The sequence below is a fragment of the Streptomyces sp. NPDC026417 genome, from assembly GCF_055567695.1.
Map to the genome: position 1 here is coordinate 118,416 of NZ_JBVHPY010000002.1, position 54,448 is coordinate 172,863.

Here is a 54,448-nt window from a genome sequence, read left to right on the forward strand (position 1 = left end):
GGCGGGCCCAGGGAGCGGGTCAGACGCATGACCCTGCGCACCATCACCCTGTACGGCAGCCTGATCGCCGCGATCGTCGTGCTCTTCGCCCTGGCGGACGCGGACACCGAGAGGCTGACCGACCTCGACACCTACTACGCCAACACGCCCGGCATGCGCGAGATGATCGTGCTCTACCTGCTCGGGCACGGGGCCTGCACCCTGGTGATGTGCGCGGTGTGCCTGAAGTGGGCCGGTGAGGTGACCGGTCTGCTCCGCACCGGACTTCGGCTGATCCTCGTCGGTCTGGTGCTGGACGTCGTGGGCTTCGAGATCGCCAAGAGCACGGCCGTGGTGGCGCGTTGGCTGGGACACGACCTCGACTTCCTCTCCACGGACGTCGCTCCGCCCGTGGTGTCGCTCGGGGCCCTGTTCTGTTCCGTCGGTTTCGTGGTGCCCCGGCTCCTTCCGGCGGCGGTCGCCCACTGGCGCAGTCTCGGTGACTACCGCAGGCTCAGGCCGCTGTGGTGCGAGGTGCGGTCGGTGGCGATCGCCCCGAAACCGTCGCCGCCCTGGTGGCAGCTCCCCCAGGCGCGGCTGCACTGGCTGGAGGTGTCGATCCACGACGCGCTGCTCGCCCTGGCGCCGAACTTCGACGACCGGGTGCGCCTGCGGGCGCTCGACGCGGCACTCGCCGAAGGGCACTCGCCTGGTCAGGCGCGGGCGATAGCGGAGGCGGCGCTGGTCGCCGACGCCGCGCGGCACGCCGCGAGCGGTGACGCGGGGCGCCTCGACGACCTGAGCGACTACCGCCTGCACGCCACCAGGGCCCCCGGCACCAGCGGGCTGCTGGATCTGGCGCGGGCGCTGAAGCATTCACCCGTCGTCACCACGGCACGTCAGCGGACCGGTGACGGCATCTCATGACCGGACACGAGGAGCCCCATGCGTAGAGCTGTCGTCATCGGAGCCGGACTCGGCGGTGTGCTGGCGGCGGCGGCGCTGTCCCCGGCCGTCGACGAGGTGGTCGTGCTGGATCGTGACGAACTGCCCGACGGTCCCGAGCACCGCAAGGGGGTCCCGCAGGGACGTCACGCCCACCTCCTGATGCCGGGCGGCCTCGCCGCCATGGAGGACCTGGTGCCGGGGGCGAACGTGCGCAAGCACCTGCTGGCCGCGGGCGCGCACGAGATATCCCTCGGCTCGGGCATGGTGGTGCTGACTCCGGAGGGCTACTTCCGCCGCTGGCGCCACGACCGCCATCAGATGATCACCTGCAGCCGGGCGCTGCTGGACTGGGTCGTGCGCAGGGCGGTCATCGACCACACGGCCGGCGTGGAGATCCGCAGGGCGCAGGTCCTCGGTCTCACCGGTGACGGCGGGAGGGTCGACGGTGTCCGCGTACGGACGGCGTCGGGCGAGACGGATCTGCCCGCCGACGTCGTCGTCGACGCGAGCGGCCGCGGCTCGCGGATCGTGGCGTGGCTGTCCGGGCTCGGCATCACCGGTATCGAGGAGCGGAACGTCGACTCCGGGCTCGTCAACGCCACGCGGATCTATCGCACGCCACCCGGGGCGGAGCGGTTCCCGCTGACCATGGTGCAGGCCAACCCGTACGTGAAGCGGCCGGGCCGCAGCGCCGTGATCGTGCCGATCGAGGGCGGTCGCTGGATGGTCAGCCTGGCCGGCTCCCGCGGGGGCGAACCGCCGGCCGATCCCGACGGGTTCCTGAACTACACGCTGGACCTCCCGGACCCCCTCGTGGGCCGGCTCATCTCGGGAGCGGAACCGCTGACGGACGTGTCCATCAGCCGCAGCACCAGCAACTCCCGCCGCTACCTGGAGAAGGCGCCCCGGTGGCCCGAGGGTCTCGTGGTCCTCGGGGACGCGCTGGCGACCTTCAACCCGGCGTACGGGCAAGGCATGTCCGTGGCGGCGCTCGGCGCTCTGGCGCTGAGCCGTGAGGCGCGGCTGACCGACCCGGCCGGGCCCGGCTTCGCCCGCGCCGTCCAGCGCGCCGCCGCCCGGCACGTGGAGACGGCGTGGAGCATGGCGGTGAGCCAGGACGTCCTCTTCCCGGACGTGCGGGGCGGCACCGCCACCCTCGTGGACCGCCTCGCAGCCCGCTACACCCGCCGCCTCACGCGAGCGGCGACGGGTTCGTACGACGTGGCGTCCGCGCTGTGGGACGTGACGGGCCTGAAGGCGGGACCCGCCCGGCTCCTTCGTCCCGGACTCGTCCTCACCGCGCTGAGCGGGCCCCCGCTGCCCGCCCTCGCCGGGCCGCCGCTCACGGCCCGGGAGCGCGAGATCCTCCACCGGCTGGACAGGACCGGGGGTGCGGTGCCGCGGGAGGAGAGACCGTGAGCTGCGGAGACGACCGCCGCCGGAGGCCTCCCCCGCGCGGCGCCGAAGGTCCCGCGGGAGCACGGCGGTTGCCGCGCCTGCGGCGCCCTGCACCATAATCCGGGTCATGGTCACCATTCACCTGAAGTACGAGATCGACGCCGACAGGATCGAGGACTTCGAGGAGTACGGCCGCCGCTGGGTCGGGCTCGTGAACCGTTTCGGCGGGACCCACCACGGCTACTTCCTGCCCAGCGAGGGCGACAGCGACAGCGCCTACGCCCTCTTCTCGTTCCCCAGCCTCGCGGCGTACGAGCAGTACCGCACGGACAGCCTGTCCGACCCGGAGTGCCGGGCCGCCCTGGAGCTGGCACGCACCACGCGCTGCATCAAGCGCTACGAACGGCGCTTCCTGCGGCCCCTCGACGCCACCCCGTAGGAGACCTCGGCCGGGGTCGAGCCGTTCGGAGCCGGGCCCGGGCCCGTGCCTACGGGTGGCTTTCGGCGTGCGCTGCCCGTGGGCCGCGGCCGGGCATGCGATCGTCGTGGCGGAGGGGGTCGGCCCCTTCGGACCTCGCTCGGAACGGGAGACACGCCGGATGGACAGCACCGATGCCAGCTATGCCGTCACCGGGGCCTCCGGCCGGCTCGGCGGACGCGTCGCCCGTCGTCTGGCGGACGCCGGTGTGCCGCAGACGCTGCTGGCCCGCACCCCCGGGCGGGCGCCCGCCCTGCCGGGCGCGACCGTGGTCGCCGGCGCCTACGGGGACCGCGACGCCGTCGTGAAGGGCCTGCGCGGCATCGACCGGGTGCTGATGGTGTCCGCGGCCGAGGCCCCCGACCGCCTGGAGCAGCACCGTGCCTTCGTCGACGCCGCCGCCGAAGCCGGTGTCGGGCATCTGGTGTACATCTCCTTCTACGGGGCCGCCCCGGACGCCACCTTCACCCTGGCGCGCGACCACTGGCACACCGAGCAGCACATCCGCTCGACCGGTCTGCGGTACACCTTCCTGCGCGACAACCTCTACGCCGACTTCATGCCCGCCCTCGTCGGCGAGGACGGCGTCATCCGCGGTCCCGGCGGCACCGGGCGTGCCGCCGTCGTGGCCCAGGACGACATCGCCGCGGCCGCCACCGCCGTCCTCACCCACGCCGACGACCACGCAGGCGCCTGCTACGACCTCACCGGCCCGCAGTCCCTGACGCTGGACGAGATCGCCGCCGTACTGACCGGGGCGACCGGACGCCCCGTCCGCTACGCACCCGAGACGCTCGAAGAGGCCTACCGCTCTCGGGCCCACTACGGCGCACCCGACTGGCAGCTCGACGCCTGGGTCTCGACGTACACCGCCGTCGCCGCCGGGGAACTCGACGGCGTGACCCCCGACATCCACCGTCTGACCGGCCGTCCCGCCACCTCCCTCGCCGAACTCCTCGGCCGGGGCGGCGCGGCCTACTGAGCGGAAGCGCACATGACTGCCGTGCGACGGGGCAGCACAGAAGGTGGCCCGGGGCCGGTCGGCCGTCTCGCCTCGATCCGGCGGCCTCGCGCGTCGCACCGCCGCACCCGCGGCACGACCTGGAAAGTGTGAGCCGTGCCCCTGACACCCCCGCCCTTCGACAAGGAACTCGCCCTCGCGCTGGAGGAGTTCGCCGCGCCTCCCCTCACTCTGGACCTGCTGGCGGAGAGCCGGGAGGCCGGAGCGCTGTTCCGCCCCGGTGACGAGGTGCTGAGCCGCGACGGCGCCTTCACGGTGGAGGACCACCAGGTGCCCGGCCCGCCCGGCGCTCCCGCCGTGTCCCTCCTCGTCTGCCGTCCGGCCGCGGCCGAAGTCCCCCTGCCGATCCTCTACTTCGTGCACGGCGGAGGCATGGTCATGGGTGACAACCGGGTCGGCCTGGACGGCCCGCTGGACTGGGCCGAGGAGCTGGGTCTGGTGGTGGTCTCGGTCGAGTACCGCCTCGCTCCCGAGCACCCGCATCCCGCCCCGGTCGACGACTGCTACGCCGGGCTGGAGTGGACCGTCCGCAACGCCGGTCTCATCGGCGGCGACGCCGACCGCGTCATCGTGGCCGGCCAGAGTTCCGGAGGCGGCCTCGCCGCCGCACTGGCGCTGCGTGCCCGGGACGAGAAGGGCCCCCGGCTGCTGGGCCAGCTCCTCATGTGCCCCATGCTCGACGACCGCAACGACACCTGTTCCGCCCGTCAGATGGCCGGACACGGCATGTGGGACCGGGCCTCGAACGACACCGGCTGGACCGCGCTGCTGGGCGACCGGCGGGGCTCCGACGACGTCCCGCCCGATGCCGCGCCCGCCCGGGCCACCGACCTGGGCGGGCTGCCGCCCGCCTTCGTGGACGTGGGCTCCGCGGAGACCTTCCGCGACGAGGACATCGCCTACGCCGACGCCATCTGGCGGGCGGGCGGTGAGGCCGAACTCCACGTCTGGCCGGGCGGGTTCCACGGCTTCGACGCACTCGCGCCGGAGGCCGCCCTCTCCCGGCAGGCCCGCGCGGCCCGGCTGTCCTGGCTGCGGCGCCTGCTCCGGCCCTGACCCGCGCCCGGGCCGCCGGCGCGGCCCCGGAAGCCGGTCACCGAGGCGGACGCCGGCCCGCCTCACCTCGGGCGCCCACGAGCCGGCGGCCATCGCTCCTCGGCGGCCGTCGACCGCCTGTCGCCGGTCGCCGGGCGGCCGGCGCGGGCGGCCTCACGCCTCGGAAAGCGCATCGAGCGCGGCGAGCAGCTCCCGCTCGCGCCCCGCGCTGAGACCCGCACGTCGTTCGCGGTCCAGCCCCTCCTCGCGTTCCCACACCAGGGTGTCGGCCAGCAGCTCCGACCGGGGACGGTGGCGCAGACCCGCGGCCCGCGCCGCGGCCCCGCTCCGGGCCGCCCACCCCTCCCAACCCGGCTCGGCCAGCCACATCGGCAGCGACTCGGCGCCCATGTACCCGGCCACGCCGTTCGCGAGCAGCCACGGGGAGTCCGCGGCGACGACCGGACCCGTGTGGCCACCCGCGGCACGGGACAGCCCGATCCACTCCCCCAGCGGCACGACCGGCCCGACGGCGTCGTAGGTGCCGGTGGTCCCGCGCTCCGCCGCGTCCAGGAGCCAGGCGGTGAGATCGCGTACGTCGATCACCTGGGTCGGCAGCGCGGGCTCGCCGGGAACCAGCATCGGCCCGTACGGATCACGTGCGGCGCGGGCCGCCCAGTAGCCGGAGCGCCCGCTGTGGTCGCCCGGGCCGCCGATGAGACCGGCGCGTGCCACGAGGAGCCGGTCGCCGAGGGCCGCGGCCGACGCCTGCTCGCAGGCGACCTTCGCCTCGCCGTACAGGGTGCGGTCGGCCTCGCCGTGCTCGGTCGGCGCGAGGAGCTCCGTGGACTCGTCCGCGTCCGAGACGGCGTGCGAGGCGTAGGCGCTGACGGAGGAGACGTAGGTCCAGTGCCGGGCGCCGCCGCCCAGGGCGTCGAGGGCATCACGGACGAACGCCGGTTGCCAGGACACCTCGACGACCGCGTCCCAGGCGCGGCCGAGCAGCGTGTCGTAGGCGCCGGGGCCACTGCGGTCGGCCGCGACCAGGGTCGCCCCGTCCGCGACCTGCCCGCTCGCACCGCGGGCGAGGCACGTCACCCGATGACCGCGCTCGATCGCCTGCCGCGACAGCTCGCGGCCCACCCATGCCGTTCCACCCAGAATCAGGATCTCCATCCCGCCACCCAAGCACCGTGGGCGCCGGGCGGACAGGGCGCTCGGCCGACAGCAGATTCCCCTCGCCCCGGGGCCCCTACGTGCAACCTCGGGGTTGCACGACTCCAATCGACGTGCAACCCTGGAGTTGCATCTGATGGCGGCACCGAAGGAGTCTGCTCATGAGTGAGGACCGGATCGAACGCGAGACGCTGATCGAGGCTTCCCTGGAGCGGGTGTGGTCCCTGGTGGCCCAGCCCGGGTTCTGGGTGGCCGACAAGGCGAGCCTGCCCGGCACCGTGGCCAGGGAGGGCGAGTCGATGGTGGCGAGGAACCCCGAGCACGGCGACTTCCCGGTGCGGGTCGAGAAGGTGGACCCGCCGACGTACCTCGCGTACCGCTGGACCAGCGCCTTCCCCGGCGAGGAACTGCGCGAGGACAACAGCACCCTGGTGGAGTTCACGCTCTCCGCGGAGGGAGACCGGACGCGGCTGCGCGTGGTCGAGAGCGGGTTCACGGCCCTGGCCGGGTCCGCGGACCTGCGGATCCAGAACCACAAGGACCACAGCGAGGGCTGGCCCCTGGAACTCGACGCGCTCAAGAAGCGCGCGGAACAGTCCGGGTGACCGACGAACGCGACGGTGCCGCCTCGGAGGTCGACGACGTCCTCGTCGCCCTGGCCGACCCGACCCGGCGCCGGCTGCTCGAACTGCTCGCCACGCTGGGAGAGGCGACCGCCACGACGCTCGCCGGCCGTCTGCCCGTCTCCCGGCAGGCGGTGGTCAAGCACCTCACCGTCCTGGACGCCGCGGGGCTGGTCTCCGGCGGCCGCGTCGGACGCGAGGTGCGGTACGCGGTGCGGCCCGCGGCCCTGGACGCCACGGCCCGGTGGATGGCCGCGCTCGCGAACGACTGGGACCGGCGGCTGGCGACCATCAAGCGGGTCGCCGAGGCCGCGGAACGGGAGGAGGGACCGCGCGCCGACGACCCCGGCGTGTGAGGGGCCGGCGCCTCCGGGCGTTCAGTGCGGGAAGGTGCGCGGGGGGCGTTGCCGGGGCAGCGCCTCCCGGAAGTCCTCGACGGCCGAGCTGATCTGCCGCATGAGCGTGGTCTTCTCCAGCCGGTCGAGGTACAGGTTCTGCCGGGCGAGCCCGGGTGCGTCGACGCAGAAGTAGAGGGCCATCAGCGGGTTGACGAACAGTTCGCCGCCCTTGGTCCGTTCCGTGAAGCGGACGTCGCCGAAGTCACCGCGCACAGCAGCGGCGACGGATCCGTTGACGATGCTGGGGTGCTCCGGAGTGCACTCCTGGGCGTGGGCCACCGCGTCGAGGTAGAGAGCCCCCTCACGGCTGTCCCGGGACAGGGAGAACGCGCCGAGGTAGGCGCCCGCACGCTCCAGGGCGGCCAGGTTCTCCAGGACCAGGGAGTGGTTCACTCCGTGATAGGCGTCGACGCCGAAGCCGAGGCAGGCCACCAGCCGCTGGGGTATCTCGTCGAGACCGGCGACCGCGGCGAGGCTCGCCATGTCCTCCTCCGGAGTGCCCAGCCCGTGCTCATCGCCGCGCATGAGGATGTCGGTGCCGCCGTCCACCAGGACGATCGCGTCCACCCCGCCGAGGTGCTCGACGAGGGCCCGGTAGGCGGCGCGCAGGGGACGCACGCCGGTCCGGGAGAAGGCGTACACCGTGGACGGCAGGTCGTGCCGCTCCAGCCATTGGGCGAGCGTGCGTTCGGGGAAGTAGTCGCCCCGGGCCGTCGTGCCGGGGCCGATCGCGGCCACGTCTGCCTCCAGCCACACGCCGAGGTCGAGTCCGTACAGATCGGCGAAGGACAGGTTGGCCAGGTGCACTTCCTTGCCGTCGGCGCGCAGGGCGAGGGCCAGCGGGAGGCTGGCGTAGATGTCGAAACCGCCGCCCGCGCCGGCGACGAGCACCCGTCGCGCGTCGCGCAGACGGGTGAAGAACGCGGGATCCTGGAGGGAGAACACCGGCAGACGCTACCAAGGTCATCGAAGCCGACCCGACCTGTTTTCCGCCGCGGACTCCGCCCGCCGCGGGAGCCACGCGCGCCTGCCCGCCCGGGGGAACCGTGCTCGACGGTCCGGCAGGTGCGCGAGTGACGCCCCGGGTGCCCGACGCGATGCGGGGTAGACGGTCGACCACGCCACTGACCCAGCTCGGGCGTCCAGCGCCCGACGGACCACGGGAGGAATGCGTTGCTCCGGAGTCCCCGTCGTCGGACGACCCCTGCCCGTCGGTTCGGTGGCGTCGTAGTCCTTGACGCGGTGTTTCTCGCGGGCGCCGCCTGGATGCTCGTCCAGAATCTCCAGGGACAGTGACGGCAGCCCCGGCAAGCTCGACGCCCCCGCCCGCGGCAGGGGCGTACACGTAAGGAGTTTTCGTGACCACTTACATCATCACGGTCCCCGGCACCTTCGTCCACGGCGCATCCGACGACGCACGCTCCGACGTGGTGCGCAGGCTGCGTCCCCAGGACCCGAAGAACACGGACCTGGGCGAGAGCGAGGAGCTGAACCTGCTGACGGTGGAGGAGGGCGGCATGTTCTCCATCCGGCTCGAAGTGGATGCCGCGGATCAGGCCGGCGCGGAGGCCGAGGCCGTCCGGCTCGTGGCGGGGGCGTTGCGCGCGAGCGGGTTCGCGGAGTCGGACGCCCCGTTGGGACCGGCGTTCGTCACCGGCATCGACCGCGAGTTCTAGCGGGTCCCGACCGTCCCCGGTCAGCACTGACTCGCGTGGGTATGGCTGTGGCCCGCCTCCGCCGAGTCCGCCGAGTCGGTGCTCCCTCCGGAACCTCGGTCGCGGCGCCAGTCGAGGACGGCGGCCGCCAGGGCACCGAGCATGCCGAGGATCCCGGCACCGACGGACACCGCCACGGCCGTGTGGTAGTCGTGGCCGCTCGCCCCGAGGACGAGATAGAAGAGGCCGGGGAGGGCGGCGGTGCCCACCGCACCGCCCAGCCGCTGGCCCGTCTGCAGGGCACCGCCCGCGGCACCCGCCATGCGTACCGGAACGTCGCGCAGGGTCATGGTGACGTTCGGCGAGATGACGCAGCCGCTGCCGATTCCGCCGACGAAGAGGGCGGGCGCCGCCCACCAGGACGCCGCGTCGGAGGGTGCGAACCTCAGGATCAGGGCGGTCGCCCCCAGGCCGAGCACCACGCCGGTGAGCCCGAACACCGTCAGCAGCCTGCCGAACCGCGCGACGAGCCGTCCCGCCACCACGGCCGCCGCCGCCGAGCCGACGGCGAACGGGGTCACCGCGAGACCCGAGCGGAGCGGTGAGTAGTCGAGCCCGTTCTGGAAGAAGAGCGCGAAGACCAGCCACACGCCGCTGAACCCGACGAAGTACAGCGTGGCGATCCCCGCGCCGGTCGCGTAACCGCGGGTCTCGGTGAGCAGCCGGGGATCGAGCAGCGGCTCCCCGTCCCGGGCGGCGACCCGCCGCTCCCACCGCGCGAAGCCCGCCAGGAGCGCCACTCCCACCGGGAAGAGCCACCACAGTCGTCGTATCCCGCCCGCTTCGGCGAGGACCAGCGGCAGCATGATGGCCAGCACGCCGGCACCCAGCAGGGCGACACCCGGCAGATCGAGGTGTCCCCTGCGCCCCGGGGCCATCCGCGGCAGGAGCCGGCTGCCGAGCAGGAGCGCGAGCGCCCCGATGGGAACGTTGACGTAGAAGATCCATCGCCAGCCGTCGGGACCGTCGGCCAGGGCCAGGATGAGGCCGCCGGTCAGCGGGCCGACGGCGCTGGAGATGCCGACCGTGGCACCGAACAGGCCGAACGCCCGACCGCGCTCCTCTCCCCGGAACATCTGCTGGATGAGGGCCGAGTTCTGCGGGGCCAGGCAGCCCGCGGCGACGCCCTGCGCGAGACGGGCCACGACGAGCAGCGCGATCGACGGAGCGGCGCCCGCCGCGGCACTGCACGCCACGAAGGCGGCCAGCGCCCACAGGAAGACGCGGCGCCGGCCGACGGCGTCACCGATGCGCCCGGCCGTCACCAGGGCGAGGGCGAACGCCAGGGCGTAGCCCGACACGACCCACTGCACGGAGGCCGCCGAGGCGCCGAGCTCTCGCTGCATCGACGGCAGTGCGACCGCCACGATCGTGACGTCGAGCAGGGTCATGAACCCGGCCACCAGGGTGGCCCAGAGGGCCCGCCACCGGTTGGGGTCCGGCCGGCCGGCCGTCCCGGATCCGCCCCTGACCTCCTCACCCGCCCGCGAACCGCGCTTCACGAGGGCCCCTTCCCACAAGATCATGCCCGTACAAGACGGGAACCGGACGTCGTGTCCACTTATGCGTCACCCGTACACAACGGCCCAAACAATCTCAAACGGAGAGGCCGCGCTGGGGCGCGCGGGGCGACAACCGCCGGTCGGCGCGGGCGAGCGGGACGGCCCGGGGCACGGCGGGAGTACGGTTGCGGGTACCGAGTGCATTTCGCACGCCGTCATCCGTGTCGGCGTCGTCCTCGGCGAACGGCAATGGCCGGGCACCTGTGCCGCGGCCGGAAATGAGCCACCCATGCCCGCCGGCTCGTCCTCACGCCCCCTCCAGAGGGGCCCCTTCCGCGCCCCTCGGTAGCGGACCTCCCGGTCGTCGGACCACCGACGCCACGGTTCTTCAGCGCCACGACCGCCGGCCGTGCCCGTGTCACCGGGGACGCGCCGCCCTGCACCCATGACAAGTGAAAAGACGAGGACGCACATGAGCCTGATGAGTCTGGGAGTACTCGCCTCCTCCCGCAAGGAGAACGAGTTCCGGCTGCCCCTGCACCCCCGTCACCTGGACCGGGTCGCCCCCGACGTACGCGAGAAGATCTTCCTCGAAGAGGGCTACGGCCGCCGGTTCGGCGTCGGCGACGATGCGCTGCGCCCTCTGGTGGGCGGCCTGCGCACCCGCGAGGAACTGCTCGCCGCCTGCGATGTCCTGCTGCTGCCCAAACCCATGCACGAAGACATCGCCGCCCTGCGCGCGGGCCAGGTGCTGTGGGGGTGGCCGCACTGCGTGCAGGACGAGCGGATGACGCAGATCGGCATCGACCGGCGGCTGACCGTGATCGCCTGGGAGGCCATGAACCACTGGACCTCCACCGGCGCCTTCAGCGTCCATGTGTTCCACAAGAACAACGAACTCGCCGGATACTGCTCGGTGTTGCACGCCCTGCAGCTGGGTGGCCTCACCGGCAGCTACGGCCGCCGGCTGCGCGCGGTGGTCATCAGTTTCGGTGCCACGGCACGCGGAGCGGTCACAGGTCTCGGCGCCATGGGTGTCTCGGACGTCACGGTGCTGACCCAGCGCGCCGCGGCGGCGGTGGCCTCGCCCATGCCGTCGGTCGTGATGGGCCACTTCGAGGAGCGGGAGGGCGATCCGTCGCATCTGCAGGCACTCACCCCGAGTGGTCCCGTCCCGCTCGCGGAGTACCTGGCCGGGTTCGACATCATCGTCAACTGCATCCGCCAGGACACCGATGCGCCGTTGATGTTCGTGACCGAGCGGGAGCTCGACGGCTTCCGGCCCGGCACCTTCTTCGTCGACGTGTCCTGCGACGAGGGCATGGGCTTCGAGTGGGCCCGACCGACCACCTTCGACGACCCCATGCCCACGGTCGGCCCGGGTTGCCACTACTACGGGGTGGATCACAGCCCCTCGCATCTGTGGAACTCGGCGACCTGGGAGATCAGCGAGGCGCTCGTCCCGTATCTGCGCACGGTCATGAGCGGTCCCGCTGCCTGGGACGCCGACCCCACGGTCGGCCGCGCCATCGAGATCCGCGACGGCGTCGTCCAGAACCCGAAGATCCTCTCCTTCCAGCACCGGACAGCCGCCTATCCGCATGCCGCCGAAGCCGTGGCCCCGGCGGCGTCCTCCGTGGCGCAGCCGGCCTGACAACTCCCGCCGGCCTGCCGGGCGCCCGGACCCGTCAGGCGGCGGGATACGGCAGCAGTTCCGCGTTCACCTTCTCCCACACGGCCTTCAACTCGGCCAGTACCGTGGGCTCTTCGGCCGCCCGGTCGGCCTGTTCCCGCTGGTCCCGGGACAGGTCGAAGAGCTGGTCGGTGCCGCCCTTGCCCCGGTAGTACTTCCACTTGCCGCGGCGCACCGCCCGCTCGCCCCGCACCCGCCAGAACAGTTCCCGCTCCGGCACGGTCTCGCCGCGCAGCAGGTATCCGGCGAGACTCACCCCGTCCAGCGGGTGGCCGGGGTCCGGGCGGGCGCCCGCCAGTTCCAGCAGGGTCGCGGTCCAGTCGGGGGAGAAGACCGGCAGGTGGCTGACCTGCCCGCCCGCCAGCCGTGCGGGCCAGCGGACGACGGACGGCACCCGGATACCGCCCTCCTGGAGGGAGGACTTCTCGCCGGAGAGCGGCCACTGGTAGGAGAAGCGCTCGCCGCCGTTGTCCGAGCCGAAGAACACGAGGGTGTCCTCCTCCTGCCCCGACTCCTTCAGCGCCGTGAGCACCTGTCCGACCGAGCGGTCGAGGTCCTGGACCATCTCGGTGTACTTCTCGACCGAACCGCCGTCGTTGTGCAGCAGCGCCTGCACGCCCTGGCCGGACTTGATGCGGCGGACGATCTCGGCGCTCTCCTCCGTGTCGCCGTCGGCGATCCACGGCCAGTGCGGGGTGGTGAAGTTGAGGTTGAGCAGCCATGGCCGCCCGTGGTCCCGCCGCACGTACGCGCTCGCCCGCTCGGTCAGGATCCTCGTGTAGTACCGCAGGTCCTTGTACTCGGCGTCTCCTTCGTACAGGTCGTACTCCCCGCCGAGGCCGAGCTTGGAGTAGTACTCCAGCGCGCCGCCGAAGTTGCCGAAGAACTCGTCCCAACCCGACCTGGTGGGCGAGTAGTCGGGCAGGTAGCCGCAATGCCACTTGCCGATCAGCGCGGTCGCGTAGCCGGCACCCTTCAGCAGGGAGGCCAGGGTCGGGTGGGTCGGCTCAAGTCCGTCGGACCTGTTGGCGATCGGCTCGGCGAGGCCGCCCTTCGTACGCCCCGGATAGCGTCCCGTGTACAGGCTGAAGCGGGTCGGTGAGCACGTCGCGGAGCCCGAGTAGGCGTCCGTGAAGCGCACGCCCTGGCGGGCCAGCCGGTCCAGGTTCGGGGTCTTGATGTGGGGCGCGCCGTAGCAGGACAGATCTGCCCACCCCAGGTCGTCGCCGAGGATGAACAGGATGTTGGGCCGCCGTGCGTGCCGGCCCGCCACGGCCCGGAAGGGCTGCTCCTGATGCTGCCCGGCGGCGGGCTGTGCCTGCGCCGTGGCGGCCGGGAGTCCCACCGCGGCGGTGGCGGCTCCGGCGCCGAGCGCGCCACCGAAGGCGCGCCGCGACAGGGCGGATCGGTCGTTCGAAGAGGGTGGCATGAGGGCAACTCCTCGGCGCGGGCGAGATCGGCCGTCCGGCACGCGAGGCGTGCGGGTGGCCGTCCCGCGCCAGGTCGGCGGAACAGGGGGAGGGGGACCGGGGCGGGCGGGCTCCACGCGGACTTGAGGCGCTCGCGGGAGCCGGTCGGGTGGTGGCCGGGAAGCAGTCCGGGTGCGGGCCGGGGAGCGGCCTCGACCCGGTCGGGAAGCGGCCGTGGCGCGCGTCGGACGGCAGGCCCCACGGGTCGGGAAGCAGCCCCGGTACGCGTCAGGAAGCAGCCCCGGTGGGTGTTCGGGGGGCAGCCGTGAGGCGCGTCGGGAAGCAACCCCGGCGGGCAGCCCTGAGGCGCATCCGGACGCAGCCCCGGCGGGCAGCCCTGGCGTGGGTCAGGACGCTGCCCGGCGGCCGTCGGAAAGCAGCCCAGGGACGGGCGCCGCGGCAACTCGGAGCGGGCGAGGGCCTAGACGGCGCGGCAACAGATGGCGCTCGCCACACGGCCGAGGTCGACGTGGCGGCGCTGCACGAGCGTGGCACCGAGGCCACTGGCGAGCTGCATGATCGCGTAGCCTGCCGAAGCCGGGCAACACGTGTCAACGGGCGGTCCACAGTGCGGACGGCCCACTCCCGCGCGCGGGGCCTGTCCACGATGCCGGGTCGGCCGACCCGGCGGGCACCGCCCGTGCGGACGCCGGGCGTGACCTGAAACCGACCACCGGCCGAGAACGTCCATCCTGCGGAGGACCCGGCCGCCTGGCACCGGCTGATCACGGCGGCGGACCGCACCTACGGCGTCGTGATCAACCCGGCCGATGGTCCCGGCGCGGAGCCCGATCCGGCGTTCACCGCGGCCGCCGAGGCGCTGAAGGCGGCCGGTGCCCGGCTGCTGGGCTACGTCGACACCGACTACGGCGCCCGCTCCGCGGCGGAGGTGGCAAACGACGTCGTCCGGCACCGGGAGTGGTACGGCGCCGACGGCTGCTTCCTGGACCGGGTGACCGCGACACCGGCCGAACTGCCCGCCTGCAGAAGGCTGGTGCGGTCGGTACGTCGGCTGGGGGCCTCCCCCGTCGTACTGAATCCGGGCGTGCACCCGGCGCCCGGATACGCCCGAGCCGCCGATCTCGTCGTCACCTTCGAGGGCCACTGGTCGACCTATGTGTCGGCGTTCAGCCGGCCGTCCTGGACCTCGCGGCATCCGGCCGAGCGGTTCTGCCACCTGGTGTACGGGGTGCCCGGGGCGCTGGTGCCGCTGGTCGTGCGCACGGCACGCGAGCGTCACGCCGCGGGTGCCGGGCCGGTGACCGGTGACCTGCCCAATCCCTGGAACCGGTTGACGCCGGCCCTGAGCGGGACGGAGCGTTGAGCGGGGCCGGCTCCGGCAAGGCTAGGCGGGGGCGGGGCGTACCGGCCGGGACCGCAGACGGCGCAGCATGCGCGCGTCCTCGAAACCGACCTCCCGCGCGGCCGTCTCCACCGTCGCCCCGTGACCGATCAGGTACTCGGCCCGCTCCAGGCGCAGGGTCTGCTGGTAGCGCAGTGGTGTGAGGCCGTTCGTGGCGCGCCCGAACAGGCGGGTCAGGGTGCGTTCGCTGACGCCGGCGGACGCGGCGAGCGTGCTCAGCGGGAGTGGCTCCGCGAACCGGTCGTCGATGAGGTCCTGGACGCGGTGGACGGTGTCGTCCAGGTGGGAGCGGTGCCGCAGCATGGCGCTGGCCTGGGGTTCGTGCCCGTTGCGGCGTGCGTAGACCACCATGTCCCGGGCCACCTGGGCCGCGAGACCGGGGCCGTGCCGGACGGCCAGCAGATGCAGCGCCAGGTCGATGCCGCTGGCGATGCCCGCCGAGGTCACCACCCGGTCGTCCGTGGTGAACAGCACGTCCCGCACCACGAGAGCGCGCGGATACCGCGCCGCCAGCTCCTCCTGCACGTCGTGGTGCGTGGTGCACCGGCGGCCGTCCAGCAGGCCTGCCCGGCCGAGTGCCTCGGCGCCCGCGCAGACGCTGGCGACGATCCCGCCGCCGGCGTGGTGTCCGCGCAGCCGGCGCAGTGTGCCGTCGTCCGGCGCCGGGCCGCCGCGCAGTGTGGGTGCGCGCCAGCCCGGTACGACGACCAGGTCGTCCGGTGTCAGGTCGGGCCACTGGGTGCGGGCGGTCAGCGGCAGGCCCTGGGCGCTGATCACCTGCTCCCGCTCGGCGACGTAGTCGAGTGCGTAGGCGCGCCCGAAGTCCGCCGCCGTGCTGAACACCTGGGCGGGCCCGGCCAGGTCGAGGAGGTGGACGCCGGGCAGCAGGACGAAGACGACCCGGCTCACGCAGCCGACGCCTCCTGTTCGGCTTCCAGTTCGGACACCGTGGCGATCCGGGCGAAGCGGTCCCGGAGTACCGCCTCGGTCCGCTCGATGATCTCGGTGGCGCCGAGGTGGCCGATGGGGTTGGTCGCCGTGGCGTCGGTGACGAACACCATGCGGTACCCCAGATCGCTGCCCAGCCGTGTGGTGGTCTCGACGCACTGTTCGGTGCGGATGCCGCACACCCACAGCTCCCGGACCCCGGCGTCGGTCAGCAGCTGCTGGAGGTTCGTGGTGGTGAACGCGTTGTGCGACGTCTTGTGCAGTACGGGTTCACCCGGCCTCGGGCCGTCGAGCTCTTCGAGGAGGCGCACGTGGCCCGAGGCCGGGTCGAACACGTCATTGCTGCCGGGTTCGGTGTGCAGCACCCAGACGACCCGGTCGCCCGCGGCCCGGGCCAGGGCGACCAGCCGGTTGACGGGCTCGGCGATCCCGGGGTTGGAGATCTGTTCCCACAGGGGACGTGCCCGGAACGACTCCTGGACGTCGACGACGATCAGTGCTCGGTTCATGTCACCCATTCTGACCTGCCCGGGGCCGTCGTCCCAGGCTCGATCGGGGCTGCCGCCGGACCGATCCGGTCAGCGGAGGAGCCGCGGCGCGTCCTCCTGGCCGCCGCCTCACCGGGCAGCGGCCAGGGGGCTGAGCAGGTACGCCCCGGGCGAGGGCTACGCGGGTACGGCACCCGGCGCCCGGCGCCCGGCGAGGGCTACGCGGGTATGGCCCCCAGCGCCCGGCGAGGGCTACGCGGGTATGGCCCCGGCGCCCACCGGGCAGCCTTCCGACCTGTTCACGCCTGCCGGACGGCCGGCCTCCGCAGCCTCGTTCCCGCGCGGGTGCGCCGTTTCCCCCAGCAGGACGGGGAGTTCGCGGTGTCCGTTGGAGATGAACGACTCCAGCGGCCGCAACTGCTCGGGCGCCACCGCCAGGGCCATGTCCGGGAAGCGGGTGAACAGGCCGCGCAGCGCCACCTGGGCCTCCAGCCGTGCCAGCGGCGCGCCCACGCAGAAATGGGTACCGAATCCGAACGCGAGGTGGTCGCGCCGCGTCGGGCGCGTCACGTCGAACACCCCGGCGTCCGCGCCGTGCACCGTGGCGTCGCGTCCCGCCGACACGAACGAGATGACTATGGCGTCGCCCTGGGGGATCACCACACCGCCGATCTCCAGGTCCTCGACGGCGTAGCGCAGGATCCCGTTCGCGCCGGGTGTCTCCACGCGCAGCGTCTCCTCCACGACGTCCTGCCACGCGGCGCGGCCGGAGCGCACAAGAGCCAGTTGGTCCGGGTGGCGAAGCAGCAGGGCCACCGCGTGGTCCAGCAGGTTCACCGTGGTCTCGAACCCGGCCGTGTAGAGCAGGATCAGGTTGTCGACGAGTTCCTTCTCCGACAGCTGGTCGCCGTCCCCGTCCCGCACCGCGATCAGCGCACTGGTCAGGTCGTCCCCGGGCGAACGGCGTTTCAGGTCCACGAGCGCGCTCAGCGTCCGGTAGAGGTCCACCCCGTTGGCCTGCGCCTCCTCCAGGGAGAGTGCGGTGTCGAAGAACCCCGCGATGATCCGGGAGATCGCCTCCCGGAACTGGCCCGGAATGCCGAACAGTTCGGCCAGCACGCGCACGGGGAGCTCCTGCGCGAAGGCCCGCCGCACATCCACGGCGCCGCCGGCCGGGCGCGCGGCGAGTTCGTCGAGCAGGCCCTCGGTGATGTCCTCGACGCGGCCGCGCAGTCCCTCGACCCGGCGCGCCGTGAACGCCGAGGCCACCAGCCGCCGCAGTCTGCGGTGGTCCTCGCCGTACGCGGTCACCATGTTCTGCACGGACACCCAGATCGCCAGTGGCCATGCGGCACCGATCTCGCCCTGCTGCCAGGCGGGCCAGTGCCGGTACGCGTCCTTCGAGACGCGGGGGTCCCGCAGCAGTTCCTTGATGGTCTCCAGCCCGGTCACCGCCCAGGCCTCGACACCGCCGGGCAGGACCACGCGTACGACGGGCCCCGTCTCGGCCCAGCGGGCCGCCTCCCCCTGCACGTCCCGTCCCGAAGCATCCACCGCGAACGGGCAACCGACCCCACCAGACATCACAACCCCCAACAGCGAAGATCCATGGACGGAACAGGACGGCGCGCAGATCGGCGCACCCGCGGTGCATTCGGAACTGGTACTCGGAACCCGGAGCGAGAACGCGCACAAGCGCAGGCGAAAACCACGGCGTTCGCGCCGCCCCGATGAACACGGGCGGGGATCGCGGAAGCCCATGAGGGCCGACCAACAGCACGCAGCGGGACCAGAACACCCGCAGGCCGAGCGATGGCCCGGAGGGGCGAGCCGTGGAACTCCCTCAGAATAAAACCGGATAGCTGGTTTTTACAACGCCCTCCGCGGGACCGTTCTCGACGACCTGGGCGCCGTCGGCGACGCAGAACCGATTCTGTCGACCACAACATAGGGACCCGCCGGTTTGTATTGGCGGCCCGGCCCACCGCCAAAAATGGGCTGCGGGCGGGAAACGTTCCCCTGTTGGATGACCGCATGGTGTCTTCCGACCGACTGCTGGCCTTCGCGGCCATGTCGTTCCTGCTGATCGTGATACCCGGGCCCAGCGTGCTGTTCGTGATCGGCCGCGCGCTGGCGCACGGGCGCCGCGCCGCGATGACCACGGTGGTGGGCAACACCGTCGGCGCGTATGTGCTCGTGGTCGCCGTGGCGTTCGGGGTCGGCGCCGTCGTGGAGCGTTCCGTCCTGGTCTTCACGGTGCTGAAGCTGGCGGGCGCCGCCTACTTGGTCCACCTGGGTGTCAAGGCGGTGCGGCAGCGCGGTTCGCTGCGCGCCTCGCTCAGCGGTGACGGTCCCGCACACAGCAGCCTGCGCACCCTGTGGGACGGGTTCGCGGTCGGTGTGGCCAACCCCAAGACGATCGTGTTCTTCGCGGCCGTGCTGCCCCAGTTCGTCGACCGCGAACAGGGGCACATCCCGGTCCAGATGCTGGTGCTCGGCCTGGTCTTCAACGTCATCGCGCTGGCGTCCGACAGTGTGTGGGGGCTGGTCGCGGCCACCACACGGGACTGGTTCGCCCGTTCACCGCGGCGGCTCTCGCTGATCGGCGGCGTCGGCGGGCTGACGATGATCGGCCTCGGCGTCACGGTCGCGGCGACCGGCCGCAAGGACTGAGACGACCCTGATCACGGGTTCCGACGGGTTGACGGCGGAGCCGGGTCGTCGGGCCCGGGAAGGGACCGTTCGGACACCACCTAGGGCCGGTACCGCACGATCACGGCGCGGCTGAAGTTCGCGTCGCCGGACGCTCCGCGCCCCACGGTGCCGACGCCCCACGCTTCGCCGGTCCCCGGCACCGGGGTGATCTCGGCCAGCCGGAACACCTGTTTCCTGTCGGCCTCGGTGAGCTTTCCGGTGATGCCGGGAACGCGGGGCGGTCGTGCGATTCGCCTCACCTCGCCGTTCTCCCCGCGCACCCTCCTGGCGTCGAGGACCCCGGCGGGCAGCGCGCCCGACTTGCTCCACCGCTCGCCGTCCCAGTGCAGGGCGCAGGGCCGGTCGCCCGGAGGGGCGTATGCGGTCCCGGTGTACGGGCCGTACTCGATCCCCATGGCCCATACGTCGTCGGCCCCCCGCGCGACGAGCGTGTGCACCGGCGTCCGGCAGCCGGGGAACTCCGCGTCATCCGTGGCGACGTCCGGCATCCGCTCCTCACGCCACTGCCGCCCGTCCCATCGCGCGGCCGCGAGCCGGAGGGGACGCGGCTTCGGGTGGTCCGGATCGGACGCGTCCGCCTTGTCCGCCTCGGGGTCGGGCACGTTCCCGGCCACCCGGAGGTCCCCGCCGGCGGTGTCCGTCGTGAGGGCCGTCGCCTCCAGGGGCAGTCGGGTGGCGGTCCATCCGTGCCCGTCCCAGTGCCAGGCCTTTCGTCGCCCGGGGTTCCCGAGCGCCCAGACGTCCGCGGGCCCGAGCACCGCGACGCGGGTCAGGCCGCTCTCCGCGGGCGGCGCGACGGCTCGCCAGCGGGTGCCGTCGAACCGGGCGGCGATCGGAGCGGGGGAGGTGCCCGGCCCCCCGACGACGCGCGCGAAAAGCCAGGCCTGGCCCGCTCCCGCGTGCAGGGTCGGCGAGCCGAGCGTGCCACCGTCGAGTGCGTCACCGAGGTCGGAGGCCAGGTCGTACCGCCGCCACCGCGAGCCGTCGAAGCGCAGCATCTGCATGCGCGGGGCGGAGCCGCCGGCAGCGTGCAGCATGCCCACGGCCCAGGCCTCGCGCCGGGAGACGGCGGCGATGTCGAGCAGCTCGTTGCCGACGGGGTCCACGTCGGAAACGTACTCGTACGCCCAGGCCCGGTGGGCGGACCCTGCACCGGTATCGGAGCCACTAGGCGCCGGACCGGCCGGGCCCGGCCCGTCGGCGCCGCACCCGGCGAGGAGCACGACGGCGGCGACCAGTGCCACCCGGCCGGCGAGGAGCGATATCGGCATTCGCGGGATTCTACGGCCTGGTCGGGGCCGCCCCCGTGCCGTCGTGGACCCCGGACGCCTTTCACCTGCGGCACCGGCCGGGCGGCCCGGTCCTCACGTGTCGTCTCCCCCGGCGCCGCCCAGGCGTCGCACCTGTTCGGCGGCCTTCGTGGCGCTGGCGCGGGCCGCGCGCAGCCGGCGGTCGGCGTCGCGTTCCCGTTCGCTCGCCGCCCGCTCGTCGGTGCGCGCCTGCCGGTGCTCCTTCTCTGCGCCCGCCAGCTCCTCGGTCAGCTCCGCGATGCGCTCCCGCAGCCCGGCGACGTGCTGCTGCGAGGTCTCCGTCAGCCGCCGGGCGTCCTGAGCCGCCCGCTGCGCCGCCTCGTTCTCCTTCTCCTGCGCGTGCACGTCGCGCTCGGCCAACTCGGCCGTCCGGCGGGCCTCGGCGAGCTGCTTGCGCTGCCGCGCCCGGTCCGCAGCGCTCGCCCGGCCCGGCTCGCGGGGCGGCGCGGCCGGCTCCGCAGGACCACCGCGGGTCGGGGCCTTCCGCGGGGTCGAGGTGGCCGGGGTGACGGCGGGGAAGCCCACGACCGCATTCAGCGGCCTGGTGAGCCGTCCCGCGGCCCACTCCCGGGCGGCGTCCGCGTCCGCGAGCACCGCGTGCAGGGTCTCCTGTACCTCCTGCAGGGCGCTCTCGCCGATGGGGTGCCCCGCCTCGGCCGCCAGGTGCTTCGCCTGCTGGGACAGTGCCCTGACCAGGGCCTGCTGCTGCCCGGCGAGCTGACGCAGCTGTGCGCCGTCCAGATCCTGATAGGCCTGGCGCAGTGCTTCGCCGAGCCGGACCAGGGGTTCGATCTCGTCGGGCTGCTGCCGGACCAGCAGGTTGCTGGCCCACGCGGAGAGGCTCGGGCGGCGCATCGCACCGATCCGCTCGGACAGCTCGCGGTCGCCCGCGGTGCGGGCAGCCGCGGCGCGTTCGTTGCGGACGGCGGTGAACTGCTCCGGCCGCAGCCCGTACAGCTCATCGGCGACGGCGTCCACGTCCACCCGGCGTCCTTTCTCCGGAAACAGACGGATTCCTCCCGATAGTGTCAGTCTTCTCCCCCGCATGCGGGTTCTGGTTGATGCCTACGGGGGAGCCGTGGTCGTCCGCCGCTCGGCTCGGACCGGCGCCTGCCCGCGGGGGTGTCCGGGCGCTGTTCCAGGGCAGTCGGATCCCGGAAGGGCGGGCAGCCGAACCGACCTCGAGGACGAGAAGTGAGCTTCGAACAGCAGCGTGACATCGCCGAGGACCCACAGGCGCAGGTGGAGGGGCCGACCGGAGAGGAACGGGCGGCCTGGGAGGACGTACGACGACGCGCCACGGGCATGTCGCACCACGAGTCCAAGGTGGCGCGGGACGCCGCACGGCACGCCGTGAAGTCCCCTTCCCTCACGGGCACCGAGGCGGCACGCGCGGAAGCCGAGGTCGAGGAGTGGGAGCGGGTGACCGACGCCCTCGCCGACCATGCCGGGACCTACGACCCGGAGATCGATCCGTTCGTGCAGGGTGAGAAAGCCGCTCGCACGCTCCACCGGGGCGGGGCGCGGAAAGTCCGGTAGCGCCCCGGGCCCCCGCACCTCCCCAGCTCCAGAAAACCCCCCGCAGAGAGGCCGCAACACGTGCGCACCGTCGGAGTCGAGGAAGAACTTCTCCTGGTCGACCCGGAGACCGGGGAGCCCCGGGCCCTGGCCGCGGCCGTACTCGCCCGTGCCGCCAAGGACGATCCGGAGGAGGAGACGTTCGAGAAGGAGCTGCATCAGCAGCAGGTCGAGTTCGCCACCCATCCGCAGTCGGACATGGCCGAGCTCGGCGCCGAGATCGTGCGCTGCCGCAAGGAGGCGGCACGGCTCGCCGGGGAGGCGGGTGCGGCCGTGGTGGCGCTCGCCACGTCGCCGCTGCCGGTGAGTCCGTCGGTCAGCACGAACAGCCGGTATCAGTGGATGGCCGACGAGTTCGGTCTCGCGACGCAGGAGACGCTCGTCTGCGGTTGCCACATCCACGTGTCCGTCGAGAACGACGACGAGGGCGTCGCGGTCCTCGACCGCATCCGCCCCTGGCTGTCCGTGCTGACGGCGATCAGCGCGAACTCCCCGTTCTGGCAGGGCCGGAACAGCGCGTACAGCAGCTACCGCAGCCGGGTGTGGGGGCGCTGGCCGATGGCGGGCCCCACCGAACTCTTCGGGTCGGCCGAGCGCTACCACCGGCGGGTCGACGACATGGTCGCCACCGGGGTCGCGCTCGACAAGGCCATGGTCTACTTCGACGCCCGGCTCTCCGACCAGTACCCCACCGTCGAGATCCGCGTCTCGGACGTCTGCCTGGAGGCGAGTACCACCACCCTCATCGCCACGCTGGCCCGCGGGCTCGTGGAGACGGCGGCGCGTGAGGCCCGTGCGGGTGTGGAGCCGGTGGGCCACAGTGTCGAGCTGCTGCGGCTGGCCGCCTGGCGGGCGGCCAGGTCGGGGCTGGAGAAGGACCTCCTCCACCCGCTGACCATGAAGCCCGCGCCCGCCGGCGAGGTCGTCCGGGCCCTGCTGGACCACGTCGGCGACGCCCTGCGTGACAGCGGGGACGCCGACCGCGCCGAGAAGACCGCCACCGAACTGCTGCGGACCGGCAACGGCGCCCGGGTGCAGCGTGAGCTGCTGGAGCAGACCGGCACGCTGAGCGGCGTGGTCACGGAGTGCGTACGACGCACCCAGGCGTGAGCGTCCCGGGCGCACGCGACTCCACGCACGGCCGGGGCGTCGCCCGTGCCCGCCGCTCAGGCCTCGCGGGCCCGTGCCCCTTCCCGGGTGCGGCCCGCGGCGACCGCCCGCTGCGGGTTGCGCCGCAGGTACTCCTGCTCCAGCGCCGCCGTCCGGCGGTCGTGGGCGTCCAGGGCATCCGGCGCGCCGTGCAGGAACGTGTCGTGCCGGGTGCGGTGCACGCTCTCCAGTTCGCGCAGCAGCTGCTGGTCGTCGAGCCGCGCGGGATCCAGTCCCCCGGCCGCGCCGCTGCCTTCGTTCGGCGTGGACACAGTGAGCTCCTAAGGGGTCGAGGCCGCGGCACACAGTCCTGGCGGGCATGCGTGCCCGAGGTGCCTCGAGTCACCCGATCACCGGGGCGCAAACAACAGGGCACGTGCCTTCGGGGACGCTGCCACCGGGATCACCCGCTCTCCGGGGCGCGGCCGGACCGCTCGGGTCAGAGCCGGCGCAGGACGCCGACGACCTTGCCCAGGATGACCGCCTGATCGCCCGGGATCGGGGCGTAGGCGGGGTTGCGCGGCATGAGCAGCACCTGGCCGTCCCGCCGGTGCAGCTGCTTGACGGTGGCCTCGTCCTCGATGAGTGCGGCGACGATGTCCCCGTGATCGGCGCTGTCCTGGCGGCGGACGGTGACGATGTCGCCGTCGCAGATGGCCGCCTCGATCATGCTGTCGCCGGCCACGGTCAGGGCGAACAGATCGCCCTCGCCGACCAGTTGGCGGGGCAGCAGGTAGACGTCCTCGACCGCTTCCTCGGCCAGGACGGGCACACCGGCGGCGATCCGCCCGATGAGCGGCACCGCGGCCGGGGGCCTGCTGGAGCTGCCGCCCAGGTCCGGCGCCCAGGTCGGGCGCACGCGGTAGGCGCGGGGCCGGTGCGGATCGCGGTACAGGACGCCCTTGCGCTCCAGGACCATCAGCTGGTGCGCGACGGAGGATGTGCTGGCCAGGTTCACGGCCCTGCCGATCTCGCGCATCGACGGCGGGTAGCCCTGGCGGGCGACCTCGCTCGCGACGAACTCGACGATGGCCGCCTGACGGGCCGTCAGCTCGCCTTCGACGGAGCGGACGCCCGCCGGCCTGCCCCGGCGCGCTGTTGCCGTCTTCTCCATCTGGACCACCTCGACTCAAGATCTCACTGAGCGCGACCCTAACCCGCGATCCCGCCGAAAGGGAACGCCCCTCCCGAATCACGGCATTTGCACCCCGCCCGGCCGCGGCACCGCCCGGATCCGACCGCACCGCTCCGGTCACCCGCCCGCGGTTCAGGCAGCGCCGGCGCGCACGGCCGTGACGACCACGGTCGCGTACGCCACCGAAAGGCTGCCGCCCCGCGCATCGACGGCGGCCCCGACTCCCTCCAGGACCTCGGCCAGCCCGTCGGGCGGGAGCCGCGTGAAGGGACCGAAGGTGGGCAGCTGGTCGAGCCAGGCGTCCCGGGTGCAGGACCATTCCCAGTCGAACCGCCACCGCTCCGGCACGGTGAAGTCACCCGTCGCACGGATGCCGTCGGACGCGTCGACCAACAGCCCCTGGTACAGGTCGAGGGCGCCGCGGGTCAGCGCCCTCGGGTCCATCGGGGAGCCCGGCAGCACGCGCCGGCAGGCCTCGGCGAGTGCCTCCGCCACATCGGCGGGGAGCTGGAAGACGTTCCAGAAGGCAGCCAGTCGGCCGCCGGGGCGCAGCACGCGCGCCGCGGCCGCCGCTCCCGCCTCGGGGTCGATCCAGTGCCAGGCCTGGCCGGCGACCACCGCGTCGAAGGTGCGGCCGGCCGGGTCCCACGCCTCGAACGTCGACTCCTCGACACGGGTGCCGAGTCGGCGTGCGAGGTGGGCCATCCGCCCGTCGGGCTCGACGCCCAGCACACGGCACCCGGCGGACCGGAACTGCCGGGCCGCGATACCGGTCCCGCAGCCGACGTCGAGGACGTCGGGGCCGGGACTGCCCGCGACGATCCGGTCCACCATGGCGTCGGGATAGCGGGGTCTGACCCGGTCGTAGCGTTCGGCGTCCGAGCCGAACGACTGGGCGGCGGAGAGGAGTTGAGAGGGTTCGCGGCCGTCGGGGCGGTCATGCCCCGGAGGTAGGATGGGCATGCGCCCACTATGGTGGGCACTTGCCCACTCGTCAACGGGGCCGCCACGAGCGGGAAATGAGGAACACACGCCATGCCGACAGGGGTCGCTCTCCGCGACGCGCGGGAGCAGCTGTTCGACGCCGCCGAGCGGGTCCTGCTCCGGGACGGTCCGGACGCCCTGACCAGCCGGGCGGTCACCACGGAGGCGGGCTGCGCCAAGGGCATCCTGCACCGGTACTTCTCCGACTTCGACGGCTTCCTCGCCGAACTCGTCCAGGACCGCATCGGCCGGATCGAGGCCCGGGCCGCCGCCCTGTGCGCGTCGGCGGGCACCGGGACCGTCGCCGCCAACCTCACCGCCGTGCTCACCGACCTCTTCGAGTCGGTCGCGGTGGCGATCGTGGGCCTCGTGACCTCGCGGGACGGTCTCCGCGCCCGCCTGCGCGCCACCACGCCGACGGGCATCCCGCTGCTGACCGAGGCCACGGCGACGGTCGCCTCCTACCTCACCGCCGAGCGCGCGCGGGGCCGCCTCGCGGCGGACGCCGACGTGGACACCCTCGCGCCCACGCTCATCGGGGCCGGGCACCTGCTGTTCGCCGACCGCAAGGGTGCCCCGCCCGAAGCCGGGGCGCTCCACAAGGTCGTGACCACGGTGCTCGCGGGAGCCGTCGGCGCGGCCCCGGCCCCGTAGCTCAACCAACCTGCCGGCAGGGGCAGTTCACGGGTGACGACAGCGGTAGCAGCGGGGCGGGGTCACGCCTTCGCGGCGCTCTCCTCGTACCACACCGCCACCAGGCGATCGCTGAACCGCTTCGGGCTCGCGAAGCCCGCTTCCGCCGCCCGGTGCAGCCGGATCGACTCGTCGGTGAGCGTGACGGCGACCGCCGGACAGTCCTCGATCCGGTTCGTGGTGTCGGGGGCGCACCGGCCCACGTCCTGCACGGAGTGCCCGGGGCAGACAGCCCGCCGGGGCAGGTCGATCTCCAGAATCAGTTCGCCGGGGCGCGTGAACCGGTAGGCGCCGGACTTCGACGGCGACGCGGGCTTGCCCCCGTACCCCTGCATCACGCGCGCCGTGAGGCCCCGCGCCGACGCAGTGCGCCCCTCGCCGTGCGCTCCCTGTATGTCGATCGTGACCCGGTGCTCCGCGACCGCGTGCGTCCCCGGCGACGCCGGAAGCAGCAGGGGGCGGGATCCCGGGTCGATGCGCACCGAGACGGTGAAGGCGGGCGCCCCGTCGAAGGCGGGACCCGAACTGGAGTAGCCGTAGGAGGCGATGGCCAGGGAGGGCGTGGCACCGTCCTGCTCCCCCTGTCCCGCCGCCTCGGGCCGTGGTGAGCGAGGACTGCCGCACCGCGAGAGCGCGGCCGTGGCCCCGCCCGGAAGGCGTACGTCGCTCAGGGCCCCGGGGACCGCGTGCAGGCCGACGCGCTCCTCCTCCGGCAGAAAGCCTCGCGCGGACAGGGCCAGCAACACGACGAGCGGCACCGCCAGCATCGCCCACGCCCGGCCGGAAGGTCCGGTGATCCGGTTCATCTCAGGCCGAGCCCCGTTCCACCGTCGTGCCCATCAGGCTCACGCCCTCCCCCATTCCCCTGCCGGACTCGTACTTCCTGTACTGCGCACCGGCCGCCGAGATCGTCACAGCCGCCGGCGGAGGGACGGCGGGGCGGCGTACGACGCGTCCTCGCCCCCGGCCGTCCCGGTCACCCGCACGCGGCCGCCGACGGCGCTCAGAGTTCCCGCGCGGGCCAGTCGAGGAGCCGCGCCCCGATGACCGCGGTCCCCCAAAGAACGTTGCCGGAAACCGGCAGTGCGCGGGCGGACACCGGGCGGGCAGGACGGCGCGAGGGGAGACCGCGGATGGTTCCGGTGCCGGGCACCGGCACGTTGTTGCCGGTACGGAGGGCCCGGCACCGGAACCCGAAGCGCGCGGCCGCCCCCCCCCTCCGAACGGGGACGCTGCAGCGCTGCCCCGCACGCGGTGGCCGCGTGGCAAGCCCCCTCGCGACCGCCGCCGGCCGCCGCGCAGCCCGTGGGGCCGATCGGCTCAGGCCCGGCGCGCCTCGGCCGGACGGGCCGGCGCCCGTGGAGGATCGGTGGGGCGGCGGCCCCGGCACGGCCGCCCCGCATCTCCCCACCGTGCGAAGAGGTCCGGCCGTGAAACCGTTCGACGATCCGCAGCACCCGCTCCTCGCCGACGCGGTGCGGCCACGCAGCGGCCGCGCCCTTCCCGGCACGCCGGACGCGACGTGACCGCGGCTCCGGGCGGGGACGCGCCCGGCGACGGCCGCTACGGCGAAGCCGTCTTCCGTCCCGAACAGGCCGGCGAGGGCGAGCGCATCGACTTCGGCGCCCTCGCCTACGACGACATCACGATGGGACGCCTGCGGGCGCTCGGGGCGGGCCCGGGGTGGCGCTGCCTCGACGTGGGTGCAGGCACGGGTACGGTCTCGCGACGGCTGCTGGACGAGTGCGGGGTGGCCGGCGTCCTCGCCGTGGACCGCGACGTTCGCTTCCTGCGCGCGCGGCCCGTTCCCGGTCTGGAGGTGCTGGAGACCGACATCACCGCCCCGGACGCAGTGCCCGGCCGGTTCTCGCTCGTCCACGCCCGCTTCGTGCTGATGCACCTGCCCGAGCGGGAGCGCCTGATCGGCACACTGGCCGAACTCCTCGCCCCCGGAGGCGTGTTGGTGCTGAGTGACGCGGTCGACCTGACGAGCGACCGGGCTCCCGGCACCCCGTACAGCGTGGCCATGCGGGCGATGTGGCAGGGGTTGCGGACCACCATCGGCACCGACGTCTCCTGGGTGCCGTCGTATCCGCAGCTGCTGCGCGAGGCGGGGCTCGCGTCCGTCGCCGCCGAGATCCATGTGCCGCCGTTGGTGCCGGGGAGTCCCCTGAGCCGGTTCTGGGCGGACACGTGGGAGCGCAGCAGAGCCGCGATGGTCGACACCGGGCTGGTCGACGACACGGCGCTGGACGAGTCGATCCGGTACTTGAGCTCCGACGACTGCGCCGCGCTGTCGGCCGGCATGCTCACCGCCTGGGGCCGGAAAGCCGGTACCCCTCCGACGTGACCCGCCGTCGACCGAGGAGGGAGGCGGCGGGCGTCCCGGGCACCGCTCGACCGCTTCCCCGGTCCCGGCACCGCCGACCGGTCACGGCCGGCCGTCGCCGGCGAACTCGGGCAGCTCCGTGGAGAGCAGGTCGGCGGCCGCCCCGTCCAGGAGCCTGGCCATGTCGGTCGAGCGGGGCACCATCGTCCTCTCGTATCTGCGGACGGCGTCGTCGACGGTGCCGCCGGCCGCGAGCGCGAGGGCCAGGTCGCGGGCATCGAGCATGGCGAGGTTGACGCCGACACCCAGCGGGGGCATGAGGTGGGCGGCGTCGCCGAGCAGCGTGACGCTCGGGTTCCGGTCCCAGGTGTGCGGGACCGGCAGGGCGTGGATCGGACGGTCCACGTAGCGGCCGTCGTTGTCGGCGATCAGCCGGCGCATGCGCGGCGACCACGCGGCGTAGCGCTCCAGCAGTGTGCGACGGATTCCCTCGGTGTCGTCGGGCGTCAGGCCGCCGGCGGTGATCCAGTCGGCGGGGACGCGCTGGATCACGTAGACGCGGATGTGGTCGCCGCCGTTCCGCTGGGCGAACAGGCCGCGCTCGCCGTCGGCCGCCGCGGCGCTGCCCCGGCCGACCAGTTCGGCGATGTCGGGGTGCCGTGCGTCGACGTCGTCGAACCAGGCCTCCAGGAAACTCACACCGCTGTACCGGGGAACGGCGGAGGAGACGGCACGGCGCACTCGGGACCAGGCGCCGTCCGCACCGATCACGAGGTCGGCCTCGATGCTCGTCCCGTCCGTGAAGTGCAGCGTGCGCGGTCCGTCGGCGGGTCCGCCGACCTCCCTGAGGGTGTGGCCCCACCGCACGGTTCCGGGGAGCAGCGAGCCGAGCAGGAGCTCGCGCAGGTCACCCCGGTCGATCTCCGGTTTGAACAGCTCGCCCTCGCCGGGGACGTGGTGGAACAGCATCGCGCCGGACGGGTCCAGCCGGCGCATCTCCTGCCCCTCGGGGCGGGCCAGCCGCAGGAACGCGTCGAGCAGCCCGGCCGCCTCCAGGGCCAGTTGGCCGTTGTCGGCGTGCAGGTCCAGGGTGCCGCCCTGATCGCGGGCGGCGGCTGCCGTGTCACGGTCGTGGACGGTGGCGGTGATCCCGTGCCGCTGGAGGATGCGAGCGCAGGTCAGGCCGCCGGGACCGGCGCCGACGATGGCGATGCGCGGGGCAGGGGTGGTGGTCATGGTGGTGCTCCGTTCACGACGTACCGCCGCTCCGCGGCCGTACGGATGCTGGTTGGGGTGAGGACGCCGGCCCCGTTCAGGGATGTGCGGGGTCTGCCGGGGCGGCGGGAGAGGCACGGATGGCTCGGGCGGCAGCGCCTCGCAACCACGCCCCAAGAAAAGCACACCGAGTACATAAGTGCAACGAGTCAACTTTTGAAGCTGAGCCACCTTGGCGGTAGACTGCCGCCATGCCAGACACCACGTCCGACTCCGATGCCGGCGTTTCGCCCGCGCCTCCGGGCCGCCGCGAGCGCAAGAAGGCCGCCACCCGCCGAGCCATCGCGGACGCCGCGTTGCGCCTGTTCCTGGAGCGTGGGTACGACGACGTCGGCATTCGCGAGATCGCGGACGCCGCGGACGTGTCCACCACCACGCTGTTCAAGCACTTCCCGGTGAAGGAAGCCCTCGTGTTCGACGAGGACGCGGCTCAGGAGGCCGCCCTCCTCGCGGCGGTCCGGGAGCGGCCGAAGGGGCAGTCCGTCCCCGCGGCCCTGCGCGATCACGCACTGCGCTCCCGGGTGGTCGCCCCGGACGGCGATCCCCGCTTCGGCGCGTTCCTCCGCCTGGTGAACGGCACCCCCGCCCTGCGCGACTACCTCCAGAACATGTGGCTCCGCCACACAGCCGCACTGGCCGAGGTCATCGCGGCGGAGAGCGGGCTCCCCGCCGACGACCCCGCGTGCACCGCCCTCGCCCACTTCGCCCTCGAAGCGCCCCGCGCCGCCCTGCACCACGACGACAGCCGCCAAGCGGTCGTCCGCGCCTTCGATGTGCTGGAGAACGGCTGGAGCGCGCTCGCATCCACCCGCGAATGACCGCCGCAGACATGTGAGCCGCCCCGGACGCCGACGCCCGTGCCGCCGCCCGGCAGCCGGGCGGCTCCCGCTTCGGTGGGGGAAGACCGAGATCGCATGCATGCAATCGCCCGGTCCGCGCAGGTGTGAGGAATGAAGTGTCTTATCTACCGTGACTCTCCGGACTCGCCCGAGCACGTGGACTGCGAGAAGCAGGACGACGGCGGCCGGGCGGCGGTGCTGGAGAGCCTGAAGCGTGTCGGCGACCGGGAGTTCTGCTGGATCCACCTGGACGATCCGGATCCGCGGGAACTCGAGGAACTGGCGGATCCGCTCGGGCTGCACCCCTTGGCGGTGGAGGACGCCGTCCAGGCGCACCAGCGCCCCAAGCGGGAGCGCTACGACGACGTGCTCGTCGTCGCCCTCAAGACGCTCTGGTACCTGGAGGACCGGGGCGACGTGGAGACCGGGGAGGTCATGGTCTTCACCGGCCCCCGGTTCGTGCTGACCGTCCGGCACGGCCGGGCCGACCCCGTGGCGGAGGCGGCGCGACGACTGGGCGAGGCGCCGCACATGCAGCGGTTCGGCCCCGTCGCCGTCCTGCACGCCGTCCTGGACACCGTGGTCGATTCCTACCTCACGGCCTCCGTGCAGGTGCGCACCGACCTCACCGCGCTGGAGCGCCGCGTCTTCTCCCCCGACCGCGAGGACCTCACCGAGCAGATCTACTCGCTCAAGCGTGAGGTCCTGGAATTCCTCGACGCCGTGCAGCCCCTGGTGCCCGTCGTGCGGGACTTCGCCGGGCCGCGCGCGGAGTGGCCCGAGGAGATGCTGCCGTACTTCCGTGACGTCGCGGACCACATGAACCGCACCGACACCGAGGTGCGCTCGCTGGACGAACTGCTGAACTCCGTCCTCGACGCACACCTCGCACGGGTGGGCACCTGGCAGAACGACGACATGCGCCGCATCTCCGCCTGGGCCGCCATCCTGGCCACGCCCACCCTCGTCGCCGGCATCTACGGCATGAACTTCGCCCACATGCCGGAACTGAGCTGGACGTACGGCTATCCGCTCGCCATCGCCGTCATGGTCGTGGCGGCCACGCTGCTGCACCGGACGTTCCGCCGCAACGGCTGGCTGTGACACCCGGGCCGGGAAGTGGCGGGCGGCGCCGTGGCCGGCCCTGCAGCCTGTCCGCTCACCGAGCCGCGGGGAGGCGCAGGGCGAGGAGGGCCACGTCGTCGGTGGAGTGGGCCGCCAGGCCGGTGAGGAGTTCGTCGCACAGGACGCCGAGGGGCCGGCTGTGCAGTGCGGCCGCATGCTGGCGCAGCCGGGTCAGCCCGCTGCCGATGTCCTCGCCGCGTCGCTCGAGGAGGCCGTCGGTGTAGAGCAGGATCGTGCTGCCGGGCGGCAGCGGACGCCGGGCGTCGACCCGGGGCTCGGTGGGGTGGACGCCGAGCAGCAGCCCTTGGACCTCGTCCAGGTACTGGGTGTCGCCCTCCTGGGTGATCAGCAGCGGCGGCGGATGGCCGGCGGTGGCCCAGTGCAGGTGCCACGGCCCGCCCGGGGCCCCGCTGAGCAGGGCGTAGATGCAGGTCGCCGTCGTGTGCTCGGAGAGTGAGTTCACGGCCATGTCGAAGCGGCGCAGAATCTGCGCCGGGGGCTCCTGCCGGTCGCAGGCGATGCCCCGCAGCATGTTGCGCAGCTGGCTCATGGTGACTGCGGCGCGCAGATCGTGTCCGGTCACGTCGCCGATGATCAGGGTCGTGTCGCCCTGCGGGAGACGGAAGCTGTCGTACCAGTCACCGCCGACGTCGGCTCCGGTCGCGGCCGGCGCGTAGCGGGCGGTGATCTCCAGACCCGGCAGCTCGGGCAGCGAGGGGAGGAGGGAGCGCTGCAGGCGCTCGGCGATCTTCTGGGTCTCCTTGTACAGGCGGGCGTTGTCCAGGGCCAGCGCGATCCGGTGGGTGAGGTCCTCGACGAGTGCCAGGTCGGCCTCCTGCAGGGCCGGGCGTCCCGCGTGACGGACGATCGTGAACGCCCCCAGCACGCGGCGGCGGGCACGGAGGGGAGCGACGATCAGGTTGTCCCCGCCCAGCCTGGCGAAGAGTTCGAGGTTCGCGGCGTGCAGCGGATCGCTCGCCTGGTCGGCGGCCGGGACGTCCGAGGCCGACAGGAGGAGCGGCCCGGCGCCCAGCAGTACGCGGGACAGGGGGCCGGAGGCGGTGGTGGGCACCTCCGGAAGCGGTCCGCTCGGATCGGCGACGCCGACGTCGAGATCGTGGTGGGTCAGGCACACCCGCTCCAGCCGGCCCTCGGCGTCGAGGAGGTCCGCCATCACCCAGTCGGCCAGCTGCGGGACCACGATCCGGCACACCCGGCGCAGGCCTTCCACCGCGTCCAGCGTGCTCGACAGCGCGTCCGCGACGTCGTTCAGGAGGGTGAGGCGGTCCAGCGCCTGCTGCAACGCGTCATCCACGTCGAAGTCGTCCACCCGCCCAGCCTTCCCGCCCGGGGTGAATCCCTACCCATCACCGTACGACGGCCACTGCCACACGGACGAACGGTGCGGCGGCGGAACGGCTGTCGCACGGTGGGGTGCACTCCCCCGCGGCGCCGGGCCGGACGGGGCTCCGCCGCGCGCCCCACGCGGCGATCGCAACAATGGCCGCCTGCCGGGCATGCGCGGCGTATTGCGGGGAAGGAGTGCCGCGGCTTCCGTCGGCGGTTCGGGGGGAGCCGTGGCCGTTGGGCAAACAGCGGCCGACTGCATTCATGACCGGCGACACGGCCGGTCGGAAAGCGACGGATGTGCGCCGGGAGACAGTACGGCGACTGCAGATCCGCCAGGCCCGGCACGGGCCCGGCGGCATCGTCCTGCGCGTCTCCGGCGACCTCGACGTGCACACCGGGCCCCAGTTGCGGGAGGCCATCGGGCGGGCCGTCCCGGAACTCGTCGAGGGTGACCTGGAAGTCGACCTGTCGGACGTCGCCGCCTGCGACGAGGGCGGCCTCTACACCCTCCTCGGGGTGAGCGACGCCCTCCACATGATCGGCGTCACGATACTGATCACCCGCACCAGCGCCTGTGTGGACGCGGTCCTGCACACGACGGACCCGCTCACCAGGCTGCCGTTGCGCAACACGCCCGCCGACCCACCGGACACCCCGGAATCACCGGCCCCCTGAGGGTCCGCCAGGGAACCCTCTCCCGACAGAGCCCGGCAGCAGGCGCGTTCGTCCGGATCGTACGACCGCAGAGGTGACGGCTTCCGGGAGCGCCTACTGCGGATCGTTCGTACCGCTGCCGTTCCCGCTCGACGCGGCTCGCTTCGACGCCGTCGCCGCTCGGCCCGCCGAACCCGAGCCCGCCACAGCCGGCCTTCTCGCGCAGTCGGCGTGTGGGCTGCTGTCGCCTCGCGCATTCGGCGTGTGGGCTGTGTCGCCTTGCCCGGCGAGCGGCGGTGGTGCGCAAACGCCGGAAGAAGATCCGGCCGTACGGGAGCCGGCCGACGCCACGGCCGTCCGGATCGCGGGCCGGAGCCCGCCCTTTCGCCTAGGAGGCCCTGCCGAGCAGCGCCGCGGGGCCGATCGCCCGCGGGCCGAACTTGTCGCGGATGCGGTCGCTGACCTCCTCCGCGACCAGACGGGCCTCGCGCCCCCCGTCCAGACTGATCTGCTCGGCGACCTGGTCGGCGCCGACGAGGTCCTCGCCCCGGAGCGCGATCGCGGTGAGGCGGCCGCGCTGGAGCCCGGCGGCGTCGATGAGCCGGTAGGCGAGCCGGCGCAGGTCCTCGTCGTGGGCCGAGGCCGCCGCGAGCCGGCGGGTCTTCTCCCAGGACGTGCCGCCGGCGAACCGCAGAGTCAGCGTCAGACCCCGGGCCGCCTGTCCCCGGCGGCGCAGCCGGTGGCCGAGTTCGACGACGAGGTCCAGCAGCGCCGCGCGCACCCCGGCACCGTCGAGGGCGTGCCGGGTGAAGGTGCGCTCGACGCGGGCCGAGGCGGGGAGGGCGCGGGGGGCGACGGGGCGGGGATCGATGCCGCGGGCCCGGTCGGCGGCGAGCCGTCCCGCGCGGCCTCCGAGGACCCGCTGCACGGTCGCCTGGGGGATCGAGGCGAGCAGGCCGACACAGTGCACCCCGTAGTCCCGCAGCGCGGCCGCCTGGCGGGGCCCGATGCCGTGCAGCGCCTCCACGGGCAGCGGGCCCAGCCAGTCCGCCACCTGCTCGGGAGCCACGGCGAGGACGCCACCGGGTTCCGGCACCTGGCCCGACGCGGTGGCCGCGACGGCGATCGTCGGCCCGATGCCCACGCGGACATCGACGCCCAGCCGGGAGATCGTCCGGATGCGGAGCGTCTCCCCCAGCCTGCGCGCGTCCACGCCGTGGTAGCGCAGCGCACCCTTCAGCTCCACCAGGGCGGCGGTCGGCGGCAACGCCTGCACGACGGGCGAGAGTTCCGACAACTGCTCCAGGACGTGCCGGTAGACCTCCTCCGGCAGGGCGTCCGGGCAGCGCACATGCATCACGCTCGGCACCCCCGGCGTTCGGCGTGCCTCCGTATCCGCGGTCATGACACCCACCTCCTGCCCCCATGTTATCGAACGAAAATTCGAACACGCGAGATGGAAGCGTGGGCGGGTCTGGACCTAGAATCAAATACATGTTCGATGACCTCCCGCCTGACCTGGCGCGACTGCTGACCCTGCGGGTCTGGCACGCCATGTGGCTGGAGCGCATCGACCTCAAGATCGCTGCCGTCCGGAAGCGGGAGGCCGAACAGGAGGAGGGGCGCCGCAGCCGGCCCGCGCCCCCGGACTGGATCGTGGAACTGGGCATCGGCGAGGGCCGCCTCCCCGTGGAGCTCCACGCCGGGGACTGCTACGCGGCCGGCAAGCGACGCCGCCCCGTCACCCGCGAGGAAGCGCGCAGCCTCCTCGCCACGGGCCTGCGCGCCTGCACCCACTGCGAGCCGGGGCAGCGGCTCGGCATCCTCGAATAGAGGGTGCCCCCACACGCTCGACAGGTACGCACGGTGGAACGCGTCGCCGGTGGTGTGGTCGACCTCGCCGTCCAGAGCCGGCACGGATGATGCCGTCGGCGGTGACGGATCGGGCGGCCGAGGCGCGGGAAGGCCGCACCGGGCTCATGCCTTCCTGCCTCGGGCCGCCAGGCGACGTGGGATTCGGCGACGGCGGCGGACGGCGGTCACCGCACGTGCGCGGGGCGCGCCGCGGTCGAGGCGTCACGCGCGCCGTCGGCGGCGTCGCCCCACTCGGCTTCCGCATCGACCGGTTCGATCCGGCCCCCGGCTGCGGACACCGCAGGCACGGCCTCCGTCGCGACGGGGTGTACGACCCCCGGCCGCGGTCCGGCGGAGTCACCGTGGCCGTCCCTTCCGCCCTCACCCGGTCGGGTGAAGAGCGGCAGGGCGCCCGCCATGGAGAGGAGCCGGTGGACCGCGGTTCCGCCGCCCCGGACGAGAACCGTCCTGCCCTCGGCGAGCGCGCGCCGGTGAAGGCGCAGCAGCGCGTTGAGACCGGCGCAGTCGCAGAAGTCGACGCCGCTCACGTCGAGGTCGATGCCCCGGACCGAGCGGGCCAGCGCCTGCTCCAGGCCCTCCAGGAACGCCTGCTCGGTGTCCATGTCTATCTCACCGTGCACGGTGACGATCGTGCGGTCGCCCGCGGACTGCGTACGGACGTGCAGCGGCGGCGGACAGGAATCGCCCCGGGGCGCGGGAGGTCCCGCGCAGACGCGCGCGTCTCCGGTCATGCGCTGCGCGGGATGCGCACGTCGTTGCATGGCAGTCGCTCCCAAGGCATCCACGTCTCGGTCCCTCCAGGCTCGGTCCGGCACAGCGTATACGTCAAGAGATACAGGAAATTTCTTTCACCCTTTTGTTTACGCGAATCGCGCGTCCTATCCTGAGGGCATGAGAGGAGTACCTGAGACCCACACCGGCTGGACGTTCCTGACGAACCACGCCCGCGTCCTCGCCGCCATCGCCGACGACAACACGACCCGGATCCGTGACATCGCCGCTCGCTGCCATCTCACCGAGCGTGCTGTCCAGAAGATCGTGTCCGACCTGGAACGGGACGGCTATCTCACCCACACCCGACAGGGGCGCTCCAACTCGTACCGCATCGAGCGGGGCACCATCCTGCGCCACCCGGCCGATGCCGGCCTGACCGTCTCGGACCTGCTGACCCTCATCGCTCAGCACGACGACCGGCCCGGGCAGTTGCAGCAGGCGGCCACGCGCGGCCGGGCCTCGGGGGCCGACCGATGACGGCGACACCTCCCCGGGACGGCGCGCGGGCGACCGGGCGTCCGGGGCCGCACGACGGCGCGGCCGGACCCGTCCCGCGCCACGCCATCGGCCAGGAGCTGCGTGAACTGCTGACGTCCGGCACCGCCGGCCCGTCGGCGTCGGACACGGGCGCCGGGCAGTCGGAACGGGACGCGGTCAGGATGTCGCGCCTGGAGGACGAGAACCTGCAGTTGCAGGAGGCGGTCCGCTCGCACGCCGTCGTCGACCAGGCCATCGGAGTCGTCCTGGCCGTGGGCCGGATCACTCCGGACGAGGGCTGGGAGGTTCTGCGGAACATCTCCCAGCACACCAACGTCAAGCTCCGCCATGTCGCCGAGCTGATCGTCGACTGGGCCCGCACGGGGGAACTGCCCGGCGAGATCCGCAGCCGACTGGAGCGCGAACTCGGCCTGGGGGAAAGCGATGCCGTCGGATAGACCCGCCCGGTTCGCCGCGGCCGACGCGGCGCCTGCTCCCGTACGGAAAGGAGTGACGCGTACGAAAGCAAGCGAAAGGTGAGGCGTGAGGGGCACCGGCCGGGGTAGCCGGGCTCTGCCCCCACTGCGGAACACGCCTGCCCCGGGCGCCGTTGCGAAGGAGACCGACCATGCTGATGGCCCACCCCGCCGTCCTGGCGAACCTCATTTCCCAGTACGAAGCCCTCAGCGCCCTGCACGCCGAAGAGGGCAACGACGAGGCCCGGCGCCGCCTCGAAGACATCACGTACACCCTGTGTGTCGCCACGGGCACCCGCGACATCGACGCCGCTCTCGTCGCCGCCCGCCACCAACTGCCCGGAGCTCGCCCCTTCGACGACTCCCTCGTGGCCTCCCCCGTCCACGACGCGGCAGGAGCACGCAGCGCCGACAGCGGGACCCTGGCCTCCCTGTGAGCCGGACGGCTCTCTCGCGGGGCACCCGGCGGATGCAGCGGCGTGGCATCAAGCCCTTCACGGGTCGTGCCACACCCGCCTAGTTCCCCGTTGCGCCGGTCCACTGCCAAGTGGCCAGCATGGCGTCGAGGTTGTCCTTGGTGTCCTCCATGTTCGTGGGGAAGTCGGTAAGTTGGAGGCGCAGCTGCTCCTTTCCGACTTCGATGAGCACGATGTGCCGGTCGTTGCCCGGAGAATCCGCGACCAGGGCGCGATGTCCGGCCACCTTGGTGCGGCGTCCCCCTTCGGCGAGGACGTAGGGTGTCGTCCGGTCGATCGGAAGCGCGGTGGTGCGTCCGACCACCAGCACGGCGCGCTGGCCGAACCCGGGCTTCTCCAGCCTCAGTTGGCGGCGTTCGGGTCCCTGAACCGCCCCGGTCCCCGCGCCGCTCCCGGCCGTCGTGTCGTACCAGCCGGGCGCCATCTGCACACGGAAGTCCCCGCCGTCGACCCACCCGTCGTCGCCGAGTGCCGTCCCGGCCAGACGGGCGGGGTCGAAGCGGCTCTCGTCGACGAAGGCGGACGCGCCCAGCGACAGCGCGGCAGCCGTGGTGAGAGCGAGCGCGGTGCGCCCCCAGGGAGACCGCCCGAAGCGGATCACCGGAGAGGCCGGGACAGACGGGGTCTCCCCTGCGTCGGCGCGCTTGCGGAGCGTCCGGTCCCGAAGGGCCGCGCACGGCGGCACCAGCAGGGCCACGGCCGCCCCGGTCCAACCGACCAGGATCTGGACGACCGTCCAGACGTACGCCGCAGAGGGCGGAGCGATACAGGCACGGCGGGAGAAGGGTCCCTCGAGGGCGTCGACGCAGTTGCCGAGGAGACCCTGTCCCACGACGACGGGGATCGCCGCCGCGAGACACACCAGCGCCGCAAGCACCCCGGCGGCCGGCGGCCGGCGTCGGGCGCGTGCCACGGCTACGAGGGCGGTCAGCGCCACGGCGACGACGGCCGCCGCCAGCTGCGAGAAGTAGAACCGGGCGAAGAAGTCGGAATGCCAGCGTTCCGCCAGGGGCAGCCGGTGGGCCAGAACGCCGGTCAGTGACAGGAACGACATCAGCAGAGCTGTTCCGACCAGACCGATGCGTACCGCACTGCGTGCCGGCCCCGGCAGCACCCTCCGCCACAGCGGCGCTCCCGGAGGGGCGGAGGGTGGCGACGGCGCGTGGAACCGTTGCCAGATCACGGTCACGACCGTCAGCAGCACCATCGCCGCCGCCATGCCGAGCAGCACGGTCGGCAGCCCTGACGCCACCACGAGAGACACCGCCATGACCGGCCCGTTGAGTTCCGACACGAACCCGACCATGTCCAGCAGCGGGTTGTCGTCGAGACCGACCAGGGACTGGCCCATCGCCACGACCTGCGACAGGTAGGTGTAGCCCACGGAGGCCACCGCGACCGCGATGAGGAGTGCGCCGGGCATGTGCCGCCGGGACGCCGACGGCGTGCTCCGGGCGGTCATCCGGTGCCAGCACGCCACGGCCTCGGCGGTCAGTCCGTGTACGGGAACGGTGACCAGCACGACGAACAGCACCCAGCCCGGAACCCACCTCAGCAGGTCGGATCCCTCCTCCCGGAGCAGAAAGGACGAAGGTGAGGCCAGCGGGCCGAAGGCCGTGCCGGTGGCCAGTCCCAGGCCGAAGGGCAGCATCCGGACGGGAGCGCCGCCGGGGTGGGCGGACTCGTACCGCCACCGCCCCACCACGACGACGGCCGCCACCAGGATCCCGGGGACCGCGCTCATCCACACCGGTACGACGACGAAGCTCCCGAGGGCGGACAGGCCGCGCAGGTCCGTGAGGGTGACCATGGCCGTCAGGCCGAGGCCGACGCCGCCCCAGTAGCCCAGCCCGAACGGCAGGCTGGTGCCGGACAACCGCGCGGCCCGGCGCGCCGGCGTGGGGTGCAGGGTGCGCAGGCCGCTCAGTGCCCGGCGGGGCGGTACCGGCATGTCCCGCAGCACGCGAGGCAGCGCCGTACGGTCTCCCTCCCACTCGGTCACCCGCGCGTCCGCCTGGAACTCACGCGAGCGCACCAGGGCGGCCAGCAGGAGCAGTGCCAGCAGGCCCAGGAGCAACGCCTGCGGCAGAGGACCGGTGACCATGAAGCCCAGGGGCCCTGGGTGACGGAGATAGCTCACCGAGTAGGTCCCCAGCACCAGGCCGAGGGCGGCCGTGAGCGTGAGGGCGAGATACGTCGGCTCGATGTCCCGGTTGCGCAGGTGGGCCAGTTCGTGCAGGACGACCGCGCGGAAGGCCTCGGGATCGGTGCGGTACCGGACCAGCAGACCGGTGCTGAGGGCCAGTGTGCGCCGCCGGGGAAGACCGTAGACGAAGGCGGAGGGCACCGCGTTGAACGGCTGGAGGGCGAACCGCACGGGCTTCACACCCGCCAGCCGTCGCAGCCGTTCCAGTTCCGCCAGCAGATCGGCCGCCTCGTCGGCGGGGAGTGGACACAGCCTGCGGCGCCGTCGGTACCACGCGGGGTGAGCCAGGTACAGCAGCACGCCCGTACCGAAGACCAGCCCCAACCCCCCTAACTGGTGCATCAGTTGGCGGCGCTTCGCCGGAGCCAGGCACTCCTGGAGCGTCGCGATGTTCCGCAGCTCCTCGTGGTACATCCCGATGAGTGTGTGCATGTCGGCCGGGCCCGCCGGCGACTCCGCCGTCGTCCGGCCCTGCATCCGACTCGCGCACTCGACGAACGTCTGCGCCTGTTGCCGCGCCTCCGCGGGCGGCGTGAGCAGCGTCGACAAGAACGTGGAGCATGCGAGCGTCACCGTGATCACCAGCAGCACGAACAGGAACGTCGTCTCGGCGGGCGGTCCTGACCTGCTTCTCCGGCGGACGGGCTCCTGCACCGTCTCGACGGCGGGCGAAGCGGACGCTGCCGCGTGGTCGATCCTCTCCGGCGCGCTCACCCGTCCACCCCGGAAAGCGTCGGTGAGGCGGTTCCCGCATCCCGCGGATCCGGTGAGACGTGTTCCGCCTCCTGCCGATCCGGTGAGACGTGTTCCGTCTCCCGCGGATCCGGTGCGGGGGCCGGCTCCTGCGCGGCCTCGGCGGCCGGACCCGCCAGCGCGCCGACCACCGCATCGGCCATCAGCCGCTGCTGCTCCTCGGACAGGCCCATGGCCCCGGACTGCTGCATCACCCGCCGGTGGACCTCCCGCAGGTGTGCGGGGCCGAACGTCACCTCCGGATCCTCGTCCGTGCCCCAGCCGAACCGTGACCGCAGTCGTGCGAGCACCTCCTCGGCCCTGGCCCGTCCGGCCCGCATCGTCACCCCCGCGGCCTCCGCGCAGAGCGATTCCCACAGCCGGCGGCAGACCTCCAGCGCCACCGGGGTCAGCAGCGCCACCGCCGTCTCGACCCCGATGCCGAGGAGCATGTCCCGGCCCCTGCGGTCCAGCCGGATACCCCGTTTGAAGTACTCCTCGCGCATCAGTCCGTACGCGGGGAGTTCGCCGGGCGCCTGCATCGCGACGACCCTCCGCGCGAGCGCCCCGACAACCCGCCGGTCCTGTTCTGGCAGCCGTACCAACAGCTTCCACCCCCCGAGAGACACATGGTGAAGCCGTCACGGTAGGGACACCGAACCCGCCTTCAGTGGATTTTCCGCATAAGAGTCCACATGAAGGGCTGTTGGTGATATTGACCGAAGTGAACCCGTGGATACGTCAGGGCGAAGGGCCGGCCGAGCCCTGCCGGGGATGGTGCGCGAGGGGCTCCGGCGTCGTCAGGTCGAGCGGGAGCATCGCGTCGTGGTCCGGGGTACCGGGCTCCGCGGTGCAGGCACCGAGAGGCGCCCGGGCCCCGTCCTCACTGGGTGCGGGGCGCCGGTGTCCCGGGGTCCGACGGCCGCCCGCCGGACCCCGACCCCTCGGTGCCGCGCACCGGAGCAGTCGTCCTCCCCGGCGCCAGCCGCAGCACCGCGAAGGCCGCGAGTCCCGCCGCGCTGCCGAAGGTGAGGGCAGCCGGTACGCCGTTGCCGAGCCTTGAGAACAGGTGGAGGGTGCCGTACGCGGAGACGGTGTCGTCGAGCGCCATGTGCAGGGTCTGACCGACGAGCAGTCCCAGCACGACGGCGCACACCGCCCCACCCGTCATCGCCGGCACCGTGGCGCGGGTGAGCAGGCCGGGCAGCAGGCGCAGCGCCCACCACACGACGGCCAGCACGACCAGGTCGACGGCTCGGTACAGCAGCCAGTCGCCCAGGGGCGTGCTCCCCGGTCCCGCCCAGCCGCCCAGCAGCAGCCACTGACGCAGCAGGTCCCCGGGCTCGGACAGCAGACCTCCTCCGCCGCCGGACGAGGTCTGGATCGAGGCCGCCACCTTCTCGTACGAGAGCACGATGAGGGACAGCGCGATCACCGTGGTCCCCGCACTCGCGGCCAGTCGGGCGGCGCGGGGCGGCACGGCCTGCCTCGGCGACGGGTCCTCGCCCTTGGCGGTGATCCGCGCCACGAGCACCGTCAGCAGGGCGGTCGGCAGCGCCGCGAACACCACTGTCGGCCCACTGGACGCGACGACACCGGCCAGCTGGGGCAGGAACCGGTAGCTGCCGCGCCCCTGGGAGGCGATGAGCCAGGGTGCGCTGACCGTCACGGCCAGCGTTCCGGCCACCGGGCCCCAGGCCCACAGCGCGAGCAGCGTGGCCGGCGTGCGCCCCTGGGTCGGCGGGATCCGGCGGATCAGGAGCAGCGCGCCGGCCAGGTAGCTCACGAAGACCGCCGCGAACCTGATCTGCATGGCGGTGTCGTGGAGGCCCGAGTAGTGCGTGCCGACTCCGGACGCCGTGCCCCCGGTCGCGGACCCGTCGGCAGGCAGGGTCACCGGGGGGTCGTACGACCAGGGGGCGAGCCATCGTCGGAGCTCGGTCACGGACTCCATGTCGAACACGCTGCCGGTGCCGCGCAGTTGCAGGGCATCCGTGCTCGCGCCCGCCCACCACAGCAACAGCGTGATGAGGAGACCTCCGACCAGTGCCGGTATCACCGCGCGCCGATAGGTCATCTGTCGCCCCCGTGTGGCCCCGTACCCGTCCGTGCTTCGATCAGCCGAAGGATAGGCGGTGTTGATCACCCGCGGACAGGGTGTCCGGGCGACTCGGGGATCGCCTACCGGTTGCGCCGGGCGATGGACGTGTTCAGGGCTGTGGCGAAGGCACACCACGCGGCGTACGGCAGGAGCGCCCGGGCCGCTTTCGGGTCGATGCGCGCGGTGCGGCTGAGGAGTTCGGCGTTGCTGAGGTCGAGGAGCAGCGTGCCGGCCAGTCCGGCGCGCGGGCTGCGGCAGCCGAAGAACAGCCAGTTCCAGCCGGCGTTCAGCGCCAGATTGGTGCCGAAGGCGGCAACGAAGTTCAGCCGCTCCTCCTCGTGCGCTCGGCCGAGGGCGTGGCCGCCGACGAGGGCGAGTGAGGCGTACAGGGGCGTCCACACCGCCCCGAAGGCCCAGGACGGCGGCTGCCAGGGCGGTTTGCGCAGCGTCCGGTACCAGGCACTGTCCGGATCGACCGCCGCGGCACCGGCCGCCGCTGCCACCGCCACCGCTGCGGCGGACCCGAGGTACCGCTGCCGTCGGCCCGGCCCGGAACCGCGGACCCCTCTCGTACTGATCAGCCTCATAGGTGAGGGGTTCCCCGCGCGGCCGCTCTCTCACCGGCCAGGTCCCCGGCAGGCCGAGCGGCCGGAGCGGCGGCGGGACCTGCTCCGGGACGGGGCGCCGGCGGCCCGTACGATCGGCCCGAGCACAACCCCCGCCGAGGAGCCCGCACCCGTGACCGCCGTCGTCCCGTCGCCCCGCACCACGGGTGCGCTGTCCGTGCAGCACCTGACCCGCCACGAGGACGGCGAACGGCTCGGCGCCCTGTTGTGGCGGGCGGGGCCGGGCTGGCGGATGGCCAGCAGCGCGGTGCTCGGCGGCGGGATCGGCGAACGGTCCTGGGTCCTGAACGCTCAGGTCGTCCACGGTTACCGGCGCACCGACCCGGACCGCCACCTCGCCGAGCTGGCGCGCGACGCGGGCGAACACGCGCCGGGGGTCGGGCTGATGACGGCGGCCGATGTGGCCCGTCATGCCCACGGGACCGACGCGGGTGTCGAGGCCGTGGTCACGGCGGCGGTGGGGGTACGCGGCTGGGCCGCCTCCCCGGCCGAGGGCTCCTCGGGGCCCGCCGCGCCGGGCACGGTCAACATCGTCGTCGCCGTGCCCGCGGCGCTGACCGACGCGGCGCTGGTCAACGCGGTGGCCACGGCCACCGAAGCCAAGGTGCAGGCGCTGCTGGACGCGGGCTACGACTGCTCCGGCACTCCTACCGACGCCGTCTGCGTGGCCGCCCGCGTCCCGTCCGGGGACCGGCTCCCGAACGCCTTCGCCGGGCCTCGCTCCCTGTGGGGCGCCCGCCTCGCCCGCGCCGTCCACACCGCGGTACGGAGCAGTCTCGTACCCGGTGGCCCCCCATGCGAGGGCTGCTGACCGGGGGCGTCCAGCCGGACGCCGGGCGCCCTGTCCGCCGGTGAAGCCCGGTACGGAGGCCGGCCGCCGTGCCGGGCTTCACTGCTCCGGCGCGGGACAAGGCCCGTGCGGAGTGGGTACGGACGTCAGCGGCCGTGCCGCTCCACGTCTTCCTGTGCGTCCTTGTTCGGCGTCAGCGCGTCCGCCGCCTCCTTGTCCTGACCACGCCGCTCACCGCCGTCCACGACGCGTGTCTCGGCCTTCTCCACCTCGCCGAGGACCTCGTCGGCGGCCGTCCCGGGCTTCTTCCCGGGGCGTGGGGTCGGGTGCTTGCCGTCGTGGTGATTCATGCATGTCCTCACGCAAGTCGTATCCGGGTCACGGGGCGCGGGCCGTCGTTCCCTTCTCGGCGGCCCGGCGGGTCAGCGGCCCAGGGCCTCGGCCAGTTCCTTCTTGTTCATCGAGGATCGGCCGTCGATACCGCGCTTCTTCGCCTCGGCGTACAGCTGGTCCTTCGTCGGCCCCTGCGCGCCGCTGTGCGACCGCTCGCCGCCGCGCTGCGGCGCGGACTTCCTGTCCCTCGTCGACGTCTTGCTGGCCGACTTGGCCTCGCCCGAGCGGGCGCGCTCCTTGTTCACGGTCCGCGCCGCGATCTCCTTCGCCCGGCCCTCGGAGGTACCGCGCTTCTCGGCGCCCTCCTTGATGTGCTCGTACTGGCGCTCGCGCTTCGCACTGGAACCACGGGGCATGAGCTTCTCCTTCCAGACCGGCCGACACGGCCCGTTCGGCCGCCTTCTCGGCTTCTCCAGGACTTCACGCGTACCCGTCACCCGCTGCTTCTCACGCGCGGTCCGGGAACACGCTGCTCCCATCTGATGCGCGGCTCCCCGGCGTGTGCGAGCAGGCAGCCACCGAACGGATGACCGGCCGGCCGGCGAGTCGGCTCCCGGTGCGCTCGGCTCCCGGCACGGGCCGGGCGGTACCGACTCCCCGCATGAGGAAGGCCCCGCCGGAGCGGGGCCCTCACCGTGTTCTCGGACGCGACGGCACACACGACGTCGCCGGCGTCCGGCGGGCTCAGTTCACGTCGACGTAGTCACCCGAGGAGTTGCCGGCGCCGGTCGTGGAGTTGCCGCTGTAGCGCCAGCGCCAGCTGCCGTCCTGGGAGGCGGACACCGTCGTCCTGAGGTGACCGGTGCTGTCGGCGGTGACCGACTTGACCGTGGTGTAGGTGTCCGACCCGACGGGCTTGAACTGCAGCTTCACCAGGCGGCCGCCGTAGTTGTCGTAGCGGTGCAGGCTCCAGTTCGCGCGCTGCACGGTGCCGGTGACGGTGATCGGCGAGCCCTTGGCCACGGGCTCCGGGGAGGCGTTCATGCTCTGGATGCGCGAGGCACGCTGGAGGCGGACCGTCGCGGAGAGCAGGTCGGTGTCGTAGCCGCCGCCCTTCTTGATGCCCGTGCCCAGTGTCTTCCAGTCGGTGGCGTCGCTGTTGACGAGCTCGTTGCCATTGCCGCCCGGCATGTTGTCGGGGTCGATGGTCATCGTCTCGTCGCAGTCGTGGAAGGTGTAGCCGCCCGCGGACGACTGGGCGCAGCTCCACCGCGTCGTGAAGATCGCGAGCTCGTACTCGTTGGTCCCGTAGGTGCCCCGGTATGCCTCGACCCACCAGCTGTCGAGCGCCACACTGCTCTTCACCGTGTATGTCAGCGGGGCCTCCACCTCGGCGCTGATGCCGACGACGATGGGCCGTCCGTTGTTGAGTACGACGTTCGAGAACGAGATGTCGCTCTCGGCGGCGTGCGCGGACGGTGCGGTGAGGCCCACGCCCACCAGTGCCATGCCTGCGGCCACCGCCGCGGTGGCCGCGCGTCGCGCGGCCGAGGGTCTGTGCCGCTGCGGAGCGGCAGTGGTCGTGGAAGTGCTCAATCCCCACCCCTGAGTCGTGTGTCAGTACGGCGGTCCCTTGGCCCGCCGCGGGAACTGTAGATCATCGGCGGCAGGGGCAGGCACGGCGGTGTCCGCGCTCGAACCCTTGAGGCCCGGCACCGCGGACGCCGGCCGCCCGATGACCCTGCGGCGGCCGAGGCAGCGGGTCCCCGCGGGGCTTGCGCCGATCGGGCCCGGTCGCCCCCGGCTCAGTTACCGGCAACGGCGCGAGGGAAGCCATGTCAGGTCGACCGAGGATGCGAGCCGCACACCCGCGTTCGCATCGGACCCACGAGCAGGGAGCAGCGCGAGGATGACGACGGCACGAGACATCATGACCGGTGGGGCGCAGTGCGTGCGCGAGGACGAGACAGTCCTGGACGCCGCCCGCAGGATGAAGGACCTCGGTGTGGGCGCCCTGCCCATCTGCGGCACCGACCACATGCTCATGGGCGTGGTCACCGACCGCGACATCGTGGTGAAGGTGCTGGGTGCCGGCAAGGACCCGGCGACGTGTCCCGTCGGGGAACTGGCGCAGGGTGAGGCGGTGACGATCGGCGCCGACGACAGCACCGAGCAGATCCTGCGCACCATGAGCGCGCACAAGGTACGCAGGCTTCCGGTGATCGAGGGCCACGACCTCGTGGGCATGGTGGCACTGGCCGACGTCGCCAGGTCGCTGCCCGACGCGAGGGCCGGCGACCTCCTGCAGGCCGTGTCCAGCGACTGACGTCCCGCGACGTCCCCGGGGCTCCCCCACACCGGCCGGGGCACGCTGCGGCGGTCACATCACAGACCGGAAGCGGCGCTCCGAGCACATGAAGCAGCACAGCGAGCACATGCGCAGGGCACTCGCGGTGGGCATCCGGCCCCCGCGGACACCCGTTTCACCGGCCCTCCGGCGGGTACTGCGAGAGCCCGTTCCGCAGCAGCACATCAGGCCGTGGCAGCGGTGATGGACGACACCGGCAGGCAGCGTCGACGCCGTGCTCGGCCCTCAAGGAGGCATCACATGAGTGCGCCCACCCCGTCCCCCGCCAAGGCGGCAGTCGTCACCGGCGCCGACTCCGGCATCGGCCGCGCCACCGCCGTCCGGCTCGCCGAGGCGGGCATGGACGTCGGCATCACCTGGCACACCGACCGCGAAGGCGCCGAGCGGACGGCCGCGGAGGTGCGCGACCGCGGCAGGCGCGCCGCGGTGGCCCGGCTGGACCTCACCCGGCTGCCCGAGGCCGCCGACACGATCGACGAACTAGCGGACCGCCTCGGCCGCCTCGACGTACTGGTGAACAACGCGGGCACCGGGACCGCCACCCCCTTCCTCGACCTGGAGCTCGACGACGTACGCCGCGTCCTCGACGTCGACCTGGTGGGCCCGTTCCTGTGCAGTCAGCGTGCGGCGCGCCTGATGATCGCGCAGGGCGACGGAGGCCGCATCGTCAATGTCACTTCCGTGCACGAGCACCAGCCCCGCGTGGGCGCCGCCCCCTACTGCGCGGCCAAGGGAGGCCTCGGGCTGCTCACCCAGGTGATGGCCCTGGAACTCGGCGAGTACGGCATCACGGTCAACGCGGTGGCACCCGGGGAGATCGCCACCCCGATGACCGGACAGGAGGACACCGACGTGCACACCGAGCGGCGTCCCGGTATCCCCCTGGGCCGTCCCGGGGACGCGCGCGAGATCGCCGCGGTGATCGCCTTCCTGGCCGGCCCGGATGCCTCGTACGTGACCGGCGCGTCCTGGGTCGCGGACGGCGGGATGGTGCGCATGGGACCGCAGGCCGGCTCGCACCTCGAGAGTGACGACTGGCGCCGCCCCTGAGCCGTGGTGTTCCGCGTACGCGGTCCCGGTCTCCGGCCGCCGACGCGGCGCGCCACTGACCATCCCGCATACAACTCGGTTGCAGTCGACGTGACTTGAGGCGAGGCATCACTCACCCACCACCATGGGCGTATCTTCCCGGCCGACGTGCGCGCAACGCCGGTCACTCGGTGACATCGGTCGCCGCTCTCGGGAAGGTACGCCTTTCACATGTCTCCCCCGACGTGAGAAGTGCCCCCGTCGACATGGGTACTTCTGTTCACCCCGGTCAGTCGGTGACTCCCCTCCCATTACCGCAGGGGCTTTGCTATCGGAATAGGGCCGACTGCCCTTCAGGCACGGCGAATTCGCAGGTCAGGATGGCTCATGCGAGGCGTCGGGAGTCAATGACCCCGGCCTTCCCGATCCCTTCACCCGGCCTTCCCCACCTGGGTTGCGGAGTCGAGGAATTGAGCTGAGTCGCACTGAGCAGGAACATTCGCTTCCAGTCATGCGTACTATCACTAGGCTGGCGCATGTCGCAGCAGTTGCGAGTGCAGCCGGTCCAGCCATCGCAAACGGGAAACACCCCCCATCACTTCGCGAGCCCGGCGACCTTCCTCCCGCCGCCGCGGCAGCGAATTCGAGAAAGGCCGCTGACATGTCCGACACCCAAGCCCGCTCCACGGAACTCACCTCGCAGTACATCGCCCAGGTGACGGGTGACCTCGAGCGCAACGCCAAGGAGCAGGAGCGCATCAGCACGGAGATCGAGGCCCTGCGGGAGCAGCTGCAGGCCCTGCAGCACGACCACACGGTGCTCGTGACGATGCAGCAGGCGCTCAGCTCCGGGAACATCGCGGCGGCCGAGTCGGTCGCGCAGTTGGAGACCCGGGCGACGCCGACCGTGCCGCACCAGGCCACGGCCGAGCCGAAGAGCAAGACCGAGCCCAAGCAGAGCAAGGCGAAGAAGGCGGTCTCCGGCAGCGCCAGGAAGACCGCGGTCAAGAAGCCCGCCACCAAGGCGACTTCGGCGAAGAAGGCGACCTCCTCCCCGAAGACCTCCTCGGCCGCCAAGGCCTCCTCGGCGACCAGGTCGGCCGCCAAGCCGGCCGCGGCCAAGTCCGCGACGCCCGCACCCCGGAAGGCCGACAAGGCTGCCGCCAAGCCGACCCTCGTCGACCTGATCCGCGGCCACCTCGAGCAGCAGAGCGAGCCGCGGTCCGCCGCCGAGGTCGCCTCCGCGCTCACGGACACCCACCCCGACCGCAGCATCAAGACCACGGTCGTGCGCACCACCCTCGAAGGCCTCGTCGCCAAGAGCCACGCCCACCGCAGCAAGCAGGGCTCGTCCGTCTTCTACACCGCTGCCGCCCCGTCGGAGCCGGCCAAGGACGACGCCCAGCCGCAGGCCGAGGCCGGCTGAGCGTCCACCGGCCGGCCCCGGCGTCGACGAAGGAGCGGCCGGCCAGGAGGCGGACGACGCGGTGCGACGGCACCGCGTCACGCCAGTTCAGTGAGTCCTTGGACGGTCGCCGGGCCGAACCGTACGAGGTAGATCCCGCTGCCCGGCGGCTCTTCCTTGGAACGGGCGCGGAGGGCAGCAACATCCACGGCGGGCGGCCATTTGGTCCCGCCGTCGGACCACCTCACGCCGATCAGCCCGTTCCAGTCGAGTGCGGTTCCTCGCAGGTCGCAGTCGGTGAAGTCGTTCAGGAAAACCTCCACCATGGCGTGATTCATGGGGGGCAGTCCGCGCTGCAGGAGCACCGAGAGCGTGCGGTGCAGTTCCTCAGCGCACACGGGCTGGAGTTGGGCCGCCCGCTGGTGAATCTCCCCGACGCGTTGTGCGAGGGGTAGGGCATCAGCGTGTGCCGCACAGCTCGCACGAGCTCGACTGACGTCGGCGGCGATGTCTCGGGCCTGTTGGCGGGCGTCCACGAGAACTGTGGTGCGGTCGCCACCTACTGCGCGATCGCGGTCCAGCACCCGGTTCACCGCGCTGGCGAAGGCCAGCGCACGGGAGTGGGCTCGCGTCAAGGTGTCCTGGACGCGGACGCCCGGCTGCGGTTCGGTGTCCTGGGGAAGGGCAAGAGCGTCGCGTGCCTGGGCCAGGGCGTCGACGAGGTGACGGACGTGTGTGTGCGCCAAATGCCGCGGCAGAACGTCGCGGTGTCCCCGCGCCATCATCCGGGTCCGCGGGTCGATCGACCGGAGCAAGTCCGCCAGGGGTGCAGGGTGCGATACCGGAGAAGCCTGGCATGAATCGGCGGGCGGCGACCACGGCTCGCCCGTTGACAGGACTTCACACAGACCGTTTTCGACATCCAGGACGGCGTCGAGGTCATCGACCAGTTCATCGTGCCGCGACTGCAAGAGGACTTCACGCAGACCGGCTTCGACATTCAGAACGCCGTCGAGCTGGGCTGCGACGGCCTGCGCGTGCCGCTTGAGCCGGCGAGACGTGGTCACATCGGTCCTTGGACGCTCCTGCCTCTTGGTCACGCGAACCTCCTCTCGTCCGTATTGTGCTCTGCAAGTTTTTGACGAGCTTTGCGCAGACTGCTGCGAACCGCTTCGGGAGTCAGCCTCAGCTCTGAGGCGATCTCCGCAGGGGTGTAGCCGCTGAGCGTCCAAGCCATCACCTGCCGCTGCCGGTAGGGCAGCGCCTTCACCAACTGCATCAAGTCGTGCTGCAGCTCCCAGTGCGCGTGGGCATCCGGAACGGGCAACAAGGCGGAGGACTCATTCACTTCCACCAGCCACTCCCGAACGTCGGCGACCCTCCGTGCCAGGGCTCGGGCGGCGACGGTGTGAACCCAGGCCTGCGGCTGCTCGATCTCGTCCCAACGGCGGTACGCCTTGATCATGGTGTCCTGGGCCAGGTCGGCCGCGACGGACAACGAGGCACCGTGATGGATCAGGAAGCCAGTCAGCCTTCGAATCGTGGCGCGGTAGAAGCTGGAGAACTCTTCGTCGACAACGGCCCGGACGCGTTGACGCTGCTGCAACGCATCATCCGCCGCGGGTACGGTCGTGGGGTGTTCGGTGCCGTCCGCCGCGTTGGGCTCGCTCACTGTCGCCCTCCGGGCTCGGATGCCACGCGAACGATGATGACGCACAGGACCTGTCGCGGACCCTGCCGGTCGTCCGGTACACACGCTCGCCGTGCTCGGCAGCCTGACCACGGTCCGGGCACGACGCACACACCGCCGGCCACGACGGACGCCAGCGTGAGCAGGGATGTGAGGACGTCCATGGGCGACCCTCTCCTATGAGATACAGAGGTCCCGGTAGGACCCGTCTGTGAACTGGGAGGGCGGAGGCGCGGGCTCCGTGAACTCGCCGGCCAGGATTGTTCGTCTCGGAGGTGCGCAACGGGGTCATGCGGCACACGCAGCGGCCTCAAGGAGGCTGAGACATGTGAGGCTGAGACATGTCGGGCGGAGGCGACCGCCCGTCCATCCGTGTGGTCGGCGGGCCGATGTGACTGATGCCATGTCTCCTGGGCTCCGTTGCGGCACAGGTGTCATTCGGGGTTAGGGTCGACCGAAGTGCTTGGGAAACAGGCACGCCCCGCGGCTCCGCCGCGGTCCGCGCACTGTGCGCGCCCTGGTTTTTTCGGGGGTGGCGGCCTGTGATGCCTTCCTGCGGGTAGAGGTATCCGGTTGCCTGCCGGAGGACGGACACCGTCAGTGAGGATGCCTTTCACCATGAGCCAGGAGGCCGAGCTCCCGCCCGTCACCCCCATCGGTGGTGTCGAGCCCGTGACCGATCCCGCCGTTCTGCGGCAGGAGATCGCCCGGCTCCAGCGCGTGAGCGCCGAACTGCAGGGACGCCTGCATGCCCATCCGCCGATCTCCCTGGCACAGGGCGTCCTCATGGAGCGCTACCGGCTTCCCGCGCCCGAGGCCGCGTTCACGCTGCTGCGGGAGACCTCGCAGCGCTTCAACATCAAGATGCACACGCTCGCGGACGCCGTCGTCCGCACACCGGGAGGCGACGACGCCCTGCCCCCACCCCGGGACCGCGCCGAGCAGGAACCGCCCGCGCTGCCTGGTCTGCGCCTCGCGGGGCCCGGCCTCCGCCAGCAGGGCGCCGTACTGTCGGCGGCGCTGCGGCGGGTCATGGACGTCGCCCAGGCCGGCATGGGGAACGTACAGCTCGCCGAGAGCGGACGGCTGCGCATGGAGAAACACGTCGGCCTGGGACGCGACTTCACCACCTTCTTCGCGTTCGTCGACTCCCCCACGACGTCCTGCGCCCAGGCCGCCGAGACCCGCCGACAGGTCACCGTCCGCGATGTGGCGACGGCCGAGGTGTTCGACGAGGACTCACGCCGCACGATCCTGCACGCGGGCAGCCGCGCCTGCCACAGCGTGCCGCTGCTCAACCGTGCCGGTGTACCGCTCGGCATGATCTCGACCCACCACGAGCGGCCGCTGGCCGGCTTCACGCGGGCCCAGCTCGATGCGCTGGAGGCGACCGGAGTCATGGTGGGGCGCTGGCTGTCCTGGCACCGGCAGACGGTGGTCCGTGACGCCCTGGGCCACCTGCACACCACCGCGACGGCACCTCGCTGACGGGGACATCGTCCGTCCGGCCTCAGGACGTCCCCTGCCCGGGTATGCCGAACCGACGCCATCGGACGTAGTCCTGTGTCGGCTCCGCTGAGCACATGTGCTCGCGCGGGCCCCGCGCGCTCACGCACGCATCCGCGCGCGGACGCGCACCGTCACGCAGGCATGCCCTCCAGGGCGATGCGCACCCGGATGCGCTTGCCGACCGGTTCGCGCCGGACGTCGATGTCTCCGCAGAGCGCCGTGACGATCTCCAGGCCGTGCCGGCCGATCCGGCTCGGGTCGCAGGCCTGTGCGACCGGCACCGCGAAGCTGCTGTCCCACACCCTGATCTCCAGCGACCGGCCGACCAGGACCAGATCGAGTGCGCAGGGCCCGGGCGCGTGCTTGCACACGTTCGTCACGAGTTCGCTGACCACGAGCTGGACCGCACCGATCACTTTGGAAGAGACCGCCAGGCGATACGCCCGCTGCAGCCTGTCCATGAAGTCGGCCGCGAAGTGCCGGGCCGCCCGGATCGACTCCGAGGCGCCGTCGTACACAGCTCCGGCCCATGGCAACGGCCCCGGCAGAACCATGTCTGCACCACCGTCGCCCGCAACAGCTTCCACCATCCCGGTCCCCTTGCCCGGACCGTCACACTCGGGTCCGACTCCGCGCACACATACCCCCGATCGCTCCCCGAACACCCGGCCGCCCTGGGCGAGTCATGGCGCCGCCCCCGGCGAACGCACCTGACCACGAACCCGAGTCGCCCGTCGCGACGTGATCTCCGGCACACCCCGGCACCGTCGGCGGCGCGACTTCCCACGGCTGATCCACCCCGGGCGAGGCGGTCCGTGTCCTCGTTCCCGGGCTCGTGCGGACATGTCGCCTGGTCAGGTCGTGATGATGCGTTTGGCGGGTATGAGGAGGCACACGACCGAGCAGGGCCCATGGGGAGAGGAGCAGTGCCTTGAGTCTGATGGAAGAGAGATCTCCGGCCGCGGACGAGGCGACCGCGGCGGCCGAGCAGGCCAAGAACACCGAGCAGGGCGGGGACGCCGAGCGGACGGGGGGTGCCTCCGGCGGTCGCCCGAGCGACGGGGAATCGGAACGCGAGCGGGTCAACCGGCGGTGGAACGAGATCCTGCAGGAGACACGCGTCGCCCAGACCGGCGTGCAGATCCTGTTCGGCTTTCTGCTGAGCGTCGCCTTCACGCCGCTGTTCAGGGAGTTGGGAACGTTCGACCGGACGGTGTACGTCATCACCGTGGTCCTCGGTGCCGCGGCGACCGGTGCGCTGATCGCGCCGGTCTCGATCCACCGCTTCCTGTCCGGACAGCGCATGAAGGACGAACTCGTCGCCGCCGCCGGGCGCCTGATGATGTGCGGCATCGTCCTCCTGGCGCTCACCATCGGCTGCACGGTGCTGATCATTCTGCACGTGGTGCTGCCCAGCCTGCTGGCCGAGATCCTGGCCGGCGGCGTCATGCTGTGGTTCGCGTTCTGCTGGTACCTGCTGCCCTGGATACTCAGGCGGCGCTCCGACAGGGCCGACGGCGGCGCACGGTGACGTGGCCGCAGCAGGGCACCCGTGACGCCGCCGGGTGGCCCCGCGTCCTCAGGTCAGCGGAACGACGACGCTGACCGTCTTGCCTCCCCCGGGACAGCGCTCGACGGTGATGTCCCGGGCCAGGCGGATGATCAGCGGCCAACCGTAGCCGTGCCCGCGGTGGTGTCCCGGGAGGGCGCTCGCACCGAAGGCGCCCACGGGGATGACGTCGCTGTTGTCACGCACGGCGAGTCTGAGGCCGTCCTGGACCGGAGTCACCTGGAATCCGGCGATGCCCTCACCGTGCCGGATGGCGTTGGTGACCAGTTCCGAGGTCACCAGGAGCAGGTCGATGACCGCTTGCCGGCTCGCTCTGCGGGTCCCCGAGTTCCACTGCTCGTTCACCACCTGCTCGGCGTGCCTGCGTGCCGCGGCGGCGGTCGTGACGGAGGCCGCCGCCGAGGGTCTCGCGGGCCCGGCGCCGAGAAGGACGTGAGTCGGTGCGTCGCCCCGGTCCATCGTGGCGGTGTCCCCGGAGTCCGCTCCCTCGGCGCCCGTGCCCGGCATCCCCGTGGGCACGGGCCGCGCCGGCTTCACCGTTCGTCCGTTTCGAACGGAAGGTCCATGGCCGCCTCCACGGTGTCGGCCAGGACGAAGAAGCCGGCGGTTCCCGTCACGTCGAAAAGCCTTCTGACGGTGTC

The 54,448-nt window shown here is 72.6% G+C and carries 57 protein-coding genes and 1 pseudogene (2 of these 58 only partly in view); 28 read left to right on the top strand and 30 right to left on the bottom strand.

Annotated features, from left to right (window positions below; translation table 11 throughout):
• The 5 genes from ACZ4NT_RS03235 to ACZ4NT_RS03255 form a co-directional block, all read left to right on the top strand.
• A protein-coding gene (locus tag ACZ4NT_RS03235) for an MAB_1171c family putative transporter (protein WP_121409135.1) crosses the window boundary here: on the top strand, positions 1-906 show its 3' portion. The gene continues 270 nt to the left of window position 1, outside the view; the window shows 906 of its 1,176 coding nt (coding positions 271-1,176); its start codon lies beyond the left edge, outside the window; the stop codon is at positions 904-906.
• Between the two features lie 18 nt (positions 907-924).
• Positions 925-2,346: an FAD-dependent oxidoreductase gene (locus tag ACZ4NT_RS03240; RefSeq protein ID WP_467723045.1), complete on the top strand. Its 1,422-nt coding sequence runs from the start codon at positions 925-927 to the stop codon at positions 2,344-2,346.
• Positions 2,347-2,452: 106 nt separating this feature from the next.
• Positions 2,453-2,764, top strand: a complete 312-nt coding sequence (locus ACZ4NT_RS03245; protein WP_467723046.1) for an NIPSNAP family protein — start codon at positions 2,453-2,455, stop codon at positions 2,762-2,764.
• A gap of 160 nt (positions 2,765-2,924) precedes the next feature.
• Positions 2,925-3,785 carry an SDR family oxidoreductase gene (locus tag ACZ4NT_RS03250; protein ID WP_467723048.1) on the top strand — a complete coding sequence of 287 codons (861 nt, stop codon included), beginning with the start codon at positions 2,925-2,927 and terminating at the stop codon, positions 3,783-3,785.
• Positions 3,786-3,920: 135 nt separating this feature from the next.
• Positions 3,921-4,880: an alpha/beta hydrolase gene (locus tag ACZ4NT_RS03255; RefSeq protein ID WP_121409139.1), complete on the top strand. Its 960-nt coding sequence runs from the start codon at positions 3,921-3,923 to the stop codon at positions 4,878-4,880.
• A 153-nt stretch (positions 4,881-5,033) separates the two neighbouring features.
• Here the strand turns inward: ACZ4NT_RS03255 and ACZ4NT_RS03260 are convergent, their stop codons facing one another.
• Complete coding sequence (locus ACZ4NT_RS03260; protein ID WP_467723050.1) at positions 5,034-6,035, bottom strand: NAD-dependent epimerase/dehydratase family protein; 1,002 nt, start codon at positions 6,033-6,035, stop codon at positions 5,034-5,036.
• Between the two features lie 161 nt (positions 6,036-6,196).
• Between ACZ4NT_RS03260 and ACZ4NT_RS03265 the strand changes: the two genes are divergently transcribed.
• Positions 6,197-6,640, top strand: coding sequence for an SRPBCC domain-containing protein (locus ACZ4NT_RS03265; RefSeq protein ID WP_467723052.1), 444 nt, complete (start codon positions 6,197-6,199; stop codon positions 6,638-6,640).
• Positions 6,637-7,014: an ArsR/SmtB family transcription factor gene (locus ACZ4NT_RS03270; RefSeq protein WP_467723053.1), complete on the top strand. Its 378-nt coding sequence runs from the start codon at positions 6,637-6,639 to the stop codon at positions 7,012-7,014. Before ACZ4NT_RS03265 ends, ACZ4NT_RS03270 begins: the two co-directional genes overlap by 4 nt.
• Positions 7,015-7,035: 21 nt before the next feature.
• On the opposite strand, the gene ACZ4NT_RS03275 is transcribed toward ACZ4NT_RS03270, so the two are convergent.
• Positions 7,036-8,001: a DUF1152 domain-containing protein gene (locus ACZ4NT_RS03275; RefSeq protein ID WP_467723055.1), complete on the bottom strand. Its 966-nt coding sequence runs from the start codon at positions 7,999-8,001 to the stop codon at positions 7,036-7,038.
• Between the two features lie 413 nt (positions 8,002-8,414).
• Between ACZ4NT_RS03275 and ACZ4NT_RS03280 the strand changes: the two genes are divergently transcribed.
• Entirely contained in the window at positions 8,415-8,732 is a 318-nt protein-coding gene (locus ACZ4NT_RS03280; protein ID WP_121409144.1) for a hypothetical protein, read from the top strand.
• Between the two features lie 20 nt (positions 8,733-8,752).
• Here the strand turns inward: ACZ4NT_RS03280 and ACZ4NT_RS03285 are convergent, their stop codons facing one another.
• Complete coding sequence (locus ACZ4NT_RS03285; RefSeq protein ID WP_467723057.1) at positions 8,753-10,297, bottom strand: MFS transporter; 1,545 nt, start codon at positions 10,295-10,297, stop codon at positions 8,753-8,755.
• A 448-nt stretch (positions 10,298-10,745) separates the two neighbouring features.
• On the opposite strand from ACZ4NT_RS03285, the gene ACZ4NT_RS03290 reads away from it, so the two are divergent.
• Positions 10,746-11,927: a N(5)-(carboxyethyl)ornithine synthase gene (locus ACZ4NT_RS03290; protein WP_467723059.1), complete on the top strand. Its 1,182-nt coding sequence runs from the start codon at positions 10,746-10,748 to the stop codon at positions 11,925-11,927.
• Between the two features lie 34 nt (positions 11,928-11,961).
• On the opposite strand, the gene ACZ4NT_RS03295 is transcribed toward ACZ4NT_RS03290, so the two are convergent.
• On the bottom strand, positions 11,962-13,395 hold the full coding sequence (locus ACZ4NT_RS03295) for a sulfatase family protein (RefSeq protein ID WP_467723061.1): 1,434 nt from the start codon (positions 13,393-13,395) through the stop codon (positions 11,962-11,964).
• Between the two features lie 461 nt (positions 13,396-13,856).
• A complete protein-coding gene (locus ACZ4NT_RS03300; RefSeq protein ID WP_467723063.1) occupies positions 13,857-13,952 on the bottom strand; it encodes a putative leader peptide in 96 nt (31 codons plus the stop codon).
• A 168-nt stretch (positions 13,953-14,120) separates the two neighbouring features.
• On the opposite strand from ACZ4NT_RS03300, the pseudogene ACZ4NT_RS03305 reads away from it, so the two are divergent.
• Positions 14,121-14,759, top strand: a pseudogene (locus ACZ4NT_RS03305) (spherulation-specific family 4 protein); the annotation flags it as partial.
• Positions 14,760-14,780: 21 nt separating this feature from the next.
• On the opposite strand, the gene ACZ4NT_RS03310 reads toward ACZ4NT_RS03305, so the two are convergent.
• The 3 genes from ACZ4NT_RS03310 to ACZ4NT_RS03320 all read right to left on the bottom strand — a co-directional run bounded on the left by ACZ4NT_RS03310 (position 14,781) and on the right by ACZ4NT_RS03320 (position 17,788).
• A complete protein-coding gene (locus ACZ4NT_RS03310) occupies positions 14,781-15,707 on the bottom strand; it encodes a GlxA family transcriptional regulator (protein ID WP_467723065.1) in 927 nt (308 codons plus the stop codon).
• Positions 15,704-16,255 (bottom strand): isochorismatase family protein, encoded by a 552-nt coding sequence (locus ACZ4NT_RS03315; protein WP_121409493.1) that lies wholly within the window; start codon positions 16,253-16,255, stop codon positions 15,704-15,706. Before ACZ4NT_RS03315 ends, ACZ4NT_RS03310 begins: the two co-directional genes overlap by 4 nt.
• Positions 16,256-16,486: 231 nt before the next feature.
• Complete coding sequence (locus ACZ4NT_RS03320; protein ID WP_467723068.1) at positions 16,487-17,788, bottom strand: cytochrome P450 family protein; 1,302 nt, start codon at positions 17,786-17,788, stop codon at positions 16,487-16,489.
• A gap of 480 nt (positions 17,789-18,268) precedes the next feature.
• Between ACZ4NT_RS03320 and ACZ4NT_RS03325 the strand changes: the two genes are divergently transcribed.
• Positions 18,269-18,907 (top strand): LysE family translocator, encoded by a 639-nt coding sequence (locus ACZ4NT_RS03325; RefSeq protein ID WP_467723070.1) that lies wholly within the window; start codon positions 18,269-18,271, stop codon positions 18,905-18,907.
• A gap of 80 nt (positions 18,908-18,987) precedes the next feature.
• On the opposite strand, the gene ACZ4NT_RS03330 is transcribed toward ACZ4NT_RS03325, so the two are convergent.
• Together ACZ4NT_RS03330 and ACZ4NT_RS03335 are read right to left on the bottom strand one after the other, a co-directional pair.
• Positions 18,988-20,220, bottom strand: coding sequence for a hypothetical protein (locus tag ACZ4NT_RS03330; protein WP_467723072.1), 1,233 nt, complete (start codon positions 20,218-20,220; stop codon positions 18,988-18,990).
• Between the two features lie 93 nt (positions 20,221-20,313).
• Entirely contained in the window at positions 20,314-21,243 is a 930-nt protein-coding gene (locus tag ACZ4NT_RS03335) for a hypothetical protein (RefSeq protein ID WP_467723074.1), read from the bottom strand.
• A gap of 210 nt (positions 21,244-21,453) precedes the next feature.
• Here ACZ4NT_RS03335 and ACZ4NT_RS03340 point away from each other — a divergent pair, with 210 nt between their 5' ends.
• Together ACZ4NT_RS03340 and ACZ4NT_RS03345 are read left to right on the top strand one after the other, a co-directional pair.
• Entirely contained in the window at positions 21,454-21,798 is a 345-nt protein-coding gene (locus ACZ4NT_RS03340) for a hypothetical protein (RefSeq protein ID WP_121409154.1), read from the top strand.
• A gap of 60 nt (positions 21,799-21,858) precedes the next feature.
• Entirely contained in the window at positions 21,859-22,947 is a 1,089-nt protein-coding gene (locus ACZ4NT_RS03345; protein ID WP_467723077.1) for a glutamate--cysteine ligase 2, read from the top strand.
• Between the two features lie 56 nt (positions 22,948-23,003).
• Here the strand turns inward: ACZ4NT_RS03345 and ACZ4NT_RS03350 are convergent, their stop codons facing one another.
• The 3 genes from ACZ4NT_RS03350 to ACZ4NT_RS03360 form a co-directional block, all read right to left on the bottom strand.
• Complete coding sequence (locus ACZ4NT_RS03350; protein WP_121409156.1) at positions 23,004-23,258, bottom strand: DUF6158 family protein; 255 nt, start codon at positions 23,256-23,258, stop codon at positions 23,004-23,006.
• 167 nt (positions 23,259-23,425) lie between these two features.
• A complete protein-coding gene (lexA, locus tag ACZ4NT_RS03355; RefSeq protein ID WP_467723079.1) occupies positions 23,426-24,100 on the bottom strand; it encodes a transcriptional repressor LexA in 675 nt (224 codons plus the stop codon).
• A gap of 153 nt (positions 24,101-24,253) precedes the next feature.
• Entirely contained in the window at positions 24,254-25,084 is an 831-nt protein-coding gene (locus tag ACZ4NT_RS03360) for a class I SAM-dependent methyltransferase (RefSeq protein WP_121409157.1), read from the bottom strand.
• 72 nt (positions 25,085-25,156) lie between these two features.
• Here ACZ4NT_RS03360 and ACZ4NT_RS03365 point away from each other — a divergent pair, with 72 nt between their 5' ends.
• Positions 25,157-25,759, top strand: coding sequence for a TetR/AcrR family transcriptional regulator (locus ACZ4NT_RS03365; protein WP_121409158.1), 603 nt, complete (start codon positions 25,157-25,159; stop codon positions 25,757-25,759).
• Positions 25,760-25,821: 62 nt separating this feature from the next.
• On the opposite strand, the gene ACZ4NT_RS03370 is transcribed toward ACZ4NT_RS03365, so the two are convergent.
• Positions 25,822-26,604: a hypothetical protein gene (locus ACZ4NT_RS03370; RefSeq protein ID WP_467723081.1), complete on the bottom strand. Its 783-nt coding sequence runs from the start codon at positions 26,602-26,604 to the stop codon at positions 25,822-25,824.
• A 716-nt stretch (positions 26,605-27,320) separates the two neighbouring features.
• Here ACZ4NT_RS03370 and ACZ4NT_RS03375 point away from each other — a divergent pair.
• Entirely contained in the window at positions 27,321-28,148 is an 828-nt protein-coding gene (locus ACZ4NT_RS03375) for a class I SAM-dependent methyltransferase (protein WP_467723083.1), read from the top strand.
• Between the two features lie 81 nt (positions 28,149-28,229).
• Here the strand turns inward: ACZ4NT_RS03375 and ACZ4NT_RS03380 are convergent, their stop codons facing one another.
• Positions 28,230-29,363 (bottom strand): FAD-dependent oxidoreductase, encoded by a 1,134-nt coding sequence (locus tag ACZ4NT_RS03380; protein ID WP_121409161.1) that lies wholly within the window; start codon positions 29,361-29,363, stop codon positions 28,230-28,232.
• Positions 29,364-29,593: 230 nt separating this feature from the next.
• Between ACZ4NT_RS03380 and ACZ4NT_RS03385 the strand changes: the two genes are divergently transcribed.
• Both ACZ4NT_RS03385 and ACZ4NT_RS03390 read left to right on the top strand, forming a co-directional pair.
• The gene (locus ACZ4NT_RS03385) at positions 29,594-30,220 is read left to right on the top strand and encodes a TetR/AcrR family transcriptional regulator (RefSeq protein ID WP_121409162.1); all 627 of its coding nucleotides are present in this window, start codon (positions 29,594-29,596) and stop codon (positions 30,218-30,220) included.
• A gap of 132 nt (positions 30,221-30,352) precedes the next feature.
• Positions 30,353-31,345, top strand: a complete 993-nt coding sequence (locus tag ACZ4NT_RS03390; RefSeq protein WP_467723086.1) for a magnesium and cobalt transport protein CorA — start codon at positions 30,353-30,355, stop codon at positions 31,343-31,345.
• Positions 31,346-31,400: 55 nt separating this feature from the next.
• Here ACZ4NT_RS03390 and ACZ4NT_RS03395 read toward each other — a convergent pair whose 3' ends face one another.
• Complete coding sequence (locus ACZ4NT_RS03395; RefSeq protein ID WP_467723088.1) at positions 31,401-32,696, bottom strand: PP2C family protein-serine/threonine phosphatase; 1,296 nt, start codon at positions 32,694-32,696, stop codon at positions 31,401-31,403.
• 281 nt (positions 32,697-32,977) lie between these two features.
• Between ACZ4NT_RS03395 and ACZ4NT_RS03400 the strand changes: the two genes are divergently transcribed.
• A complete protein-coding gene (locus ACZ4NT_RS03400) occupies positions 32,978-33,391 on the top strand; it encodes an STAS domain-containing protein (protein ID WP_183117240.1) in 414 nt (137 codons plus the stop codon).
• A 367-nt stretch (positions 33,392-33,758) separates the two neighbouring features.
• Here ACZ4NT_RS03400 and ACZ4NT_RS03405 read toward each other — a convergent pair whose 3' ends face one another.
• The gene (locus ACZ4NT_RS03405; RefSeq protein ID WP_467723090.1) at positions 33,759-34,775 is read right to left on the bottom strand and encodes a DNA polymerase Y family protein; all 1,017 of its coding nucleotides are present in this window, start codon (positions 34,773-34,775) and stop codon (positions 33,759-33,761) included.
• Positions 34,776-34,864: 89 nt separating this feature from the next.
• Here ACZ4NT_RS03405 and ACZ4NT_RS03410 point away from each other — a divergent pair, with 89 nt between their 5' ends.
• Positions 34,865-35,203: a DUF6233 domain-containing protein gene (locus tag ACZ4NT_RS03410; RefSeq protein WP_121409167.1), complete on the top strand. Its 339-nt coding sequence runs from the start codon at positions 34,865-34,867 to the stop codon at positions 35,201-35,203.
• Between the two features lie 206 nt (positions 35,204-35,409).
• On the opposite strand, the gene ACZ4NT_RS03415 is transcribed toward ACZ4NT_RS03410, so the two are convergent.
• Complete coding sequence (locus ACZ4NT_RS03415) at positions 35,410-36,006, bottom strand: STAS domain-containing protein (protein ID WP_121409168.1); 597 nt, start codon at positions 36,004-36,006, stop codon at positions 35,410-35,412.
• A 130-nt stretch (positions 36,007-36,136) separates the two neighbouring features.
• On the opposite strand from ACZ4NT_RS03415, the gene ACZ4NT_RS03420 reads away from it, so the two are divergent.
• The 3 genes from ACZ4NT_RS03420 to ACZ4NT_RS03430 all read left to right on the top strand — a co-directional run bounded on the left by ACZ4NT_RS03420 (position 36,137) and on the right by ACZ4NT_RS03430 (position 37,409).
• Entirely contained in the window at positions 36,137-36,496 is a 360-nt protein-coding gene (locus tag ACZ4NT_RS03420) for a winged helix-turn-helix domain-containing protein (protein ID WP_121409169.1), read from the top strand.
• Positions 36,493-36,954 (top strand): ANTAR domain-containing protein, encoded by a 462-nt coding sequence (locus ACZ4NT_RS03425; RefSeq protein ID WP_467723092.1) that lies wholly within the window; start codon positions 36,493-36,495, stop codon positions 36,952-36,954. The genes ACZ4NT_RS03420 and ACZ4NT_RS03425 overlap by 4 nt, the downstream gene beginning before the upstream one ends.
• A 170-nt stretch (positions 36,955-37,124) precedes the next feature.
• Positions 37,125-37,409 (top strand): DUF5133 domain-containing protein, encoded by a 285-nt coding sequence (locus tag ACZ4NT_RS03430; RefSeq protein WP_121409170.1) that lies wholly within the window; start codon positions 37,125-37,127, stop codon positions 37,407-37,409.
• A gap of 79 nt (positions 37,410-37,488) precedes the next feature.
• Here ACZ4NT_RS03430 and ACZ4NT_RS03435 read toward each other — a convergent pair whose 3' ends face one another.
• The 4 genes from ACZ4NT_RS03435 to ACZ4NT_RS03450 all read right to left on the bottom strand — a co-directional run bounded on the left by ACZ4NT_RS03435 (position 37,489) and on the right by ACZ4NT_RS03450 (position 43,074).
• Positions 37,489-40,368: a M48 family metallopeptidase gene (locus ACZ4NT_RS03435; RefSeq protein ID WP_467723094.1), complete on the bottom strand. Its 2,880-nt coding sequence runs from the start codon at positions 40,366-40,368 to the stop codon at positions 37,489-37,491.
• Complete coding sequence (locus ACZ4NT_RS03440) at positions 40,365-40,928, bottom strand: hypothetical protein (RefSeq protein WP_467723096.1); 564 nt, start codon at positions 40,926-40,928, stop codon at positions 40,365-40,367. The genes ACZ4NT_RS03435 and ACZ4NT_RS03440 overlap by 4 nt, the downstream gene beginning before the upstream one ends.
• Positions 40,929-41,269: 341 nt before the next feature.
• Complete coding sequence (locus ACZ4NT_RS03445; protein WP_467723098.1) at positions 41,270-42,463, bottom strand: hypothetical protein; 1,194 nt, start codon at positions 42,461-42,463, stop codon at positions 41,270-41,272.
• A gap of 104 nt (positions 42,464-42,567) precedes the next feature.
• On the bottom strand, positions 42,568-43,074 hold the full coding sequence (locus tag ACZ4NT_RS03450) for a TspO/MBR family protein (RefSeq protein ID WP_121409173.1): 507 nt from the start codon (positions 43,072-43,074) through the stop codon (positions 42,568-42,570).
• A gap of 151 nt (positions 43,075-43,225) precedes the next feature.
• On the opposite strand from ACZ4NT_RS03450, the gene ACZ4NT_RS03455 reads away from it, so the two are divergent.
• Positions 43,226-43,924 carry an adenosylcobinamide amidohydrolase gene (locus ACZ4NT_RS03455; protein WP_121409174.1) on the top strand — a complete coding sequence of 233 codons (699 nt, stop codon included), beginning with the start codon at positions 43,226-43,228 and terminating at the stop codon, positions 43,922-43,924.
• A gap of 125 nt (positions 43,925-44,049) precedes the next feature.
• On the opposite strand, the gene ACZ4NT_RS03460 is transcribed toward ACZ4NT_RS03455, so the two are convergent.
• The 3 genes from ACZ4NT_RS03460 to ACZ4NT_RS03470 all read right to left on the bottom strand — a co-directional run bounded on the left by ACZ4NT_RS03460 (position 44,050) and on the right by ACZ4NT_RS03470 (position 45,832).
• Positions 44,050-44,253, bottom strand: coding sequence for a hypothetical protein (locus ACZ4NT_RS03460; RefSeq protein WP_121409175.1), 204 nt, complete (start codon positions 44,251-44,253; stop codon positions 44,050-44,052).
• 72 nt (positions 44,254-44,325) lie between these two features.
• Complete coding sequence (locus ACZ4NT_RS03465) at positions 44,326-44,652, bottom strand: plasmid stabilization protein (protein WP_121409176.1); 327 nt, start codon at positions 44,650-44,652, stop codon at positions 44,326-44,328.
• Positions 44,653-44,980: 328 nt separating this feature from the next.
• Positions 44,981-45,832, bottom strand: a complete 852-nt coding sequence (locus tag ACZ4NT_RS03470; protein ID WP_467723101.1) for a hypothetical protein — start codon at positions 45,830-45,832, stop codon at positions 44,981-44,983.
• A 313-nt stretch (positions 45,833-46,145) separates the two neighbouring features.
• On the opposite strand from ACZ4NT_RS03470, the gene ACZ4NT_RS03475 reads away from it, so the two are divergent.
• From ACZ4NT_RS03475 to ACZ4NT_RS03485, 3 genes are all read left to right on the top strand, one after another.
• Complete coding sequence (locus ACZ4NT_RS03475) at positions 46,146-46,562, top strand: CBS domain-containing protein (RefSeq protein ID WP_467723102.1); 417 nt, start codon at positions 46,146-46,148, stop codon at positions 46,560-46,562.
• Positions 46,563-46,844: 282 nt separating this feature from the next.
• Positions 46,845-47,654, top strand: a complete 810-nt coding sequence (locus ACZ4NT_RS03480; RefSeq protein ID WP_121409179.1) for an SDR family oxidoreductase — start codon at positions 46,845-46,847, stop codon at positions 47,652-47,654.
• Between the two features lie 640 nt (positions 47,655-48,294).
• Positions 48,295-49,059, top strand: a complete 765-nt coding sequence (locus tag ACZ4NT_RS03485; protein WP_467723104.1) for a hypothetical protein — start codon at positions 48,295-48,297, stop codon at positions 49,057-49,059.
• Between the two features lie 77 nt (positions 49,060-49,136).
• Here the strand turns inward: ACZ4NT_RS03485 and ACZ4NT_RS03490 are convergent, their stop codons facing one another.
• Positions 49,137-50,138, bottom strand: coding sequence for a hypothetical protein (locus tag ACZ4NT_RS03490; RefSeq protein WP_467723106.1), 1,002 nt, complete (start codon positions 50,136-50,138; stop codon positions 49,137-49,139).
• Positions 50,135-50,710: an RNA polymerase sigma factor gene (locus ACZ4NT_RS03495; protein ID WP_467723108.1), complete on the bottom strand. Its 576-nt coding sequence runs from the start codon at positions 50,708-50,710 to the stop codon at positions 50,135-50,137. The genes ACZ4NT_RS03490 and ACZ4NT_RS03495 overlap by 4 nt, the downstream gene beginning before the upstream one ends.
• A gap of 636 nt (positions 50,711-51,346) precedes the next feature.
• On the opposite strand from ACZ4NT_RS03495, the gene ACZ4NT_RS03500 reads away from it, so the two are divergent.
• Positions 51,347-52,216, top strand: coding sequence for a GAF and ANTAR domain-containing protein (locus tag ACZ4NT_RS03500; protein ID WP_121409181.1), 870 nt, complete (start codon positions 51,347-51,349; stop codon positions 52,214-52,216).
• Between the two features lie 152 nt (positions 52,217-52,368).
• On the opposite strand, the gene ACZ4NT_RS03505 is transcribed toward ACZ4NT_RS03500, so the two are convergent.
• Complete coding sequence (locus tag ACZ4NT_RS03505) at positions 52,369-52,827, bottom strand: ATP-binding protein (protein ID WP_121409182.1); 459 nt, start codon at positions 52,825-52,827, stop codon at positions 52,369-52,371.
• 341 nt (positions 52,828-53,168) lie between these two features.
• On the opposite strand from ACZ4NT_RS03505, the gene ACZ4NT_RS03510 reads away from it, so the two are divergent.
• Positions 53,169-53,768, top strand: coding sequence for a DUF6328 family protein (locus tag ACZ4NT_RS03510; RefSeq protein ID WP_467723111.1), 600 nt, complete (start codon positions 53,169-53,171; stop codon positions 53,766-53,768).
• A 48-nt stretch (positions 53,769-53,816) separates the two neighbouring features.
• Here the strand turns inward: ACZ4NT_RS03510 and ACZ4NT_RS03515 are convergent, their stop codons facing one another.
• Both ACZ4NT_RS03515 and ACZ4NT_RS03520 read right to left on the bottom strand, forming a co-directional pair.
• Positions 53,817-54,326 (bottom strand): ATP-binding protein, encoded by a 510-nt coding sequence (locus tag ACZ4NT_RS03515; protein ID WP_467723113.1) that lies wholly within the window; start codon positions 54,324-54,326, stop codon positions 53,817-53,819.
• A 14-nt stretch (positions 54,327-54,340) separates the two neighbouring features.
• Positions 54,341-54,448, bottom strand: the 3' portion of a protein-coding gene (locus tag ACZ4NT_RS03520; protein ID WP_121409184.1) for an STAS domain-containing protein. 264 nt of this gene lie beyond the right edge of the window; only the last 108 of its 372 coding nucleotides appear in the window; its start codon lies beyond the right edge, outside the window; the stop codon is at positions 54,341-54,343.

Coding starts and splice junctions, on each gene's coding strand:
- ACZ4NT_RS03410 (WP_121409167.1), top strand. CDS start 34,865: ATGTTCGATGACCTCCCGCCTGACCTGGCGCGACTGCTGACCCTGCGG.
- ACZ4NT_RS03420 (WP_121409169.1), top strand. CDS start 36,137: ATGAGAGGAGTACCTGAGACCCACACCGGCTGGACGTTCCTGACGAAC.
- ACZ4NT_RS03245 (WP_467723046.1), top strand. CDS start 2,453: ATGGTCACCATTCACCTGAAGTACGAGATCGACGCCGACAGGATCGAG.
- ACZ4NT_RS03440 (WP_467723096.1), bottom strand. CDS start 40,928: ATGCAGGCGCCCGGCGAACTCCCCGCGTACGGACTGATGCGCGAGGAG.
- lexA (WP_467723079.1), bottom strand. CDS start 24,100: ATGGAGAAGACGGCAACAGCGCGCCGGGGCAGGCCGGCGGGCGTCCGC.
- ACZ4NT_RS03290 (WP_467723059.1), top strand. CDS start 10,746: ATGAGCCTGATGAGTCTGGGAGTACTCGCCTCCTCCCGCAAGGAGAAC.
- ACZ4NT_RS03385 (WP_121409162.1), top strand. CDS start 29,594: ATGCCAGACACCACGTCCGACTCCGATGCCGGCGTTTCGCCCGCGCCT.
- ACZ4NT_RS03300 (WP_467723063.1), bottom strand. CDS start 13,952: ATGCAGCTCGCCAGTGGCCTCGGTGCCACGCTCGTGCAGCGCCGCCAC.
- ACZ4NT_RS03425 (WP_467723092.1), top strand. CDS start 36,493: ATGACGGCGACACCTCCCCGGGACGGCGCGCGGGCGACCGGGCGTCCG.
- ACZ4NT_RS03370 (WP_467723081.1), bottom strand. CDS start 26,604: ATGAACCGGATCACCGGACCTTCCGGCCGGGCGTGGGCGATGCTGGCG.
- ACZ4NT_RS03285 (WP_467723057.1), bottom strand. CDS start 10,297: ATGATCTTGTGGGAAGGGGCCCTCGTGAAGCGCGGTTCGCGGGCGGGT.
- ACZ4NT_RS03485 (WP_467723104.1), top strand. CDS start 48,295: ATGTCCGACACCCAAGCCCGCTCCACGGAACTCACCTCGCAGTACATC.
- ACZ4NT_RS03240 (WP_467723045.1), top strand. CDS start 925: ATGCGTAGAGCTGTCGTCATCGGAGCCGGACTCGGCGGTGTGCTGGCG.
- ACZ4NT_RS03390 (WP_467723086.1), top strand. CDS start 30,353: ATGAAGTGTCTTATCTACCGTGACTCTCCGGACTCGCCCGAGCACGTG.
- ACZ4NT_RS03400 (WP_183117240.1), top strand. CDS start 32,978: ATGACCGGCGACACGGCCGGTCGGAAAGCGACGGATGTGCGCCGGGAG.
- ACZ4NT_RS03500 (WP_121409181.1), top strand. CDS start 51,347: ATGAGCCAGGAGGCCGAGCTCCCGCCCGTCACCCCCATCGGTGGTGTC.
- ACZ4NT_RS03380 (WP_121409161.1), bottom strand. CDS start 29,363: ATGACCACCACCCCTGCCCCGCGCATCGCCATCGTCGGCGCCGGTCCC.
- ACZ4NT_RS03475 (WP_467723102.1), top strand. CDS start 46,146: ATGACGACGGCACGAGACATCATGACCGGTGGGGCGCAGTGCGTGCGC.
- ACZ4NT_RS03430 (WP_121409170.1), top strand. CDS start 37,125: ATGCTGATGGCCCACCCCGCCGTCCTGGCGAACCTCATTTCCCAGTAC.
- ACZ4NT_RS03460 (WP_121409175.1), bottom strand. CDS start 44,253: ATGAATCACCACGACGGCAAGCACCCGACCCCACGCCCCGGGAAGAAG.
- ACZ4NT_RS03405 (WP_467723090.1), bottom strand. CDS start 34,775: ATGACCGCGGATACGGAGGCACGCCGAACGCCGGGGGTGCCGAGCGTG.
- ACZ4NT_RS03480 (WP_121409179.1), top strand. CDS start 46,845: ATGAGTGCGCCCACCCCGTCCCCCGCCAAGGCGGCAGTCGTCACCGGC.
- ACZ4NT_RS03365 (WP_121409158.1), top strand. CDS start 25,157: ATGCCGACAGGGGTCGCTCTCCGCGACGCGCGGGAGCAGCTGTTCGAC.
- ACZ4NT_RS03445 (WP_467723098.1), bottom strand. CDS start 42,463: ATGACCTATCGGCGCGCGGTGATACCGGCACTGGTCGGAGGTCTCCTC.
- ACZ4NT_RS03465 (WP_121409176.1), bottom strand. CDS start 44,652: ATGCCCCGTGGTTCCAGTGCGAAGCGCGAGCGCCAGTACGAGCACATC.
- ACZ4NT_RS03250 (WP_467723048.1), top strand. CDS start 2,925: ATGGACAGCACCGATGCCAGCTATGCCGTCACCGGGGCCTCCGGCCGG.
- ACZ4NT_RS03295 (WP_467723061.1), bottom strand. CDS start 13,395: ATGCCACCCTCTTCGAACGACCGATCCGCCCTGTCGCGGCGCGCCTTC.
- ACZ4NT_RS03415 (WP_121409168.1), bottom strand. CDS start 36,006: ATGCAACGACGTGCGCATCCCGCGCAGCGCATGACCGGAGACGCGCGC.
- ACZ4NT_RS03450 (WP_121409173.1), bottom strand. CDS start 43,074: ATGAGGCTGATCAGTACGAGAGGGGTCCGCGGTTCCGGGCCGGGCCGA.
- ACZ4NT_RS03260 (WP_467723050.1), bottom strand. CDS start 6,035: ATGGAGATCCTGATTCTGGGTGGAACGGCATGGGTGGGCCGCGAGCTG.
- ACZ4NT_RS03330 (WP_467723072.1), bottom strand. CDS start 20,220: ATGCCGATATCGCTCCTCGCCGGCCGGGTGGCACTGGTCGCCGCCGTC.
- ACZ4NT_RS03505 (WP_121409182.1), bottom strand. CDS start 52,827: ATGGTGGAAGCTGTTGCGGGCGACGGTGGTGCAGACATGGTTCTGCCG.
- ACZ4NT_RS03315 (WP_121409493.1), bottom strand. CDS start 16,255: ATGAACCGAGCACTGATCGTCGTCGACGTCCAGGAGTCGTTCCGGGCA.
- ACZ4NT_RS03265 (WP_467723052.1), top strand. CDS start 6,197: ATGAGTGAGGACCGGATCGAACGCGAGACGCTGATCGAGGCTTCCCTG.
- ACZ4NT_RS03360 (WP_121409157.1), bottom strand. CDS start 25,084: ATGCCCATCCTACCTCCGGGGCATGACCGCCCCGACGGCCGCGAACCC.
- ACZ4NT_RS03325 (WP_467723070.1), top strand. CDS start 18,269: ATGGTGTCTTCCGACCGACTGCTGGCCTTCGCGGCCATGTCGTTCCTG.